This is a genomic window from Halomonas sp. McD50-4 (assembly GCF_022348135.1).
Lineage (GTDB): Bacteria > Pseudomonadota > Gammaproteobacteria > Pseudomonadales > Halomonadaceae > Vreelandella > Vreelandella piezotolerans.
Window position 1 is genome coordinate 56,158 of sequence record NZ_JAKRFG010000008.1, and the last position, 57,671, is coordinate 113,828.

A 57,671-nucleotide genomic window follows, 5' to 3' on the forward strand; every position below is an offset into this window, starting at 1 on the left:
GCCAACAGCGGTGCCACCAGCTCGGCAGCGAGGTGATTGACGCTCCAGGGCGGCTGATGGCATGCCAGGGCGGCAACGTGCTCGGCACTCGCCAGCACGTACCCCAGGCGCAGCCCGGGCAGCGTGTAAAACTTGGTCATGGAGCGCAGCAGCACAAGCTGCGGGTAGCGCGCCAACAGCGGCGTGAGCGGTTCGGCAGCGAGGGCAAGATCGATAAACGCTTCATCCACCACCAGTGTTGACGTAGCGGGCATGCGTGAGAGCATACGCTCGATCTCTACGGCGCTGACCAGGGTGCCGGTGGGATTATTGGGGCGGCAGAGAAAGATCACATCCGCCTGAGTGACAGGCTCGTCCAACGCTGCCGTTTGTAGGCCGAAACGGGGGGCCTCTAGGGCATGCTCCGTTACCACTAACCGATGCGCGGCACAGGCTCTGGCATATTCGCCAAAGGTGGGCGTCACGATCAGCCCGCGCTGGCCTGCATGAAGGGCAGCGGCCAAAAAAATGGCGTCTGCTCCGCCGTTGGTGAGCAGCACTTGCTCCGGCGCCACGCCTTCGTGTTCGGCAATGGCACACCGCGCGACGCGGTAGCTGGGCTCCGGGTAGCGGCTTAACCCACTAATACATTCAACCAACCAATCCGCCACCCAGGGCGGCGGCCCCAGCGGGTTGAGGTTCGCGCTCACGTCCTCGAACGGGTGATCCGCAGGTAACCTAAAGCGTTTGAGCAGCGCCGCTGCGTCGCCGCCGTGGTCGGGCCAGGGAGCCGTGGTCATTGCAGCCCCCAGAGAAACGCTAAGAGCACGAGGAATGCGAAAAACAGCAGCCACCCGCCGTGCATCAGCCGTAACGTCAGGGAAATATGCGCCACGGAGAGCGGTATTTGCCCGCTCCCCAGCGTTGCCCGGTGGGAGACCACGCCCTGATACATATTCGTGCCGCCTAGCTGCACGCCCAGCAGATTCGCCACCATCGCTTCCGGCCACCCGGCGTTGGGGCTGGGGTGGCGCGGCGCTTCCCGGCAGGTGGCGGCCAGCGCACCCCGCCAATTTGACACGGTGACGCCTCGCCCTATCAATCCCCTGCCCGCTAGCCATAAACAGAGAGTCGTCAGCCGGGCAGGCAGCCAGTTGGCGAAATCGTCGAGTTTGGCGGACGCGTAGCCGAAATCCGCGTAGCGCTCGTTGCGATAGCCCACCATGGAATCGAGTGTGTTGATCGCTTTGTACGCCAACGCCAGGGGCGCGCCACCGATGACGGCAAACAGCAGCGGCGAGGTAATGCCATCCACGGTGTTCTCGGCAACGGTCTCGACCGCCCCCCGGGTAATCTCGGCTTCATCGAGCGAATCGGTATCGCGGCCGACCACCATCGAAAGCGCATGACGAGCGGTAGGCAGATCCCCTCGGGCGAGCGGTTGGGCAATGGCGTTTCCGGCCTCGGCGAGCCCTTTGATGGCCAGCGTGGTGGCGAGCAGCCAAAGCTCGGCGGCGAGGCCTAGCCAGGGGTGAAGCTGAGTCAGCAGTGCCAACACCAGCCAAGTGGCAGTGAACGTTCCCAGGACGCTCACTGCCGTCAGTAAAAAGCCCATGGCACGGCGACGCTGGGCACTGCCTCGGTTCCAGCGCCGTTCTAGCGCGCTGATGCCCCGACCGATGATCACCACCGGATGCGGCAGCACGCGCGGGTCGCCCACGATGAGATCGACGACGATGGCCAGCGCGACCAGCGCCACCGAGGCGGACAGCCAACTGCTAAGCGGGCTCATACTCTGCTGCTGCTCACGCCCACCTTATCAAAGGTGGCCATGTCGCTGAGCATCGAGGCAGCGGCTTGTATGAGCGGGAACGCCAGCGCAGCGCCGCTGCCTTCCCCCAAGCGCATACCCAGTGCCAGAAGCGGCTCGGCGTCGAGAGCCGCCAGCGCCGTGGCATGGCCCGGCTCTTCGGAGCGATGACCAAAAATGAGATAGCCGCGCGCCTCGGGGCAAAGGCGACACGCCGTTAACGCAGCGACGGTGGCGATGAAACCATCGACGATGGCGGGTAGCCGGTGGGCGGCTGCGGCCAAATAGGCGCCCGTCATGGCGGCCATCTCCAGCCCGCCGAGTTTGCTGAGTACGTCTAACGGATCATCGGCGTGGGCTTGGCGGGCGCGTAGCGCCTGCTCGATCACCGACACTTTATGCGCCTGCTGGGCGCTGCTTATCCCGGTCCCCGCGCCGACCACCGTCGCCACCGGCGCCTGGGTGAGCGCCGCCAGCATGGCGCTGCTGGCGGTGGTATTGGCAATGCCCATTTCACCGACGATGATGCTCTTCGCGCCCTGGCCCGCCAAGCGCTCTACCGTGTCGGCACCTACGCCGATGGCGCGCTGGGCTTCTCCCTGGCTCATCGCGTCTTCCCGCACCATGTTCGCCGTACCGGCGCGCACCTTGGCATCGACCACGCTGGGCAGGGCAAGCGGTGACGCCACCCCCACATCGACCACGTCGACCTGAGCGCCTATCTGGCGCGCGAAGACATTGATGGCCGCGCCTCCCTGGGCGAAATTCGCCACCATCTGCGCGGTCACTTCCTGGGGAAACGCCGAGACGCCCTCGTCGGCCACGCCGTGGTCGGCGGCAAACACGGCAACACCAGGCGGAGAGACGAGCGGAGTGCGCTGTCCGGTAATGGCACTCAACTGAATGGCGAGCGTTTCGAGCCTGCCTAAACTGCCGGGAGGTTTGGTCAGCGTGTCGAGATACGCGCGAGTACGCTCACCCTCGGCGTTATCTACGGCGCGAATGCGCGCCAGAAGTGACTGAAGTCGCTGTTCAGCGGTCGGCTCGTTGTCCATCACAATTCTCCACAGGCAGGTGGCGCAAAATGGTAGCAAAACCAGGGCTGCTATACTTGCGCTTTAACCATGAAACAGGCGCTTGCAAGCCACTTTTATCCATCATTCATCAAAGCATCATCTTCAACGGTGATGGTCGTCACTCATCAGAGTAATAAAACTACAACTTAAGCTATAAATAGCGATTTTATTGCCGTAAAGTCTCTTATATCGACGTCATAATATGTAAAATAACTACAAGTTCGACTCACCGTCTCGACACATGCAGAGGTCTCTATGCCTGGTTCAACATCCGCTACACTCCATCCTACGGTTGCCGAGGTGACCCAACGCATTCGTGAGCGCTCTGCTGAGCGACGTGCCCTATACGAGCGCCGCATGGCCGACCAGCACAAACGCGGCGTGCACCGCGCCGAACTCTCTTGCGGCAACCTCGCCCACGGTTTCGCCGCCTGCAGCGTGCAGGAAAAAGACTCCCTGAAGCTGATGAACAGCGCCAACCTAGGGATCATTTCTGCCTACAACGATATGCTCTCCGCCCACCAGCCGTTCGAAACCTTCCCGGAAACCATCAAAGCGGCTGCCCGTGCGATGGGCTCTACTGCGCAGTTTGCCGGCGGCGTCCCCGCCATGTGCGATGGTGTGACCCAAGGCCAGCCGGGCATGGAGCTGTCGCTGTTCTCCCGCGATGTGATTGCCATGGCCACCGCCGTGGGCCTGTCCCACAACATGTTCGATGCCGCACTTTACCTCGGCGTATGCGATAAGATCGTACCGGGCCTGTTTATCGGCGCGGCCCGTTTCGGTCACCTGCCCGCCATGTTCGTCCCCGCAGGCCCGATGCCCAGCGGCTTGCCGAACAAAGAGAAAGCGCGCATTCGCCAGCTCTACGCCGAAGGCAAAGTAGGCCGCGAAGAGCTGCTGCAAGCGGAGTCCGACTCCTACCACAGCCCCGGCACCTGCACCTTCTACGGCACCGCCAACTCCAATCAGCTGATGATGGAAGTGATGGGCCTGCACCTGCCGGGTACCTCGTTCGTCAACCCGGGCACCGAGATGCGCGAAGCGCTGACCCGTTACGCCACCGAGCAGGCCATTCGCAACACCGAACCCGGCGGCGAGTACCGCCCGTTCTACAAGCAGATCGACGAGCGCGCCATCGTCAACGCCGTGGTCGGCCTGCTGGCCTCCGGTGGTTCGACCAACCATACCATGCACCTGATTGCCATGGCGGCAGCGGCGGGCATTACGCTGAACTGGGATGACTTCACCGACCTGTCAGCGGTCACCCCCAGCATGATGAAGGTGTACCCGAACGGCCAAGCAGACATCAACCACTTCCAGGCAGCGGGCGGCATGAGCTACCTGTTCCGCGAGCTGTTGGGCGCGGGCCTGCTCCACGGTGACATTCCCACCGTGTTTGGCACCGACCTGACCGCTTACACCCAAGAGCCCTTCCTGGAAGATGGCAAAGTGGTCTGGCGCGAAGGTCCGGAGAAGAGCCTGGACGAAGAAGTGCTGCGCCCTGTGGCCACGCCCTTCGCCCCCACCGGCGGCCTGACCGTGATGAAAGGCAACCTGGGCCGTGGCGTCATCAAAGTCTCGGCCGTTGCCGAGGAGCACCGCATCGTCGAAGCGCCGGTGAAGATCTTCGAAGACCAGAACGAGATGAAAGCGGCGTTCGAGTCGGGCGAGCTGGACCGCGACGTGATCGTCGTCGTGCGTTTCCAAGGCCCCAAAGCCAATGGCATGCCCGAGCTGCACAAACTGACACCGTTCCTGGGCGTACTCCAGGATCGCGGCTTCAAGGTGGCCCTCGTCACCGATGGCCGCATGTCCGGCGCATCGGGCAAAGTACCCGCCTCTATCCACATGAGCCCGGAAGCGCTCGACGGCGGCCCGCTGGCCAAGCTGCGCGATGGCGACGTGGTGCGCCTGGATGCCAACGCCGGTACGCTGGAAGCCAAGGTAGACGCCGCCACCTGGGCCGAGCGTGAGCTCGTCGTCGCCAACCTGGACCACTACCACGTGGGCCTGGGCCGCGAGCTGTTCTCGGGCTTCCGCCACCTCGCCATGCGCGGTGAAGAGGGTGCAGGCTCCCTGGGCGGCTTCGAAGCCGACGATCTCGCTCGTCAAGAAGGTCAGATTTTTCAAGAGGACGCCTGATGCGACCGGCACTCATCGGGGACATTGGCGGCACGAATGCTCGCCTGGCGCTGGTCACGCCGGGCGAGGTCACGCCCCACGACATTCTTAACCTGCCCTGCGCCGATTACCCCGGCGTGATCGAGGCGATTCAAGACTACCTCGCTCGGGTAGGCGCCACGGGCGAAAACGCGCCCAAAGAAGCCTGCCTGGCATTCGCCTGCCCGGTACATGCCGAGCGGGTGAAAATGACCAACAACCACTGGGATTTCATGAAAAGCGACGTTCGGCAGGCGCTGAATTTGTCGCTGTTCAAAGTCATCAATGACTTCACCGCCCAGGCGCTGGGCGTACCCCACGTAGGGGAAGATAACCTGGTGGAAGTGCAGCCTGGGGAAGCCCAGTCGCACTCGACCCGCTTGGTCATCGGCCCAGGTACGGGGCTAGGCGTGGCCGGGGTGTTCCCCGGCCAGCACGCCTGGATCCCGCTGCCCACCGAAGGCGGCCACGTGACGTTTGCGCCTACCGACCCCACCGAGCGCGCGCTGCTGGACGTGTTCCTGCAGCGCCACCGGAGGGTGAGCGTCGAACGCATTCTGTGCGGCCAGGGGCTGCTTGAGCTGTACCAAGCGCACTGCACCCTGGAAGGCCAAGCGCCTCGCTGCGAGACGCCTGCCGAGGTGACCCAGGCGGCCAACCAGGGCGATGCCATCGCCACCGCCACGCTGCTGCGCTTTTTGAAGATTCTCGGTGACGTATGCGGCGATGCCACCCTAACCATGGGTGCCCGAGGCGGCGTTTACCTCTGCGGCGGCATTCTCCCCCGCCTGTTGGACTGGCTGCCTAAGTGCGAGCTGCGCGCTAGCTTCGTCAACAAAGGGCGCATGGGCGGGTATAACGCCGATATTCCGGTGTGGATCGTGACACACCCATGGACCGGCCTGTTAGGGGCCGCCGAAGCGCTGCATAACGAAGAAGTCTTTTAACGAATGGAAAACGCCATGGCTGCCGTTACGTTTGACGTGCCTTTTGTACTCGGCATGATGCGCCTGCATGAAGCGCAAGAGATGCACCAAGCGAGCCAGTTGGCCGACTGGATCGAAGCTCGTCTAGAGCAAGGGTTACACTGGTTCGACCATGCCGACATCTACGGTAATGGCGCCTGCGAAATGCTGTTTGGCCAAGCCCTGCGCGCCCGCCCGGCGCTGGCCAAGCGGCTGAATGTGGTGACCAAGGCCAGCATCGCCAACGACAATCCGGCTCCAGGCTCCGGTAAGGTTAAGCACTACAATGCCAGCCCGGACTACCTTGGCCGCGCCATTGACGATGCGCTGGGCCGCTTGGGTGTCGAGCGTCTGGATCACTTTCTGATTCACCGCCCGGACCTGCTGATGGACGCCGCCGCGACAGGCCGTGCGCTGGATGACGCCATCGAGGCGGGCAAAATCGGCGCGGCGGGGATTTCCAACCACCTGCCCAGCCAGTGGCGCAGGCTGCAACGCCACATGCACCACCCGCTGCGCGCCAACCAAATCGAGCTTTCGATTGCCCATAGCGCGCCGCTGTTCGACGGCAGCTTCGACGACCTGAACGCCGATGGCCAGGCGCCCATGGCGTGGTCGCCGCTGGCGGGCGGCCAACTGATGCAGGGTGAAGTGAGCCGCGTGCTGAACCGTTTGGCAGGCGAGCTGAACGGTACGCCCGGCGCGTTGGCGCTGGCCTGGCTGCGCACCCTGCCCGGCCGCCCGGCACCGGTGGTAGGCAGCGTGAAACCGGAGCGTATTGCCGATATGCTGAACGGCCCGGAAACGCTGCCCAGAGACGCCTGGTATGAACTGCTGGAAGCAGCCCGCGGCCACTGCGTCGCTTAGGCTCGCTAGCGCGCCCACTCAACATCAATGCCAATAATGACAAGGAACGACCTATGACGCCGGTGATTGCTTTCGGTGAAGCCTTGATCGACATGCTCTCGAGCCGATTGGGCGATGACACGGGGCCGGAAACCTTTACCCCCTACGCGGGCGGCGCGCCCGCCAACGTCGCAGTGGCCTGCGCGCGCCTCAACGTACCCAGCCAGTTTTTGGGGATGGTGGGTGACGATACCTTTGGGCACTTTCTGATTCGTGAGCTGAAAAGCCACGGCGTGGATACCCAGGGGGTCGTGCTCACCCAAGAGGCGCGCACGGCGCTGGCCTTCGTCTCTCGCGATAGCAGCGGCGAACGCACCTTCGACTTCTACCGCCCGCCAGCAGCGGACCTGCTCTACCGCCTGGAGCATCTGCCCCACGGCGTGTTCGAGCGGCCCGCCATCGTGCACCTATGCAGCAACAGCCTGACCGACCCCAACATTGCCGAGACCACCCTCGCGATTGCCGCCATGGCCAAGCGTGCAGGCTGTCTGGTAAGCGTGGATGCCAACCTGCGCCACAACCTGTGGGCAGAGGGTGCGGCAGATCCTTGGCTGGTCACCGAGCTGGTCGATAGCGCCGAGCTGGTCAAAGTCTCTCTCGAAGAGCTGGACTACCTGCGTGGCGACCATCCACCAGAGTCGTGGTTAGCCGAGCGCATGGCAGCAGGTGTCAAAGTGGTCGTCGTCACCGATGGCCCTAACGATGTCGCGCTCAAAGGCGTCGGTATCGACCAAACCGTGACGCCACCCAGCGTGACGGCCGTCGACACCACCGCCGGTGGCGATGCCTTCATTGGCGGCTTACTGGCCGAGCTTTCTCGCTACGGCATCAGTGAGAACTGGCATCAGGACAGCGCGTTTCTCACCCGCGCGGTGGACATTGCCTGCCGCTGCGGTGCCCATGCGGTCACCCGCCCCGGCGCGTATGCCGCGCTGCCCACCCACACCGATATCGAAGCCCTGCGCGGCTCGGCAGGCTAGCACTCAGCGTCGTCGAGGCCGCTACTCGACGACGCTTTGGATGACCCCTTCCGCCACTTCCACCCGCCCGCTGACGACGTCCAACGTAACCGGCTGACGGCGATGATCGACAAAGCTAACCTGAGTGATGCTGCGCTGTTCGGTGGCCCCGTCGACCAACATTTCCAGCGTGCCGTGATCGCACCACCACGTTACCGTCACCGTTAACCCATCGACGCTGCCCGCCGCGTGGTCGCAGGCAAAGTGTTCGTCGAACGCAGCCTGCCCAATACGTCCCTGCCGCTCGTAGTGAAGTAACGTTTCGGCATCGCTTGCGGTCAGCCACAGCCGCTGCTGACTCCCCTGCTGCAGCGACAGCGCCAGCCTCGTGCCCGCTTCGAGCACCAGCGTCAGCTGACCGTGAATGACCTCCCCGTCGGGCACGACAATGCAGTGCTCCCCGGCCGTTTGAAGCGAGCGCGGCGATAGATGACAAGGGGCGCTCAGCACTTGCCCTGCTTCGCGAGCAAAGCGCTGTCGTAACCGCACCCCACGGGAAGTCGCGCGCAGTGTCAGCTCTCGCGGCAGGCTCATGGTGCCCCGCCAGCCCGTTTCGGGAGCCTGGTTGGCGTACTGCCAGTTGTTCAACCACGCCAGCGCAAGCTGCCGCCCGGGGGTATTCGACCAGCTCTGCACCGCATAGAAATCCCGCCCTTCGTCCATCATCAGCACGACGTCGGCAGCGTTGTCATTGGTGAAACGCTGGCCGTCGAACGCGCCGATGAAGTACTGGGTCAACGAGCCAAACGGGTTATCCGGCGTGGCGCCAATGCCCACCACCAGCACCCAGCGGGTGGCGGGCTCATTCGGTCCTGCGCCGTCCACCGGCAGCTCGAACAGGTCAGGGCACTCCCAGGGGTGCTGGGTGTGAGCGCCCTCGCCTTCGCCAAAGGCGCTGGCGAACTGCCACGCCAATAGGTCGTGGGAGGTATAGAAGTGAATCGCCTGCCCACAGGCCAGCGCCATTACCCAGCGCTGGCTAGGTCCATGCCAAACGACTTTAGGGTCGCGGAAGTCTTTAAACCCAGGCGGCGGCAGAACCGGATTACCCGCGTAGCGCTGCCAGGTACGGCCCTTGTCACGGCTGTACGCCAGGCACTGGGACTGCTGGTAATCCTCCGGGTCACCGGAGAGCACCTTATGGCAGGTGTAAAACGCCACGAGCCCCGGCCGGCCCTCGAACAGCCCAGTGACATCGTGCTCATCCACCACGGCGCTCCCCGAAAAGCAGGTGCCGTCTTCGTTGGGCGCCAGCGCGATGGGCAAATGCTGCCAGTGGCACAGGTCGCGACTGACCGCATGCCCCCAGTGCATTGGCCCCCAGACGGTGCTGAACGGGTGGTACTGATAAAACAGATGGTACTCGCCCTCGAAAAACACCAGCCCGTTGGGGTCATTCATCCATCCCATCGGCGGGGCAAAATGCATCGCCGGTCGCTGGGGCTCGAAATCCGCTAACGTCATGCTTAAACCTTGAGTTAATCGGTCAACTTAATCGTTTAAGTTAGCGTATCACGCCTGTTAACTAACGGAAGCATCCCCTTTAGGTGTAGATGTAAAAAAGCCCGAGCATGTCGCCATGCTCGGGCAAACGTCTTGCTCACACGACCCGACATCAGTGAGGCAAGTGACGAGAGTGCTCGGTACTGTGTTTTACTCGGTACTGTGTTTTACATAAGTGGTGGAACCGTCTAGTGGTGGAAACGCTCCGCAGCTTGGCTGGCCAGTTCGCGGATGCCGTCCCAATCTTCGGCATCGACCATTGCTTTCGGCGTCAGCCAAGAGCCGCCGACACACATCACGTTCGGCAGCGAGAGGTAGGAGTCGGCGTTGTCGACCGTGATACCGCCCGTGGGGCAGAAACGCGCCTCGGGGATCGGTGCGCCGAACGCTTTGATCGCTTTGGCACCGCCGCTGGATTCAGCGGGGAAGAACTTGAAGCGGCGGTAGCCGTATTGCCAGCCAGTCATCAGCTCAGAAATGGTAGAAACGCCCGGCAACATCGGCACGGGGCTCTCTACGCCGTAGCGGTAAAGCGCTTCGGTGGCTCCTGGCGTAACGACGAAATCAGCGCCGACCTGTTCTGCTTGGCGATACTGGGCAGGTGTGAGTACGGTGCCCACTCCAATGCTGGCCCCCGGCAGCGCCTCTTTCATGCGTTTGATGGCGTCTAAGGCGCAGTCGGTACGCAGGGTAATTTCCAGAACGGTCAGGCCACCTTCGACCAGCGCACGGCCCAGCGGCACGGCATCTTCCAGGCGCTCGATGGTGATCACCGGGATCACTTCGGCTTTCAAACAGATGCTGTCCAGCTCGGCGGTGCGCGTTGAGGGTAACTGTTTATCGATGGTCATCAGTGAGTCTCCAAGCAATTTGTTATTGGCGAAGGCGGTTTATTAGGGCGCCCAGTAAATCGCCAGCGGGCAAGATAGAAACGCGCGAATCGGCAGCGTGCGAACGTCGTCGCCGCCCATGGCGTTGGCCAGTACGGCGCGCTTGTCGTCACCCGTGATATGCAGAATGTGGCGTTTCGCCTGGTGCAGGCGGTCCGCAGAGAAAGTAATGCGCGGCTGCGGCTGGCTGGGCGTACGCACCGCGACTAGCGGCTCATCCGTAGAGAGCGCCAGCCCCAGCTCTTGGCTATCGGGGAACAGCGAGGCCGTATGACCATCGCCGCCCATGCCCAAAATCACCACGCTGGCAGGCCAGCTCAAAGCCGCGGTTTGCTGTACCACGGCGGCCACCCCTTCTTCCGGCGTACCATCGTTGCTAGTAAGTGGCACGAAGTTAGCGGCCGCCGCCGGGCCTTGCAGCAGGTTGTCGCGCACCAGTTTGGCGTTGCTATCGCTGCTCTGCTCGTCGACCCAGCGCTCGTCGGCCAGGGTGATATCCACCCGCGCCCACGCCAGTGGCTTTTGCGCCAGCGCTTTGAAGAACGGCACCGGCGTCGAGCCGCCCGATACCACCAGCAGCGCACGCTCCTGGTGCTCCAGGTCTGTCGCCAGGGCTTGATAAACGGCTTCGGCTAGCTGCTCGGCCAGCGCTTGTCGTGTATTGCTCATCTCAATAATCCTCGTACCAGCTGCGACCATCCTGGGTGATCATGGCAATGGAGGCGACCGGCCCCCAAGAGCCTGCCGGGTAGCGGCGCGGTGGGGTATCGCGTGATTTCCAACCATCGATGAGCTGATCACACCAGCGCCACGCATGCTCCACCTCGTCCCGGCGGACGAACAGATACTGCTGGCCTTTCATGACCTCCAATAGCAGGCGCTCGTACGCATCCGGGATACGCGATTTCGGGAACGCGCTGTTGAAATCCAGATGTAGTGGGCCAGGGCGCAGGCGCATGCCCTTGTCTAGACCGCTATCCTTGGTGAGCACCTGAAGGGCAATGCCCTCTTCTGGCTGCAGGCGAATGATCAGCTTGTTGGAGGCGATGCCGCGCTGGTCCGGATCGAAGATGTAGTGAGGCTGCTGACGGAAATGAATGACGATTTGCGAGAGTTTTTCCGGCATCCGCTTACCGGTACGCAGGTAGAACGGCACGCCCGCCCAGCGCCAGTTGGACACTTCGGTTTTCATGGCCACGAAGGTTTCGGTTTGGCTCTGGGTGTTGGCCCCCTCCTCTTCCAGGTAGCCCGGCACGGCTTGGCCGTCGCTGGTACCGGCAATGTACTGGCCGCGCACGACGTCACGCCCCAGCGATTCACCGGTAAACGGTTTCAGCGCCTTGAGCACCTTCACCTTCTCATCGCGGATGGCATCGGCATCCAGGTTCGAGGGCGGATCCATGGCGATCAGGCATAGCAGCTGTAGAAGGTGGTTCTGGACCATATCGCGCAGTTGGCCCGCATCATCGAAATAGCCCCAGCGCCCTTCGATACCGACTTTTTCGGCGACGGTAATCTCGACGTGGGAAATATGATTCTGATTCCACTGGGTGCCAAACAGCGGGTTGGCAAAGCGTAGAGCAATGAGATTCTGAACCGTCTCTTTACCCAAGTAGTGGTCGATGCGGTAGATGCGCGATTCGGGGAACACGGCGCCGATGGCATCGTTGATCTCTTCGGAAGAGGCCAGGTCGTAGCCAATCGGTTTTTCCACCACGACGCGGGTATCGTCATCCAGACTGTTACTGGCCTGGAGATTGCGGCAAATGTCGCCGTATATGCGCGCCGCCACCGAGAGATACACCACCATCGGGCGCTTTGAGCCTTCGCGCCACTGGCGAATGGCGTCATAACCGTCAGCGGTAGCGAAGTCGAGCTTGAGATACTCCAAGCGATTTAAAAAGCGCTCCAGACTCGCCTTGTCCTGCTCCTCTTTCTTCAGACGCTTCTGCAGCGCGCCACTGACTAGCTGGCGAAACGCAGCAGTGTCATGCTCCTGACGCGCCAGCCCCATGATCCGCGTGCTTTCGGGCATCAAACCTTCGCGGTCAAGATGATACAGCGCGGGAAACAGCTTGCGCATGGCAAGGTCGCCAAGCGCCCCGAATAGCGCCAGATCGATCGCGTGATTGGGATCGCCCAGCGGGGCATGTGACTGGCTCATCTCAGCTCCTGTTTATAATTAGGTCATCTGATGTAGTTAGATTACCTAAAATCTATCTGATGTGAGGCATTATACGCAATAATTCGTGTAATTTTACTACAAAATATTCTCGCCTGCTGCCCTTTCCGGTTGGTTTTACAGCGGTGATGCCGAGCCCTGGTCACCTATTCTTATACCTTTACTCTACGCCCCTTGGATACGCCACCCCTCCTCCCCCCTAGGATGAGGTGACCTCGTACGTAATTAGCGACGCTGACCGTGAACAAAGCACGTCGTATGAGAACGTGCACGACAACAACAACGTCATAACGAGGTACGCACATCATGGCAATGGTTCGTCCATTTTTCACGCCGCTGCTCGCCGCTACGCTAGCGGCCACTGCCACACTCCCCGCCCTAGCCTTCGAAGATGACCGTTTGACCATCTGGATGGGCGACAATAAAGGCCAGGAAGGCATCCGCGCAGTGGCCGATCAATTCCTGGAAGATACCGGCATCGAGGTGGACGTCGTGTTTCCCGACAACCTGACCGACCGTTTTCAGCAAGCGGCAGGCAGCGGGCAAGGGCCGGATATCGTCATTTGGGCCCATGATCGCATGGGGGAATGGGCGCAAAGCGGTCTGCTCAAACCGATTGCGCCCAGCGACAGCTTCCGTGAAGCGTTTTACGACTTCACCTGGGAGGCCGCACTATGGAATGGCGAGACCTACGGCTACCCCATTTCGGTGGAATCGCTGGGGCTGATTTACAACAAAGCGTTGGTGGAAACACCCCCCGAGAGCTTTGCCGAGTTAATGGAGCTAGACGCCACGCTCTCCCAAGAAGGCAAAAAAGCCATTTTGTTCGATTACAGCGAACCCTACTACGGCTGGACGCTGCTGGCAGCCAACGGCGGCTACCCGTTCAAACAGACCGATAGCGGTTATGACGTCAGCGATATCGGCGTCAATAACGAGGGTGCCTTGCAAGGGGCTGAGCTGCTGGTCGAGTTGATCGAGAGCGGCGTACTGCCCCGCGGCACCGACTACAACCTGATGGATACTCGCTTCAACCAGGGCGAGGTAGCGACCATGATCAGTGGCCCTTGGGCGTGGCCTAACCTGGAGCGTAGCGGCATCGAATACGGCGTCGCCCTGCTACCCAACGTGGGTGACGAGCGAGCCAAGCCGATGTTTGGCGTGATGACCGCGATGATCAACTCCGCCACGCCCAACGACTTCCTGGCGGTAGAGTTCTTGGAAAACTATTTGCTGAGCGAAGAGGGTATGCGCACGTTCAATAGCGACGGTTCGCTCGGCGCGGTAGCGCATATCGATTACCAGGCAGAGCTGGCGGACAACCCCAACATTGCCGCGACGCTAAACAACGCCGAAGTGGGCATGCCGATGCCCAACATTCCTGAAATGGGCGCCTTCTGGGCCGCTATGGAACCCGCGCTACAGAACATTGGCAGCGGTCGCCAATCCCCCCAAGAAGCGCTGGATGCCGCTGCGCGCCGTATGCGCCAGTAGCCTCCTTTTTAGCCTCCATTGCCCGGCAGCGCCCGCTGCCGGGCAGCCTTTCAGGACGTCATCATGTACACCACTAACGCGTCTCGTGGCCTGCCCCGCCACCGCTCTCGCCATCTTACCGAACGCTATACCCGCTGGGCCATGCGCGGCGTCATTGCCGTGCTGGTGGTCGCGCTACTGTGGCTGGTGCTGGCGTTTCATCTCAACGGCCAGTGGATGTTTGCTCTGCTGTTTCTGGTACTGGGCGGCTCGCTGGGCGTGGTCTTTACCAAGCGCACGCTGATGAGTCATCGCTACATCTTTCCTGCGATAGCCGGGCTTGGTGTGTTCGTCATTTTTCCGCTGCTGTACACCATCGGGATCAGCTTCAGTAACTACAGCTCTACCAATCTGCTTTCGGAAGAGCGGGTGCGCGACCAGCTCATGAGCCAAACCTATCAAGCGGAAGGCAACGCCTTCGATCTTGTGCTCTATCCCGACGGTGATTTGGTTCGGCTCTATTTGGAGAGCCAAGAGGGCCAGCGATTCGTTTCCTCCCCGCTCAATGTTGCCAATCAGGAGAATCGACAAATTGGCGTGCAGCCCGCCGATGCACCGCCCGCGCAGGAAGCACTGGGCATGCGCGACATCATTCAAGCGCGCGAGGCCCTGCAAGGGCTGCGGCTAATCACCCCGGACGGCAACGAGCTGCGCATGGCGGGCCTGCGCCAGTTCGCCCCCATGGTCAACCGCTACGAAGCCCGCGAGGATGGTGCGCTGTACGACCGTCGCGATGAGCGGCTGCTCACCCCCGACCCCAGCATTGGTTTCTTCGTGGCTGACGACGGTGAACGGATCGCGCCCGGCTGGCCGGTCAACGTCGGCATGGCCAATTACACCCAGATTTTCACCGACCCGGACATTCGCGGTCCGTTCATGCAGATTTTCGTATGGACCTTCGTATTTGCCGCCCTCACCGTGGTGTTTACTCTGGCCGTCGGTTTCGTGCTGGCCTCTTTGCTGCAGTGGGATCAACTCAGGGGCAAGGCCGTATACCGCACGCTGCTGATTCTGCCCTATGCGGTGCCAGCGTTCATCTCGATCCTGATTTTCAAAGGGATGTTCAATCAGCACTTCGGTGAGATCAACCTGATCCTGGATACCCTGTTTGGGGTACGCCCGGAGTGGTTTACCGATCCTTGGATGGCGCGCAGCATGCTGCTGATCGTCAATACCTGGTTGGGCTACCCCTACATGCTGCTGCTCTGCATGGGCTTGATTCAGGCCATTCCGCAGGACTTGTACGAAGCCTCGGCCGTGGATGGCGGCGGCCCAATCACCAATCTGTTCAACATCACCCTGCCGCTGATCCTGAAGCCGCTCACGCCGCTGCTGATTGCTGCGTTTGCGTTCAACTTCAATAACTTCGTGCTGATTGCCCTGCTCACCGGCGGCAGCCCCGATATTTTGGGCGCCAGCACCCCGGCGGGCACCACCGACCTACTGGTGAGCTACACCTATCGCATCGCCTTTCAAGACGCAGGGCAGAACTTTGGCCTTGCGGCGGCTATCGCTACGCTGATCTTCCTGCTAGTCGCGGGTTTGTCGCTGCTCAATTTGCGCCTTTCCAAAGTAAAGGTATAGGAGGTTACCGATGCCCATGGTTCAACCCCGCTCCGTTGGCGCGCGTCGCTTGGGCGCGCACTTGGCGCTGATCTGCTTCGTATCGCTGATCGTCTTTCCGCTGCTGCTGGTGATCTCGATCTCGTTTCGAGAGGGTAACTTTGCCACCGGCAGCCTGATTCCGCAGAACTTCTCGCTGGAGCACTGGTCCCTGGCGCTAGGGATCCCTTGGGAGCGGCCCGACGGCACCGTGGTCCAACCGCCCTTCCCGGTGCTGCTGTGGCTGTGGAACTCCATCAAGGTGGCGGTGATCTCCTCGGTGCTGATTCTCATGCTCGCTACCACCAGCGCCTACGCGTTTGCCCGCATGCGCTTCAAGGGCAAAGCGCCGCTGCTCAAAGGCATGCTGATTTTTCAGATGTTCCCAGCGGTGCTCTCGCTGGTGGCACTGTATGCCCTCTTTGACCGGCTGGGCCAGTTCGTCGGTTGGCTGGGCATCAATACGCACGGCGCGCTGATCGTCGCCTCGCTGGGGGCGGTAGCGCTGCATATCTGGACAATCAAAGGCTATTTCGAATCCATCGACGGTTCACTGGAAGAGGCCGCCATGGTCGATGGCGCCAGCACCTGGCAGGCGTTTCGCTATATTCTGCTGCCGCTTTCTGTCCCCATTCTGATGGTGGTCTTCATCCTGGCCTTCGTGATGAGCATCATGGAGTACCCGATGGCCTCGGTACTGTTGGTGGACGAGCACAAACTGACGCTTGCCGTTGGCGCGCAGCAATACCTCGCCGACCATAACCAGCGTTGGGGTAACTTTGCCGCTGCCGCCGTGCTCTCTGGCCTGCCCATCACCGTGGCGTTTCTTATTTGCCAACGCTGGATTATTGGCGGTTTGACCGCCGGAGGCGTCAAGGGCTAGGCCGCCCACCGCTCGAGGGTTTCCTCGCTTGAGCATGTTGCTCATGACCGGCGCTCATCAGCGCCGGTTTTTTATGGGTAAGGTAATTTTTAGGGAAATTTTACGGACAATGTTTGATCGGCGTGGTGAGATAGCTCACCACCCTTAGGGTAATTTAGAGCGGACCCACTTAGAGCGGACTTATGGCCACGTTCCCTAGCGCACGTTACTACCAAGAGACTTACCGAAACTGGGCACAAATTTTCAAGATCATGTCGGTGCTGTGGCTGGTACTGGCTATGTTCATGACGCTGCCGCTGATGGTACTGCTCATCGAACGCGATCCCGATGCCCCTGCTTTTGCCGTCTCGCTGATCATCATTTTAAGCGCGACGTTGAGTACTTGGGCACTCACCCGCGGCGTGCCGTTAGAGCTCAAACCCTGGCAGATGTTCATCTTGACCGCCGGCAGTTGGACCAGTATCAGTGGCTTTGCCAGTCTGCCGCTCGTTCTAGGCGCTCCCCAGCTTAGCTTTACCAACGCCGTGTTCGAATCGGTGTCGGCGATTACCACCACTGGGTCGACCGTCTTGGTAGGTATCGATAACCTCTCGGACGGTTTGAAACTATGGCGCGGCTTGATGCAGTGGATGGGAGGCATCGGCATCATCGTCATGGGCATCGCCATTTTGCCGTTTCTAAAAGTGGGTGGGATGCGGCTGTTTCACACCGAGTCGTCCGATTGGTCCGATAAGGTCATGCCACGCACGGGCGGCATTGCCAAAGCCACCCTCGCCGTTTACGTGATATTGACGCTCGCGGCCATGCTGAGCTATTGGCTGGGCGGCATGCTCCCGCTGGATGCCATCGTTCACGGCATGACGTCCCTGGCCACGGGTGGCTTTGCCAACTCCGACGCGTCGTTTGGGGCCTATGCCGAGCAGCCCTGGCTGCTCTGGATGGCGAGCTTTTTCATGCTCAGCGGCGCGCTCCCCTTCGTGCTGTACATTCGCTTCATTCGCTCTTCCAAGAGCGCGCTTTGGAAAGACCAGCAGGTGCGCGGGCTGCTCAAACTGCTGCTGGCTGCCATCGTAATACTCAGCGCGTGGCGAGTCGTACAAGGCGACGACTGGTTCGTCTCGCTGACCCATGTGACCTTCAACGTCATTTCCGTGGTCACCACCACCGGGTACGCCTCCGACGATTACACGCTATGGGGGGCGCTGCCCATTGCCGCCTTTTTCTACCTGACGTTTGTTGGCGGTTGTAGCGGCTCCACCAGTGGCGGCATGAAGATCTTTCGCTTTCAGATTGCCATGCTGATGCTGCAGAACCAGTTGCGCTATCTGATTCATTCGAACGGTGTCTTTACCACTCGCTATAACCAGCAGCCGGTGACCAGCGATATCTCCCGCAGCGTGGTGGCGTTTTCGTTCTTCTTTTTCATCACCATTGCGGTATTGGCGTTAGGCCTCGCCGCATTGGGCCTGGATCTCGTCACAGCGCTTACCGGAGCCGCCACGGCAGTGGCCAACGTGGGCCCGGGCCTGGGCGACATCATCGGCCCCGCCGGTAACTTCGCCAGCCTGCCCGATGCCGCCAAGTGGCTACTGTGCATCGGCATGTTGATGGGCCGCTTGGAGATTTTGACCGTGGTGGTGTTGATGACGCCGATGTTCTGGCGGCGTTAACCCCCGTTTGGTGGCGTCAGAGTGTCTCTGCAGGCCGAGCGCTGGCTTCTACCAATAACCGATACCCGACGCCGGCCTCAGTTTGAAGCAGGGCCGGTGTTTGTGGGTCATCAGCTAGTTTTTGGCGCAAACGACTCACTACAATACGAAGATAATGAGTGTCATCAGTATGCGTTGGCCCCCATACCTCCTTGAGCAGTTGAGTTTGCGTGACCACTCGCCCAGCGTAGCGGCAAAGCTTTGCCAGTACGGCAAACTCTTTTCGGGTTAGGTGTATCTCTTGCTCATACACCACGACACGCCTCAACTCCACATCGATGGTGACATTAGCGCTTGCGAAAAAACTGGCACTCTCTTCACCTCTAGCCTTTTGGGCAATACGCAGCACTGCCCTGATGCGCGCCAGCAGCTCTTGGATACCGAACGGTTTAGTGACATAGTCATTAGCCCCATTATCCAGTGAACGGACTTTCTCCTCCTCTCTATCGCGTACCGATACTACGATAATCGGTACAGTGCTATGGTCACGGATCCCACGCAGTACGTCATGACCATCCATATCAGGCAAGCCTAAATCGAGCAGCACGACATCCGGCGATTGGATGTAAGCCGCTGCCAGTGCCTGCTCGCCATTTTCTGCCTCAATGACACTGTAGCCCTGCGAAGCAAGACTAATACGCAAAAATCGACGAATCTGCTGCTCGTCATCAACGATCAAAATGCGTCCATTCCCCTCACTCTTCATCCATCCTCCCTATATCGGCTCCTAATAGTGGCAGTGTGATGATGATCGCTGTTCCCTTTCCGTTCGCGCCTACATCGGCTGTGATAGTGCCACCATGGGCGCCAATCATGCCGCGACAAATTGCCAACCCCAGCCCACTACCATGGGCGCTGCGGTCACCGTCACCGCCGCTATAAAACATATCGAACACCTGCTCACGCAGTCCGGGCGAAATACCGGGGCCTTCGTCCTCAATCTTAATAACTAGTACGCTGGGGTCCTCGTCTTTTAGGTGTACGCTAATCAATAGTTCACCGTTAGGTGGTGAAAAGCGCTGGGCATTATCCAAGACGTTCACCAGCGCTTGCTCTATCAGTGCGGGATGCACGTAAAGTAGCGGCAAGTTGGTCGGCCACTGTTTGCGAACCACCACGTGCTTGAGCGATTGACCCAGTCGTTTAAGCGCCGAATTAATCACGTCATCAAACGAGACCCAATCGCGCTCAATCTTCAGTGTGCCATGGCCTAGACGAGTCATATCTAACAGGTTTTGGATGTAGCGATTGAGCCGTTCGCTTTCAGACAAAATGCCGTCCAGTAGCTCACGCTGGTCGCTATCACTGAGCTGTGGTTTTAACTCGATTAACGAACTGGTGGAGCCAATAATTGAGGCAAGCGGGGTGCGTAAATCATGGGATACGGAGGAAAGCAGCGCAGAACGCAAACGCTCGTTCTCCTCTGAGACCCGCGTGGTGTTCAGCTCTGCTACTAGCCGTGTTCGTTCCAGCGCCATGCTGAGCTGACGCACCAACGTATCAATTAATGCCTCATTTTCGTGTGTTAGCCCCTTCTGGCTTGCAGAGAGCTTAAGCGCCAGCATCCCTACTTTCTCCCCTTGCACCGCCAGCGGTAGCAAGCGCCAAGCTTGTTGGCTCAAGGTTTGAGTGCCCTGACCGCTGGGTTTTTGGTGTTGCCAACTCCATACCGCTGCCTGCTTGGCGGTCATGTCCAGACGCTCGGCATCCGGCAGTGCGTAGACCACACGCACTTCGCTAGCGCTTTCCGCCGTTTCAATAAAGATAACGGGGACTTCAAAACACTGCACCAAGGTATCGACACCCACTTTGGCGGCACTGGCACTGTCGGTGGCAATTGAGAGCTGCTCGGCGTAGCGCAGCAAAAGCTGAGTCTGGTCGCGGCTGGCCCGCAGTGCGACTAAGCGCTGGCGTCCACGTCCCGCCAATTGCCCCACCACTAGCGCTATCAAAAAGAAGAACAACACCGTCAGCAGCTGTCCCCGCTCCACCATGGCAAAGGACAAACGTGGCTCTGTAAAGAAGAAGTTAAAGATCAAAAAACCCGCAACGGCACTGAACATCGCCATTGAGGTGCCCGCCCAGACAGCGCTGAAAAGCACGGCGGCTAAAAATACTAGCGACAGATTGGCAAGCTCCAACCAGGGCTCTAACAGGTGGGCGATTCCCAATGAGGCCATCACCGCCAAGCTGGTAGCGAGTAGTTGAGGTGGACGCACTATCCAGCTAGGCTGCCGTTTATGCCTACCTTGCTTCACGCTCCCCTGAGCCACTACCACGATATCAAAGACATCGGTATGCGCGATCAAGCGTTGGGCAAGCGGCCGCGACCACGGCCACCAGCGGCGCTTGCCGTCGCGGCCCACCATAATTGTGGTGGCATTAATCGAGCGGGCGTAGTTAAGCACTTCACCTAGCTGGCTATGCCCCTGCAAGCGAAGTGAATCGCCTCCCAGCCGGGTCACCAGGCTAAATATCTTCTCAATCGTAAGCTGCTGCTCCGGCGAGGCAACACCTTTATCCACATAGACCGCCCGCCATACGGCCAAACGCCTCTCGGCCATTCGATGGGCTGCACGCACGAGGGACACATCGTCTTCACTACCGGTAATAATCACCAACAGGTGGGGCCTTACCGGCCAAGGGCCTGCCCTACCGCTGGCATCCATGGCTACTTTTACATCGGCATCTACCCGCTCGGCCATGGTCTGAATCGCCAGCTCGCGCAGCGCGTTAAGGTTCGACTCGTTAAAGTAGCCCTCCATGGCGGCGCGAGCTTGCTCGGGGATATACACCTTGCCGCGTCTTAAGCGTTCGAGCAGCTCCTCCGGGGTTAAGTCCACCAGCGATACATCCCGGGCGCGCTCTAGCAGTGCATCGGGAACGGTTTCGCGCATGCGAATGCCGGTAATCCGTGCAACATCGTCGTTGAGGCTTTCCAAATGCTGGACGTTCACCGTTGTCCAGACATCGATCCCCGCATCCAGCAACTCTTCGATATCCTGATAACGCCGTGGATGTCGGCTGCCGGGGATATTGCGGTGGGCTAACTCGTCTACCAACAGAATGGTGGGTTTCCGCTCTAGGGCCGCATCGATATCGAATTCATAAAACGTTCGGCCATGATGCTGTAAAGGCGCTAGTGGAATACGTGACAGCCCCTCACAGAGAGCTTCGGTGTCGGCGCGCCCGTGGGACTCCACCACGCCAATCACAATATCGTCACCCTCCTCTGCCCGCTCCCGGGCCGTGCGTAGCATGGTGTAGGTTTTGCCAACGCCAGGGGCGGCTCCCAAAAATACACGCAAACAGCCGCGCGCCTCTCGGCGCGCGGCTTTTAGCAATGCATTGGGATCGGGTCGCTGATCCGCTGAATACATTTAGCTACTCCACAGGGGCGACAGACGACGTGGTGGTGGCGACGGGAAAACGCTCATCCAAACTCACATTCAACCGCAATACGTTGACCACTGGCGACCCCAACCAGCCCGTGTTTTCAAGCGCTTGGTCGATCAGCTCAGTGACGCTAGCTTCGTCGATTTCACGCGCCTGCGCTACCCTTGCGACCTGTAATTCAGCGGATGGTAACGAGATATGTGGGTCAACCCCTGAACCCGATGCAGTGATCAGATCAACCGGGATTTGATCGACACTGACGCCTTCCCGCTGGGCAATCGCCTGGGCATCGGCCTGGGCACGCTCACGAAGCGCCTCATTGCTAGGCGCTAGGTTAGAGCCCGATACCCCGCCCGCATCGTTACCCGCCGCTGACGGGCGACCGATAAAGTATTCATCGCTGACAAAGGTTTGCGACACCAGGCTTGACCCTATCACCCGACCATCGGCGTCACGAACCAAGCTGCCTTGCGACTGCTCAGGAAACAACCAGCCACCGACCATTGTCGTCGCGAAGGGGTACACTAAGCCAAGCAAAACGGCCATCACCACCATAAAGCGCAGCGCACTGCCCCAAGTGGCTTTTGCCTCGGCCGTTGGTGCCTGTTGCGCTTCGTCATTCATCGCCATTTGATCCTTGAAACCTGTATTCATGACGCTTCTCCTAGATAAACAGCGCAATCAGCATGTCGAACAGCTTGATGGCGGGGAACGGTAGCAGCAGCCCACCAAGACCGTAAATCAGCAGGTTGCGGCGCAATAGCACCGTCGCCGATGCGGCTTTCACAGACACACCACGTAGCGCAAAGGGAATCAGCGCGGGAATAATCAACGCATTGAACAGCACGGCTGCCAGCACCGCCGTGGTGGGTGAATGCAGATTCATGACATCCAGCACGCCCAGCGCCGGGAAACTCGCCGCAAAGAGCGCCGGTAGAATCACGAAGTACTTAGCGACATCGTTCGCCAAAGAGAACGTGGTCAGTGCGCCTCGGGTTACCAGCAGCTGCTTACCAATTTCCACCGCGCTGATAAGCTTTCCGGGATCGGAGTCCAGATCGACCATATTGGCCGCTTCGCGGGCGGCTTGGGTGCCGGAATTCATGGCCAGACCAAGATCAGCCTGGGCCAGCGCCGGTGCGTCATTGGTACCGTCACCCACCATGGCCACCAGACGGCCACTGGCCTGCTCTTCGCGAATCAGCGCCAGCTTACGCTCAGGCGTGGCCTCGGCAATGTAGTCGTCGACCCCTGCCGTGGCGGCTATGGCCGAGGCGGTAATCGGGTTGTCACCGGTGATCATCACGGTTTTGATGCCCATGGCACGTAGCTCGGCAAACTTCTCCGCGATGCCGCTTTTGATGACGTCAGACAGCGCTACCACACCCAGGATCTGCTGGTTTTCCGCTACTGCAATGGGTGTGGCACCATCTCGGGATATACGCTCAATGACCTGGTTGTAGTCACTGGGAATAACGCCGCCCTGCGCCTTTACCCACTCGGCGATGGCATTAGGGGCACCTTTACGTAGCTTTTTACCGCTGGTTAGATCCACCCCTGAAAGCCGGGTTTCAGCACTGAAGGCTTCAAAGGTTGCGCCATCCGCTTCTTCGCTAAGCTGGGCATCTACACCCTGCTCGGTGGCCAACGTCACAATCGAGCGACCTTCCGGCGTCGGGTCTTCCAGTGAGGTTAAAAACGCTACATCGCGTACCTTTTGATGCCGCACCCGCTGACAGGGGGCAAACTCCGTCGCGCGACGGTCACCCAAGGTAATCGTGCCAGTTTTATCCAGCAGAAGCGTGTCGATGCTACCGGCGATCTCTACTGCCTTGCCTGATTTAGCAACCAGATTGGCCCGCATGGCGCGCTCCATACCAGCAATGCCAATGGCAGGCAAAAGACCACCTATCGTGGTGGGAATCAAGCACACCAATAGCGCTACCAACATGACCGCCGAGGTTTCTACCCCAACGAACGCGGCCATGGGCACCAGTGTCACCACCACGATCAGGAACACCAGTGTCAGCATCGCCAGCAGCACCGAAAGCGCCAGCTCGGAAGGCGTTTTCTGACGGCTAGCCCCCTCTACCAAGGCAATCATACGATCCAGCAGGGATTCACCGGGATTGGCACTGACTTCAATGATCAATTGATCCGAGAGCACTTTGGTGCCCGCACTGACGCCGCTGTTATCGGTGCCCGCTTCACGCAGCACCGGCGCGGACTCACCGGTCACCGCCGACTCGTTAATAGATGCCGCACCCTCGACGATATCGCCATCTGCCGGAATCAGCTCACCCGCCACTACTTTCACTCGGTCGCCTTTACGCAGTGAGTCGGCGGTCACGTCGCTGGTGGTGCCGTCAGCGTTTAGCTTGGCCGCCTGGAGCTCCCCTTTGGTTTTGCGCAGCGCCCCAGCATGAGCCTTACCTCGGGACTCCGCCAGTGACTCCGCACCGGTGGCAAACAGCACGGTGGCAAGCAGTAGTAGCGAAATAGTGAGCGCAAAGCCGCCGTTTTCGCCCTGGACGAAAGCAATCGGCGTTAGCCCGAAACACACCACCGTACCAATGGCGACCACCGCCATAACCGGGTTGCGCGCCAGTAGATGGGGCGCAAGCCCTTTTACCGCGCCGGTGACAACTTGGCCAATAGGCAGCGAACGACGCGGCTGTTTAGCAAGCTCTGTATGTGACATCTCTTTTCTCCTAGAAGCCTTGCACGACGGATTCTGCAATCGGGCCAAGCACTAACGCCGGTAAGAAGCCAAGCAGGTTAACAATCACAATCACCCCTGCGGTTAAGCCCATAAAGGCGGGGCTATCCATGGGAAGGGTGCCGCGCCCCGCCGGTGCCGTGCGCTTAGCGGCCAACCAACCGGCCACCGCTAATGGCACTAGCATGGGTAAGAAGCGGCCAATCAAGAGGGCAACGACGCAAGCCAGGTTCCACCAGGGCGTGTCATCGCCCAGCCCTTCAAAACCAGAGCCGTTATTAGCAAACGCCGACGTAAACTCATAGAGCACTTGTGATAAGCCATGGAAACCGGGGTTTGAGTTAGCGGCTGCGCCAGGCATCGCCACGGTCAGCGCACTCAACCCTAGGATGACCAGCGGCTGAGCCAGCATCGCCAGTGAAATCCAGCGCATTTCACGGGTTTCTAACGGTTTACCGAACAGCTCGGGTGCCCTGCCCACCATCAACGAGCCCACAAAGGCCGCCAACATCAGGTAGAGGAAGAAGCCAATCAGCCCGACGCCCACGCCACCGAAGGTCACGTTCACAAACATATCCATCAGCAGCATCATGCCGCCCATGGGATTGAAGCTATCGTGCATGGCGTTGACTGAGCCGTTGGAGGTTTGCGTCGTCCAACTGCCCCATAGAGCGGAAAGGTCAGTGCCAAAACGCAGCTCTTTACCTTCCAAATTCCCCCCCGGCTGGGAGAGTTCGACTAGGGCCGCATTGGGCATGCGTTCCGAATAGACCACCACGGAGGTAGAGAACAGAGAGAACGCAATCATCACGGTGCCAATGCCCATCATTAGCCGACGTCGACCGCTGATCAAAGCAATCGCGATAAGCAGTGCCACGGGGATAAGCGTGAGTGAAGCGGTTTCAATAACGTTCGCCAGCGGCGTGGGGTACTCAAGGGGTACGGTAGAGTTGGGTCCATACCAGCCACCTCCGTTGGTACCTAGCTGCTTGATCGCCACCATGGACGCCACCGGGCCTAAGGGAATCGACTGCACTTCTTCCACCTGGGGATCCAGCATGTCTACTTGGTGGGCGGCCTGGTAGCTGGCCGGTACGCCCTGCCATGTGAGCAACAGTGCGACAACCGCTGCCAGTGGCAACATAACCCGTACCACGGTGCGGGTAAGGTCGTGGTAGTAGTTGCCAACGCCGTTTAATCCTTTGGCAGGCTTAGCAACTAACAAAGTGCGGGCAATCGCGACCAACACTGCGAGCCCCGTGGCGGGAGTTAAGAACTGCAGTGTGACAATGGCAAAGGTTTGGCTTAAGTGCGAAAGCTGCGCTTGGCCAGAGTAGTGCTGCTGGTTAGTGTTGGTAGCAAAAGACACCGCTGTATGCAGCGCTGTGTCCCAAGGCATGCCGGGGATACCGTCCGGGTTTAGTGGCAGTAGGCCCTGGCACATAAAGACCAGCCAGGCCAGCAGTATCAAGCCCACATGCAGCTTAAGGATGGCTAACGCGTACACTTGCCACGTCATGGCGTGTTGACTGTTAACGCCCGCCAACCGATAGATAGGCTTTTCAATCACGCCAAACAGCGTATCGAGCCGGTTCGTCTGTGTGCTTAATGCAAAAGCAATATAGATACCCAAGGGCACACTAAGCAGAGCCACTAAGGCGTAAATAGCGATCATATCGTTCATGACGATCTCCTAAAAACGCTCGGGACAGATGAGCGCGTAAAACAGATACGCCGCTGTGCCGGTCGCGATAATTAGCAATGCAATATTCATGGAAGTGCCTCCTTTGATTGGCACCCTGAGCTTAGAGATTGCAGGCGTAAAAATTCGATGGCATTTAAGGCATTAGCCGTCAAAAACGCGTAAAAAAAGCCCTTTCCGTCGGGCAAAGGCAGAACTGAGCCCACCTACACTCGACAGCTTCCCCTTAGATAGGTGAGTATCTGTATTCATATGTCGCCGGAGTGACCTAACTACCCATGAAAATTATCATTCTTGGGGCAGGCCAAGTGGGCGCAACCCTAGCCGAACACCTTGCCCGCGAGGAGAACGACATCACCGTCGTCGATACCGACGGCGCAAAACTGCGCGAGCTGCACACCAAGCTGGATATCCGCACGGTGACCGGCGCAGGCTCCTACCCGATCGTGCTGCGCCAAGCGGGCTGCGAAGACGCCGACATGCTGATCGCGGTGACCAACACCGACGAAATCAACATGATCGCCTGTCAGGTGGCCCACACGCTGTTTCGCACGCCCACCAAAATTGCCCGGGTGCGCTCCACCGCCTACCTCACTCGTAAAGGGCTGTTCGCCCACGAAGCGATTCCCATCGACGTGCTGATCAGCCCCGAGCAGGTAGTCACCGACCACGTACGCCGCTTGATCGAGCACCCCGGCGCGCTACAGGTGCTGGAGTTTGCCGGTGGCTTAGTGCAGCTGGTGGCGGTGAAAGCCTTCTATGGCGGCCCGCTGGTGGGTCAGGATCTGGCGTTTTTGGGCAAGCACATGCCCAACGTGGAAACCCGCGTGGCGGCCATTTACCGCCGCAACCGGCCAATCATTCCCCGAGGCGACACGGTGATTGAAGCCGACGATGAGGTGTTTTTTCTCGCCGCCCGGCGAGATATCCGCGCGGTGATGAGCGAGCTGCGCAAGGTGGAGCGGGACTTCCGCCGGGTCGTCATCGCCGGAGGCGGCAATATCGGCGAACGCTTGGCGGAGCACTTGGAGCACAGCCATCAGGTCAAGATCATCGAGCACAGCCTGGAGCGCTGCACCACGCTCTCCGAGCGGCTAGACCGCACCGTGGTGCTGCACGGCAGCGCCACCAGCAAGCGTCTGTTGGAAGAGGAAAACATCGAAGACTGCGATATCTTCTGCGCGCTGACCAACGACGACGAAGTGAACATCATGTCGTCGCTGCTGGCCAAACGGCTGGGGGCGAAGAAGGTCCTCACGCTGATCAACAACGCGGCCTACGTGGATTTGGTGCAGGGTGGCGATATCGACATCGCCATCTCCCCCCAACAGGCCACCATCGGCAGCCTGCTGACCCATGTGCGTCGGGGCGATATCGTCAACGTACACTCGCTGCGCCGGGGCGCGGCAGAGGCGATCGAGGCGATTGCCCACGGCGATAAGCAGTCGTCGAAAGTCGTGGGCCGCACCATCGCCGATATCGACCTGCCCGAGGGCACCACCATCGGTGCCATCGTACGCGGCAAAGAGGTGCTGATTGCCCACGGCGATGTGAAGGTGGAGAGCGGCGACCACGTGATTCTGTTCGTGATCGACAAGCGGCGTATTCGCGACGTGGAGCGCTTATTCCAGGTCGGGTTGAGCTTTTTTTAACAGCGGCTGGCGACGTTAGATTTCGACCGCGCGGCCAATGAACTCAATCGGACCAGTGGGCAGCCCGGTGGGCGAGCCAGTGTCATCTTCCAGCGTCAGCTCGAATAGCTGATTATCTTGCAGCGGCGGCAGCTGATCCAACCGCAGGCGCAGCGGTTGCCCCGGCTCGACGAGCCCCAGCGAGACGGGCGCTTGCCAATCATCGGCTTTGGTCCAGAACTCCAGCGCTTTGCCCTCCGGTACCTCGAAGGTGCCCAAAGGAATTAGCTGGATCTCCTGGCGATTCGCGGCCTGCACCACCCACCCCGCCGACTGAGTTTGCGGTGCGAGCAGCACCACCATGTACTCTGGCGTTGCAGGTGCGGTCGTCACGTTGGTCAACAGCACGCCCATGGCCAGCGCAGCCGCTAATCCTGCCCCTGCCACCCCTCGCCAAAACGGCAGGCTCTGCATCAAGCGGCGGCGTGGTCCATTCGGCCTGGGAGCGCGTGTGGGCACGGATGACGGGGCACGGGTAGCGGAGGCTTTGAGACTGCGCTCGATGCGCGGCCAGAGATAATCGGAGGGCGTGACCGGCTCCACCATCGCGGTGTAGGGGAAAAAGCGCTCTTCCCATGCCGCCACCGCTTTTTGCAGCTCAGGGTCGTTGGCTAAACGCGCCTCAAAGGCTTCGCGCTCGGCCATGGGCAGCGTGCCTAGCACGTACTCACCGGCCAGGACATGAAGATCATCGGGTTCGTTCGAAGGGCTCATGCCATACACTCCCGTAAGCGAAGCAGGCTGCGCTTGATCCAGGCTTTGACCGTACCTAGCGGCGCGCCCGTGTGCGCCGCAATCTCTGCATGGGACAAACCATCCACATAGGCATGCAGCACGCAGTTACGGCGTTCGGTTTCCAACTGCTGCAGGCACTCGTCCATCCGTTGGCCGGTTTGCCAATCGAAGGCATCCGTCACTTGCGACGCCTGCTGGAAGGTATCGTCGTCATCGAGTTCGTGGGGGTCGTTCAGGTCGACGCTCACTTCGCGGTCACGGCCGCGGATGGCATTCAGCGCCAAGTGACGGGCAATGCTGAAGATCCAGGTTCGGGCTGTCCCTTTTTGCGGGTCGAAGCTGTCCGCGCGCTGCCAAATGTTCAGGCAGGCATCGTGAACGATATCTTCCGCCATGCCTCGATCCTTCACGATGCGCAGCACGACACCCAGCAGCTTGGCACCTTCCTGTTGATAGAGCCGTTGCAGCGCTGCGTGCTCCCCCCGGGCACAGCGGGCGAGCGCATCAGCGTAATCGAATTCTTGAGCGGGCCTTACGTGGCCGTTATCGGTGCTAATGGTGTTAGCCTTACCTGTTTCAGGCATGTCACGTTCAGACACATCTTCGCTCCCTGGTAACGCGCCGCATCGGTCGTCGCACTGCCAGGAGCATAACGGCTAGGGAGCCTGGTGACGAGTCCCTAGCCTTACGAAGCTTAATAAAAGTGAGTCAGTGTTGGAACGCTTAGTTCGCGGTCCAGAAGATGTAGTCGGCTTGATAGGTGACGACCGCAGTGGCGCCGTCGTGGCCCTCGTCGCAGGCAACGTCAGGGGCAACGCCACCTTGGGTGTTCAAGCGCTGGATGTAGCTCACGCCGCTCATTGCGCCTTCGCCTTCCGCCGGGTTGGCTTCGACGAGCTGCAGCGGAATGTTGCCATCGCCATTCGGCGCCACGGCTAGCTGAGTGCCGGTAATTTTAGAACCGTCCAGGGCTTCCCAAGTGGCGGGCGGGCCGTAGTAGCTGCCGACCTGGGTGCCTTCGCTGTCGTTCAGTGCAGCGTGTGGGCCTTTAAATACCCAGCCCATGGTGCCGTCGTCCTTGGCTTCACACATGTAGGTAATCGCACCCACGCCGACGGTTTCGAGAGCGACGGTGTTGCCGTCCGGTACTTGGACGTCGGCGGGGGGCATGTCCGCCAACGCGGCGTGACTGAAGGATGCAATCAAGGTAGCGGCGAGCGTCGCACGCGTCATGTGTTGGATGGTCATTTCAGTCTCCTTGGGTTTTGTTCAACCGCTTTGAGTAGCGGCTGTATAGGGGATACACACAAGGAGACCGATTGGATGCACTCTTTTTGAAAAAAAGTTTGAGTGTTTAAAAATTAACGGCTCACCCCATCCACCGTGACCTGGCGCGGACAGGCATTGCCGTTGGCATCAAACAGGTGGCAGCGCTGGCCAGCGATTCCCAAGCGCGAAACCTGGCCCTCTTCCAGCCGTGTCAGGCCATCCAGCCGCTGGGTCACGGGGGTATCGATGCCCGCCAACTGCCAGTGGGCGAGGGTTTCATAGCCCAGCTTTTCGGCCACCATCAGCGTAGCGCTCAACGTTGCATCCGCTTGCTCAGCCGCCACGAAATCCTCGGCCCGCAGTCCCAGGGTGGCCCTATCGCCTGCCTGAAGCTGATGACCGTTGACCGCCACCGCCAGCGTTTCACCGCTATGCAGGCGCACCACGGTCTGACGCTCGCCGGGGTCGACCACCGTTACCGGCAGCGTATTGATCCGCGGCGAGCCGATGAACTCGGCGACTTCCAGGGTGGTAGGAAAGTGATACAGCGACAGCGGCGCGCCTACCTGGGCAATACGTCCTTTCGAGAGCAGCACGATACGGTCGGCCAGGGTCATCGCCTCCACCTGATCGTGGGTGACGTAGATCATGGTGGCGTTCAGGCGCTTGTGCAGCGCGGCGATCTGTACCCGCATATCCACGCGCAGCGCGGCATCCAGATTGGAGAGCGGCTCGTCGAACAGAAACACGGCAGGCTCTTTGACCAGGGTGCGGCCAATGGCCACCCGCTGGCGCTGGCCGCCGGAGAGGTCTTTGGGCTTGCGCTCCAGAAGGTCGGTGAGATGCAGCATCTCGGCGGCGTGCTCCACGCGGCGACGGATCTCCGCCTTGTCGGTACGCGCCAGCTTCAAGCCAAAGGCCATGTTCTCCGCCACGCTCATGTGCGGGTAGAGCGCGTAGGATTGGAACACCATGCCGATGTCCCGCTCCTGGGGCGGTATCTCGTTGATCCGCTGGCCATCGAGCTGCATATCCCCGGTGGTGATGTCTTCCAAGCCTGCAATCATGCGGAGTAGCGTGGATTTACCGCAGCCGGAGGGGCCCACGAAAACGACGAACTCGCCGTCTTCGATGGTGAGGTCGATATCCCGTGAGATTTCGACACCATCGAAGGATTTACCGATGCCGCTGAGGGTTAAACGTCCCATGGCGCATCCTCCTGGGTTTGCGGGCAGCGGGCAATCGCCACCCCAAACGGCGGCAGCGTCAGCGTACCTGCCTGCCACTCGCCGTTTAGCCACTTAGGCGCATCCTCCAATGCTTCAGCACCCTCGGGAGCCGAGCGGGTCACGGTTTGATCGCTAAAGTTCAGCGCCACCAGCAGGCGAGTTTGCTGATGGGTGCGCTCCAAACAGAGCACCTCGTCGCGTACCGGATGGTAGTCCACGTCGCCTTTCACCAGCGCAGGCTGCGTGCGGCGGAAGGCTAAAAACGCGCGGTAGGCATTGAGCAGCGAATCGGCATCCTGCTCTTGCTGGTCCACCGCCAAACTTGCGTGGGAATCGGGCACCGGCAGCCAGGGAGTAGCGCTGCTAAAGCCCGCATGGCGGGCGTCCGCCTGCCAGGGGTGCGGGGTGCGGCAGCCATCGCGACCTTTATAAGCAGGCCAGAAGGTGATGCCCGCCGGATCGACGAGCTGCTCGAACGTCAGCTCCGCCTCGGGCAGGCCCAGCTCTTCGCCCTGATAGAGGCATACGCTGCCCCGCTGGCTGAACAGGAACACCAAATAGAGGCGCAGCTTATCGAGCTGCCCTTCCGCCTGCCAGCGGGTTGCCAGCCGCGTTACGTCGTGGTTTCCCAGCGCCCAGCAGGGCCAGCCATCGCCAATGCGCGCTTCCATTTCGGTAAGCGTTTCGTGCAAGTAGCCAGGGTCGGCTTTATCGGTCAGCAGGTTGAACGAATAGCACATGTGCAGGCGCTTGCCGCCCTGGGAGTACTCCGCCATCACGCCGAGCGCATCGTCGTCACCCACTTCACCTACGCTCGTGGTGCCGGGGTACTCATCCAGCAGCGCCCGCAGCCGCTCCAGGAAAACGAGATTTTCCGGCTGAGTCTTGTCGTAATGGTGGAGCTGATAGCCGTAGGGGTTGTCGGGGCGAACGCCCAGGAAGCTCTCGGTAACTTCCTGGCGCGGCGGGTTGTCTTTTAACTCGCCGTGGGTGCAGAAGTTCACCGCATCCAGCCGGAAGCCATCCACGCCGCGCTCCAACCAGAAGCGCACCTCTTCCAGCATGGCGTCGACCACCGCAGGGGTGCGGAAGTTGAGATCCGGCTGGCTGGCCAAGAAGTTATGCAGGTAGTACTGGCAGCGGCGGGTATCCCACTGCCAGGCGCTGCCGCCGAATACCGACTGCCAGTTGGTGGGCGGCGCGCCGTCGGGTTTGGGATCGGCCCATACGTACCAGTCGGCTTTGGGGTTGTCGCGGCTTTGGCGGCTCTCTTCGAACCACACGTGCTGGTCGGAGGTGTGGGACATCACCTGATCGATCGTCACTTTCAGCCCCCGCGCGTGGGCCGCTTCGACCAGGCGGTCGAAGTCGTCCAGCGTGCCGAACATGGGGTCGACATCGCGGTAGTTGCTGATGTCGTAGCCGAAATCTTTCATCGGCGAGGTAAAAAACGGCGACAGCCAAATCGCATCGACGTTTAATGACGCGATGTAGTCGAGCTTGTCGATCACCCCTTGCAAATCGCCAATGCCGTCGCCGTGACTGTCCATAAAGCTACGCGGGTAGATTTGGTAAATCACCGCGCCGCGCCACCAGTCGGCTCCTTGGCTGCCAACGTAGTGAGAAGTAGAAGGTGTCTGCATCATGATCCTTATCCTTGTTATTGCCGTCGGTATCTCGATGAATAGAGAGATGGCCCATGCTCGGCATGATGCAGGCTACGCCGCTTGATAGAATCCTCCCCCACTGGGCATACCAGGCGTAGGCCCGGGGAGGAGTGATCACACGGCGCCTCACTCCCCCTGAATATGCGCCATGAGTTGCCCTGCCAGCGCAATGGCTTCGTCCCGGCGGCGAATGCTCTGCTTTTGGTAAAGGCTGCGGATATGGGTCTTGATGGTCGTCGGCGCCACCGAGAGCTGTTCGGCAATCTGCTCATTGGAGAGCCCGGCGTAAATCAACCCCAGGATTTGCCATTCGCGTCGGGTGAGCGGCGAGGTGCGAATCAGCTCCGGCACGTCAGGTCTTGCGACAATATCGGCGATCACCGTTTCGTCCAGCATCAAGCGTCGGGCGCTTCCAAAATCTTTCTGCTGACCCGCCAGCGCCAGCAGCCGCTCTACCCTCGCCTGCTCCAGCGCTGAAAGCGGACCGTCCGTCAATACGCCCGACAGCAGATCTCCCAACGGTTTGCCCATGCGCAAAAAGCTGCCTATCAACGCCGTGCGAGACGCCAAACTGAGCGCTTGATGCATGTGGCGGCGGGCTTGCGCCTCCTGGCCAGCCGACCACGCAGCGGCCGCGAGGCAGAGCTGGTTGCGATTGGCATCGGTGACCAGCCCAAGTTTTTGAGTATGGACTTCGAGCGCTTCCAACAGCGCGCGGGCCTCATCAAAGCGGCCCAGCAGCGTGAGCGCCCGGGCGTGATTGCGTACGTTACACTGCGCAAAGTGGTTGGTGGCCCCGTCGGTGATGGGGGCGGGCGCTTCCTGACGCCAGCGCTCTACCGCGTCGAGGTCTTGCGTGGAGTGCCACCAGGCCAGCAGCGTGGCGTGGGCATTGGCCACCCAGTCGATATGGTAATCGCCTTCGGCCAGGATTTTACGCAGCCGCCGAATATGATCAGCGCACTGAGCCTGATCGCCACGGCTCTGGGCAATTTTGGCCAGTTGAATGTGGCACTGCAGCGTCCAGCGCTCGCCCTGGTTGTCCAGTACGGCAATGCCTTTGAGCGCGGCCTGCTCGGCTTCATCCAGGCGGTGCCACTCCCAAAGCACCTGGCTGCGAATCCGGTAGAGAAACTCCGCCACGGGCAGGTGCTCGAGTTCTGCCCGCTCCAGATGGGCAAAAGCGCGCTCTTGAATGTCGTAAGCGGCCTGCAAGCGCCCCTGGGCCACCAGCGTTTCCGACTGATGGCAGAATGACCACAGCAGTAGCTGGTGATCTTCTCGCTGGCGTGCCAGACGCTCCACCTCGCGCACCCGTTGCAGCGACTCGTCCAGATAGCCCAGCACGAAACGCGCCTCGCTCAAGATGGCGGTCGCGGTCAGCGGGGTGGAGGCTAAATAGCGGGCGGGCACGGCCAGCGCCTGTTCAGCGAGCGGCGCAGCGCGCTCGGCGTTGCCCTGATTGATCGCTAATTGGGCGCGCAGGGTGGCAAACTCGGCCGTCAGCCGCTGCCACTCTGGGGCCTCCAGCTGCGCTTCGATCCATTGGATGACTCGTGCGGTGATATCGAACTGGAACTGCGCATGGGAGACCCAGCCATAGAGCAGCGCCAGCTCTGGGCGTGTCGAGATTTTCGGCTCCCCCAGCAGCCCAAGCCCTTGAGCCAGCAGTGCGTAGGCCCCGCTGGCCAACAGCGCTGGCCCTTGCGCGACCAGTAGACTAGCCACCTCCTCGGGCGATTCCGCCAAAATGGCTTGGCGCAGTGCCATGATCGGGTCGTTGAGTGCCAGCCAGGCTTGGCTGGCCCGCTGGTGCAGGGTGCGCTGGGTGGCCAAGCTAAGCTCGTGGCGGCGGTGGCGCAGGTACTCCCCGAACAGCCGTTGAAAGCGGTACCACTGGGCGTGGGGGTCGGGCCGCTCGATGAATAGCCCCGCTTGCTCGAAGGCATCGAGCCGCTGGGTAAGCCGCTCGCCCTCCAGCAGGCGCGCCATCAATTCAGGTGAGAAGCGCTCCAGCACACCGAGCTGCAGTAGTAGCTCTCGCTCCTCAGGGGGCAGCGCCTCGGCCAGCCGTTCATCGAACCAGGCCACAAAATCGGGATGACCGCCGTTTAGCCGCTCGACCAGCGCATCGAATCCGGCGCGAGTCGTCGTACGCTCCACCAGCCAGTTCAGGGCCATCACCCAGCCGCCGCTGCGGCGCAGCGCCCGCTCCAGGCTCACCCGAGTAGGCGGAAAACTGAGCTGCTCGGCGCAGAGGGTTTGCGCCTCTTCGCTATCGAAGGCCAGGGCGCTTAGATCGATCTCTTCGAGTTCGCCGCGCAGCCGCAGGCTGGCAAGGCCCAGCGCAGGCCGGGAGCGACTGGCCAGGGTCAGGGTCAGCCAGGGCGGCTGATGACGCAGCCAGTGGGCAAGCCCCGCCAGAATATCGGGGTGCGTCAGGTGCTCGAACTCATCCACGACCAGCCGACAAGCCGTCCGCTGCTTCGGCAGCTCGCCCAGCCAGCGCTCTAGCTGCTCCACGCAGTCCGCCGCCTCAGACAAAGGCGACAGCGGCGCATCCTCACGTAACAGCGTATCGATGGCGGCTTGCCAGTAGCGTAAAAAGCGCTCGGGCCGATTGTCGCGCTGGTCCAGGCGCAGCCAAGCGGCGTCTTGCTCCAGGGCGGGTAGGCGTTCTGCCAGTAGCGTGGTCTTTCCGTAGCCCGACGGGGCTTGAACGAGAAGCAGGCGCACGCGCTCGTTCAATGCAAAGGCATCATTGAGGCGCGGCCTTGCCACGACGCCCAGTGGCAACGTCGGTGCGGTAAGCTTTTCTTGTAGCAGCGGCATGGCCCTCTCCTATGTGTCTACCAACGTCCTCGTCTATGACTTAGGCTACTTATTTGGACAATAAAAAGCCCGCGACGAGTCGCGGGCAACCGGCATGGGCAGATGGCGCTCATGCCGCCATGAGATCGAAAGCAGTCTTGCTAGCGAGCGGTACTCCCCTAGAACCATACTTCGGTTTGGACACCGAAGGTGAACTCACCACCTGTGAAGCCGTCGCTGCCCAGCGAGCTGGCACCGTAGCTATTCAGGCTCTCATCCCAGTCGCTGTAGGTGGTGAACAGACGGATTTCAGGACGCTTCCAGAACCCGCCCACTTCCGGCTTGAAGGTCGGGGCGATGGTGAACTTCATGTAGTCGCCGTCCACCGCATTGCGGCCGCTGTAACCCTGCGGTTCGAAGTCCATCCACTGGTAGCTGGCTTCGTACTGCATTTCGAAGTTTTGGTTGATTTCGTTCGCCAGGCGAACGTTCAGCGTGGCCCAATCATAGCTATCGCCACTAGCAAAACGGTCGTCGCTGGTTTCCGCCAGGATGGCCGGCGCAATGCGCCACTGCGGGGCAATGTAGGTCGTGCCGTAGAGGGCAAGGCGCGTGGCGCTGGCATCATCGGTCAAGTCGCCGTTGCTACCCAAGCCTTTCACCTCGGCACCCAGGCCTTGGCCGTGCAGTACGGCGGCCTTGAAGTTACCGTCGCCCAACCCAAAGAAGCTATCACCGTGGTAGGCCACCATGGTGTGCCAACCGGTATCGGCAGCGGTTTGGCCCACGCCGATGTCGCGCTCGTCGTTATCGGCAGCGGACATGCCGTTGACCATCACCTGCCAGTTACCGAAGTAGTTGTTGGAGGTCAGGACAAGGTTGTCGGTATCGCTGTTTTCGCCGTCCAAACCGGGGTTTTCACGGTTGACGACCGGGAAGTCGCTGAAGCTGCGACCATAGAGCGAGAAGTTGGTTTTCCAGTTCTCCGCCAGCTGCACGTCGTACACACCACCACCGGTACCGGCGAGAAAGACCACGTTGCTGTCAAGCCAGTGAATGTCGAAGTTATTGCGATCGAAGCGCTTACCCGCCCAGATCGAGGCGTTCTCGAAGGCCCCTGTAAAGCTCGGCAAATCGCTGAACTCTGCGTACACCTGACGCACGTTCAGGTTGGTGTCATCGCCCACCCAGTCGTTGCTGGAATTGGTGCCATGGGCCAGCATGGTGGTGTAGCGGGCTTTGGCGCCGTTATCGAACTGCATGCGGTAGTTCAGGATCGCTTCAGAGTAGGTGTCCGGCTCGTTGCCCAAACGCCCCACCGCCCCACCGTTACCACCGGCGGGCGTTAGGTACGGGCCACCCGGTGCACTTTTGCCATCTTCACCAATCAGCAGGCCAGATCGGGCGTAAACGTTAAACGAAAAGCCCTCTTCGCCGCTGGCCTGGCGTTCGACGCGGGCCAGGCGCTCTTCGATATCGGCATTGGTAGTCGCCGCAGCCGGGGCGCTGGATGCAGGCGCGGTTCCGCGACCTTGCTCGGCTAGCTCGGCGCGGCGCTCGGCCGCTTCAGCTCGCTGCTCAGCGGCTGCAATGCGTGCTTCCAGCTCGGCAAAGCGCTCTTCCAAGGTCATATCGGCGTTAGCGGCACCACAAAGGGCAAGACTCGCCGCAGCAACGGCCATGGCTAACGGTGTTTTGAATGTCGTTTTATGCATTGTTGTTCAACCCCAGTGTTAAATCCTATTGTTTTATATCCCGAACGCCCGAACCCGTTTGGTTCCTACTTTTTGCTCACCGGCCCCAAAACCGGTGTAAAAAAGCCAGCGTTTCAGTGCAGCCACCCGTGCCATAACTGCTAACCGCCGGACCCTGTGTCGGCCGCGCAATGAGGCGATTTTAACCAACGTGTTGCAAAGCAACTTTCGTGTTGTGTGAAGATAGAGTGACAAGTGAAACTTAATCGATTAAGAGCTCGTAAACCAACAAGCTTTTACTAATTATCGACCAATATCTAAAGCACTATTTATCTTAGAGAAACCGAATTGAAATAGATTAGACAAAAGTCGCTATTGAACTTCACGACGACAGACGGCTAACTGGCAGCGCACTTAATCGTTTAAGTAGGCGCTATGAGCGCATTGATACCCCATCACCCACAACAATAAACGCCGAGGAACGCCGTAATGAAAAAGACACTACTCACTTCAGCTATCGCTTTGGCCAGTCTTGCCAGTACCACCGGGTCTGCCCAGGCGGCCGAACTGACAATCTCCTGTGGTGCAGTTGGCGCAGAGTTGACCCTTTGCCAAGAAGGCGTACGCGCTTGGGAAGAGAAAACCGGCCACAGCGTCGATGTGGTTTCAACGCCCAACTCGTCTACTGAGCGCCTGTCTCTCTATCAACAAATTCTCTCCGCTAACTCCAGCGATATCGATGTGATGCAGATCGACGTGGTATGGCCCGGTCTGCTAGCCAACCACCTGCTCGACCTGCGCGAAGTACTGGGTGAAGACGCCGCAGTCGGTCACTTCGACACCATCGTGACCAATAACACCATCGATGACCGCCTGGTCGCCATGCCCTGGTTTACCGATGCGGGTGTTCTTTACTACCGCGAAGACCTGCTGGAAAAGCATGGCCACGAGGTGCCCACCACGTGGCAAGAGATGACGGAGATCGCGCGCGATATTCAAAACGCCGAGCGTGAAGCGGGCAACGACCGTATGCAAGGCTTCGTGTTCCAAGGCCGCGCCTACGAAGGCCTGACCGTCAACGCCCTCGAGTGGGTTGCCAGCTTTGGCGGCGGCACCGTGGTCGATAACGAAGGCGAAGTGACCATCAACAACGAGCGCGCTGCCCAAGCGCTGGATCTGGCCGCCTCTTGGATTGGCGACATCTCCCCGGAAGGCGTGCTGAACTACACCGAAGAGGAAGCACGGGGTGTTTTCCAGGGCGGCAATGCCGTCTTCATGCGCAACTGGCCCTACGCGTGGTCACTGGCCCAGAGTGACGATAGCGACGTGCGCGGCAAAGTAGGCGTCGTGCAGCTGCCTGCCGGCGGTGAAGAGGGCCAGAGCGCCGCGGGCCTGGGCGGCTGGAACCTGGCCGTGTCGCGCTACAGCGAGCATCCTGAGATCGCCGCTGACCTGGTGGCGTATCTGACCGGTGAAGAAGAGCAAAAGCGCCGCGCCATTCAGGCTTCTTACAACCCGACGATCGATTCGCTCTACCAAGACCAGGAAGTGCTGGATGCCGTGCCCTTCTTCGGCACGCTTTACGATACGTTCACCAACGCGGTGGCCCGCCCCTCTGCCCCCACGGGCGATGCCTATGGCCGTGTCAGCAACGCGTTCTTCAGCACCTCTCATGACGTGCTGTCCGGCACCAAAGATGGCGCTCAAGCCGTCGCCGACCTTGAAGGCGAATTGCTGCGCCTGAAGCGTCGCAACTGGTAAACGCGGAGACACCTATGTCGAGCTCTTCTCACCACTCTCACCAAAACGCGCCCCTCGGGGCGCGTTCCGCCACGCCAGCGCGGCGGCAACGGGGTACCAAGGTCCGCCGCCAACGCGTCAAGGCGGCGTGGCTGTTCTTAGCCCCCATGCTGATTGCCCTCACGCTGGTGGCGGGCTGGCCGTTACTACGTACGTTTTTCCTGAGTTTTACCGATGCGTCGCTCTCCGATTTGGGCTCGGCGAATCTGATCGGTTTCGAAAACTACCTGGTCTACGACAACGGCCGCTGGTTTGGCGTGCTGGCGGACCCAGTGTGGTGGCAGTCCGTGTGGAACACGGTTTACTTCTCGGTGGTGTCGGTATCGCTGGAAGTCGTTTTCGGCGTCATCGTCGCACTGATTTTGAACGCAGAATTCAAAGGCCGCGTGATCGTTCGGGCGGCCGTGCTGATTCCCTGGGCCATTCCTACCATCGTGTCGGCTCAGATGTGGGCGTGGATGCTCAACGACCAGTTCGGCATCATCAACCACCTGCTGATGATGGTCGGTATTATTGATAACCCCATCGCTTGGACCGCGAGCGCCACCTACTCCATGTGGGCGGTGATCATGGTCGACGTGTGGAAAACGATTCCCTTCGTGGCTCTGTTGGTCCTGGCCGCGCTGCAGATGCTGCCCAAAGATTGCTACGAAGCCGCCGAGGTGGATGGCATTCATCCGGTGCGCGTGTTCTTCAAGGTCACGCTACCGCTGATTACCCCGGCGCTGATGGTAGCGGTCATCTTCCGCCTGCTGGATGCCCTGCGGGTCTTCGACGTGATCTACGTGTTGACCTCCAACTCCACCAGCACGATGTCGATGTCGGTCTACGCGCGCCAGCAGCTCGTCGAGTTTCAGGACGTCGGCTACGGCAGCGCCGCATCCACGCTGCTGTTCTTGATCATCGCGCTGGCCACCGTGGCTTATCTCTACCTTGGCCGCAAACAGATTCAATTGGGAGGTGACTGATGAACAGCCGTCAGTTAGCCAAAGTAGCGAAACGCGTCGGGTTCTGGGCACTGATTGCCGTCATCATGGTGTACGCGGTCTTCCCGTTCTACTACGCCGTCATTACCTCGGTAAAACCCTCCAGCGACCTGTTCCGCGTGGAGCTATGGCCCTCGACCTGGAATCTGGACAACTACGCACAGATCTTTAGCCAATCGAGCTTCGTGAGGGCGATCTTCAACTCGATCATCGTCGCGTTCAGCGTGGTATTCATCGCGCTGCTGCTAGGCATCACCGCTTCTTACGCGCTGGGTCGGGTACGCTTTCGCGGCCGCTCCACCGTGCTGCTGGTCATTCTCGGCGTGTCGATGTTCCCTCAAGTCGCCGTTCTCTCTGGGCTGTTCGAAGTGATTCGCGCGCTGAACCTCTACAACAACCCGGCAGGCCTCATTCTCAGCTACACCATCTTTACCCTGCCCTTTACGGTGTGGGTGCTCACCACCTTCATGAAGCAGCTCCCCATGGAGCTGGAAGAGGCGGCGATCATGGATGGGGCAACGCCCTGGGTGACCATCACCAAGGTATTTCTGCCGCTGATGTGGCCCGCCATGGCGACCACGGGCCTGCTCGCATTCATCGCCGCCTGGAACGAGTTTCTGTTCGCACTGACCTTCACACTGACCGATGCGCAGCGCACGGTGCCGGTTGCGATTGCCCTTCTGTCAGGCGGTAGTGCCTACGAACTGCCCTGGGGGCCGATCATGGCAGCCTCCGTCGTGGTCACCGTACCGCTGGTGATTCTGGTCATCATTTTCCAGCGCCGCATCGTGTCCGGCCTGACCGCGGGTGCCGTGAAGGGCTAACCGCCTTCACACCATGGTCCCATGAATTCGCTGATCAAACTCAGCAACCGTTTTTAAGGAACACAGTAATGCAAGACAACATGATGTGGTGGCGCGGCGGCGTTATTTATCAAATCTATCCGCGTAGCTTCTTGGACAGCCGCGGCGACGGCGTAGGCGATCTGAACGGCATCACCGAAAAGCTGGATTACGTGGCCTCCCTCAACGTGGACGGCATCTGGCTATCGCCCTTCTTTACTTCTCCGATGCTCGACTTCGGCTATGACGTGAGTGACTACCGCGACGTAGACCCCATGTTCGGCACGCTGGAAGACTTCAAGGCGCTGCTGGAAAAAGCTCACTCGCTGGGCTTGAAAGTGATGATCGACCAGGTGATCAGCCATACCTCCGATCAGCACCCCTGGTTCCAGGAGAGCCGCCAGAATCGCACCAATCCTAAAGCCGACTGGTTCGTATGGGCCGATCCGAAACCCGACGGCACGCCGCCCAACAACTGGCTGTCGATTTTTGGCGGCTCGGCGTGGACCTTCGACTCCCGGCGCCAGCAGTACTATCTGCACAACTTCCTGACCAGCCAGCCGGACGTGAACTTCCACCACCCGGAAGCCCGTCAGGCGCAGCTCGACAACATGCGTTTCTGGCTGGATTTGGGCGTAGACGGCTTCCGCTTGGATACGGTCAACTTCTACTTCCACGACGCCGAACTGCGGGACAACCCGCCGGTACCGACAGGCGAAGCCAAAACCCTGGGGGCACCGGAAGCGAACCCCTACACCTGGCAGCGCCATGTCTACGACCTCAGCCGGCCGGAAAATCTGGACTTCCTCAAAGACCTGCGTGCGCTGATGGATGAGTACCCCGGCACCACCACCGTGGGTGAGATTGGCGACGATAATCCGCTAGAACGCATGGCCGAATACACTGCCGGTGGCGATAAGCTGCACATGGCGTACACCTTCGACCTGCTCAACATGCCCCACTCCGCCAGCTACCTGCGCGAAGTGATCGAACGCTTCCAACGCTTGGCGGGCGACGCCTGGCCTTGCTGGGCCACGTCCAACCACGACGTGGTGCGCAGTGCGACCCGCTGGGGCGCTGAGGAAGACCCCCACGCCTACCCGAAAGTCATGCTGGCCATGCTGTTCTCACTGCGCGGCAGCGTGTGCCTGTACCAAGGCGAAGAGCTGGGCCTACCGGAAGCGGACGTGCCCTTCGAGCGCATTCAAGACCCCTACGGCAAAGTGCTGTGGCCCGAGTTCAAAGGCCGCGACGGCTGCCGCACGCCCATGCCCTGGACCGACGGCGAACAGGGCGGCTTCTCTCCGGTGGAACCGTGGCTGCCCATGGAAGCTCGCCATTTGGAGTTGGCAGTAAGCCGCCAGCAGGATGACCCCAACGCCACGCTCAACACCGTACGGGCCCTGCTGGCGTTCCGCCGCAGCCACCCGGCGCTGTTTGATGGCGATTTGTCCTTGGTCGATGTCGGTGACGACCTGCTCGGCTTTACCCGTCAAAAAGGCGACGAGACCTTGCTATGTGTTTTCAACCTGACCGGGCAAGAGCAGCAAACCACCCTGCCCGTCGAGGTCGCCAGCGACTTGCCGGTCGCCCATTTTACCGCCACGCGAGACGGCAGCACACTCACGCTGCCCGCGTACCAAGCCGCCTTTATGCAGGTTGCCTAAACGCCGCCCATAACAGTTAATAACGATAGCCGACCCGCTCAGGTCGAGGTCGGCAAGGAGTTACCATGGCAAGTGTTACGCTTGAAAAGGTCAACAAGGTATTTGGCCGCGACCACATCATCAAAGACGTCGATCTTTCCATTGGCGACGGCGAGTTCGTCGTGTTCGTGGGTCCCTCCGGCTGCGGTAAATCCACCCTACTGCGCCTGATTGCAGGGCTCGAATCGATCACCGATGGCGACCTGAACATTGGCGGCACCGTGGTGAACGACCTCCCCCCCCGCGAGCGCGGCGTCGGCATGGTGTTTCAGTCCTACGCGCTCTACCCGCACATGACCGTCTACGACAACATGGCCTTTGGCCTAAAGCTGGCCAACACTGCTAAAGAGACCGTTCACGAGCGGGTAATGAGCACGGCCAAAATCCTGCAGCTGGAAGAGCTGCTGCACCGCAAACCCAAAGCCCTCTCTGGCGGCCAGCGCCAGCGCGTGGCGATGGGACGTGCCATGGCGCGGGAGCCGCGCATTCTGCTGTTCGACGAGCCGCTCTCCAACCTGGATGCCTCGCTGCGGGTGCAGATGCGTAACGAAATCGCCCGCCTGCACAACCGTCTTGGCTCTACCATGATCTACGTGACCCACGATCAGGTCGAAGCCATGACCCTGGCGGATAAGATCGTAGTGCTCAACCGGGGCCATGTGGAGCAAGTGGGCAGTCCCCACGAGCTGTACCAGCGTCCGGCCACCCAATTCGTCGCGGGCTTCATTGGCTCGCCTACCATGAACTTCATGCCCGCCGAGCTGATCAGCGGCGCCGCCGACGGCTGCCGCGTCAAAGCAGCGGGCATCGGCGAGGTCTCACTGCCCCAAGCGGGCGACGCTTACTCACAGGGCACCTCGCTCACGCTTGGCGTGCGGCCCGAGCACCTTCGCTTGGAAGCGCCTCAAGGCGATAACTGCTTCGATATCGTCAACGTCGAGTACCTGGGCAACGAGGTCTACGTCTATCTGGAGCCGAAAGCGGGCTCGACGCTGCTGATCCATCGCAGCGAAGCGCCCAGCCAGTGGCAAGAGGGCCAGCAGGTGTCGCTGGTACCGGATACCGAACACGTCCACCTGTTCGATGAGAGCGGCGCCGCGTTGACACTAGCCAAGGCGCGCTCGGCCGCTTAAACACGGATAGAAAGACCCATAACGGCCTTGGCTGGATGAGGCACCTTGCAAAGAGGGTAGTCGTCAGACCGTCAAGGCCGTTATTCTTGTGCGCGACAATTCAATAATTAGCCTGCGCTGTAAAGGCGTCCGGCACGCACTCTCTCCGCCCATACTCTTCACCAGTTTAGGAAGCTCCGTGACCACCCCTCGCCGAATGACCTTAAAGGACCTTGCGCTCGAACTCGGCGTTTCTACTGCGACGATTTCCAACGCCTTCAATCGCCCCGACCAGCTCTCTCCGCTGCTGCGCGATCGCATTCTCAAAGAAGCCAAACGCCTGGGGTATAACGGCCCCGATGCCAAAGCGCGCAGCCTGCGCACCGGCCGCTCCAGCATCGTGGCGGTGATTCTGGCCGAAAGCCTGACTTACAGCTTGAACGATGCCGTCGCCAGTGAGTTTCTTTCCGGTGTAGCGGAAGTCCTGGATGCCCATGGCCATACCCTGCTGCTGCTTCCAGGCCGGGGGCACGCATCACAACCGCCCGGCTCGGCCAACATTGCCGATGGCTTCATCGTCTACGGCCTGATGCCCAACAATAAACTGTTGAACGAACTGCCGTCGCAGCGTCCGCTGGTCTCGGTCGACTTCGATATCGACGGCTGCCCCACGGTGCATATCGATGACCGTGACGCTAGCTACGCCATGGCCATGCATGCCCTTAAACAGCGTCCTACCCGGCCTGCCATCATCAACCTGCGGCTGACCAGAGAGCCCTGTAATGGCCGAGTAACGAAGGCGCATACGCTGCTTCCCGACAGCAGCACGATCAGCCGAGCACGCCTCGCCGGGTTTCACGCCGCGCTCAGTGAACACGGGTTCGATACCGATACCATTCCGCTATGGAACATCGAGGAGAACGTGTTCGATGTGTGCTCGCCGGTGATCACCGAGATCCTCGATCAGCCAGCAGAGCAGCGTCCCGATCTGCTGCTGTGCATGTCGGATCGGATTGCTCTGACCGCGCTGACGCTGGCGGAACAGCGAGGCATCCAGGTGCCGAAGGCGTTACGCATCACGGGGTTCGATGGCATTGCCGAAGGGCAATATCGTGCCCCTCGATTGACGACCGTGCGCCAGGACAGCGCGGGCAAAGGACGTGTCGCGGCCAAAATGATTCTGGGGCGAATACCCAAGACCCAACAGCTGCTCCAGACCGAGCTGCTGTTGGGCGATACCTGTCCTTAGCGGACAGCCCCTAAACGGCGGGATTACTGCGCAGTTTTCTGCATGGCGATGGCGGTATCCAACATGCGGTTGGAGAAGCCCCACTCGTTGTCGTACCACGCCATGATTTTCACCAACCGGCCATTAACGCGGGTGTGATTCGCGTCAAAGGTAGACGAGTGCGCATCGTGGTTGAAATCGATGGAGACCAGCGGCTGGGCGTTAACCGCCAGGACAGGGGAGTTCGCGGCGGCTTTCTCGACGATCTCGTTGATCTCCTCTTTGGTCGTATCACGTCCTGCAGTGAAAGTCAGATCCACCAGAGAGACGTTGATCACCGGTACGCGCACCGCCAAACCGTCGAACTTGCCCGCCAGCTCCGGTAATACCAGACCTACTGCAGCGGCAGCGCCGGTCTTGGTCGGAATCATGGAGTGGGTAGCGCTACGGGCACGGTAGGGGTCGGAGTGGTACACATCCGACAGGTTTTGGTCGTTGGTGTAGGCATGAACCGTGGTCATCAGGCCGTTTTCGATACCAACAGCGTCATTCAGCGCTTTGGCAACCGGTGCTAGGCAGTTCGTCGTGCACGACGCGTTGGACACCACGGTGTGCTCAGCGGTGAGGATGTCGTCATTCACACCGTAAACGATGGTGGCATCCGCGTCCGGGCTGGGAGCTGAGATCAGCACACGCTTGGCGCCCGCAGCAATATGCTTGGCAGCCGCCTCGCGCTTGGTGAACAGACCAGTACACTCCATGACGAGATCGATATCCATGGACGCCCAGGGTAGGTTGGCCGGATCACGCTCGGAGGAGATCGTAATACGATCACCATCTACGCTGATGCTTTCGGCGTCATGCTCGACACTGAAGGGGAAGTGGCCGTGAACCGTATCATGACGCAGTAGATGGGAATTAAGCGAAGGGTCACCCAGATCATTGATCGCAACGACCTGAACGCGATCACGGTAGCCGTTTTCATACAGTGCACGCAGTACGTTGCGGCCAATCCGTCCAAATCCGTTAATGGCAACTCTTATTGTCATGGTAGCACCTCAATCAAGCAGTGGTCGTAGATGGCGTATCCAGTAAAAAAATTACTAAAAATACGTATTTAATCACCTGTAGGCCGATTAAAACCTGCCATAACCGCCCCTAAAGGCTAATAACTATCCAATATGTAGTAAAATTACTATATAAAGGCTATCGTAGTCCAATACTTAATCAACGCTTCACCCGCCCTTTATCGGGCCACGTTCAGCAACGCTGCCCCCAGGAGCCCCTATGACACGCGCAACGTCCTCGACTCCCCTACGCCGTACCAAAATCGTCGCCACGCTTGGCCCAGCCAGCGACCGCCCTGGGGTATTGGAAGCCATGCTAAAAGCAGGCGTTGACGTGGTGCGCCTCAACTTCTCCCATGGGTCTGCCGATGATCATCGCAAACGCCTCAACGCTGTCCGCGAGATCGCCCAGCGCCTGGGCCGCAGTGTCGCCGCCCTCGGCGACTTGCAGGGCCCTAAAATTCGCATTTCGCGCTTTGCCGAAGGCGCCGTTCATCTAGAGGTCGGTCAACCGTTCGTGCTGGACATGGCACTAGATGCCAATGGCGGCAGCAGCGAGCGCGTCGGCTGCGACTACAAAGCGCTCATCGATGACGTCACCCCCGGCGACCGTCTGCTGCTGGACGATGGTCGCGTCGTGCTGGACGTCACGTCTATCGTTGGGCAAGAAGTTCACACCCGAGTTCACGTGGGCGGCAAGCTGTCCAACAATAAAGGCATCAATAAGCAAGGCGGCGGCCTTTCCGCCCCAGCGCTTACCGATAAGGATAAAGAAGACCTGAAAACCGCCATCGAGATTGGCGTGGATTACCTCGCCGTTTCGTTCCCACGCAGCGCCGCCGACATGCAGGAAGCGCGTGCTCTACTGGGTGACGAGGGCAAAGAGATCGGGCTGGTGGCGAAATTGGAGCGTGCCGAGGCCGTCGCCAACGACGACACCTTGGACGCCATCATCGAAGCATCGGAAGCGGTGATGGTCGCTCGCGGCGACCTGGGCGTAGAGATAGGCGATGAGGCGCTGATCGGCACGCAAAAGCGCATTATCAAGCATGCCCGTTCGCTGAATCGCGCGGTGATCACCGCCACCCAAATGATGGAGTCGATGATCGAATCGCCGCTCCCCACCCGTGCGGAAGTCTTCGACGTAGCCAACGCCGTGCTCGACGCCACCGATGCCGTCATGCTCTCGGCGGAAACCGCAGCGGGCGACTATCCGGTGGAAACCATCGAAGCCATGGACCGCGTCTGCCTGGGTGCCGAGCGCGAGCGCATTGCTCAAGCCTCCGGCCACCGCATCCATGAAGGCTTCGAGCGGATCGATGAAACCATTGCGCTCTCCGCCATGTACGCCGCCAACCATCTGACCGGCGTACGCGCCATTGCCTGCATGACCTCCACCGGCTACACGCCGCTGATTGCCTCGCGCATTCGGTCGGGCCTGCCAATCGTAGGCTTGGCCCATAGCCCCATCGCCCAGCGGCGCATGGCGCTCTACCGCGGCGTGGTCTCGCTTCCATTTGATACCACGCACATGGAGGCGACCGAAGTGAACCAGGAAGCCATCAAGCTGCTGAAAGCCCATGGATTGGCACGCCCAGGCGAGCATGTCATTCTTACTCGCGGCGACCACATGAACGCCCATGGCGGCACCAACACCATGAAAGTACTGGCCGTCGACGCCGAATGAATAACCGTCTCGACGGACGATGAATAACAAGCGAATGACCAGGAGAGCCATGCCATGAACGATGCCCGCCCACCCCGCCAAGCGGTGCGCACGCTGCAACCGCGCAAGCGTATTGCGTTGATAGCCCACGATGGCAAAAAAACCGAGATGTTGGAGTGGGCGACGCGCTGGCAGGAGACGCTGAGCCAGCACACGCTGATTGGCACGGGCACTACCGCCGGGCGACTGAAGACCGCCCTGGGGCTAGAGGTAGAAGGCTTGATGAGCGGGCCGCTGGGCGGCGACCAGCAGATCGGCGCGCGTATCGCCGAGCAGCAGCTCGACGTATTGATCTTCTTCTGGGACCCCTTTGCACCGCAGCCTCACGACCCGGATGTGAAAGCGCTGCTGCGTTTGGCGGCGCTGTGGAACGTGCCGGTGGCCTGTAATGCGGCGAGTGCTGACTTTCTACTCTCCTCGCCCTACCTGAGCGAGCGCTACGATATGTCGATTCCCGACGCGAATGCCTGGGCAAAAGCCCGCACGGTATAATAGGCACGCACGGTATAGCCGCGCGCACCTCTTGCTTAGCGAGTACGCAGGTGGCGTGCCACCACCTGCTGACCGCATTGGTAACTTCCGTTCATCGCGCCGAGCGCGCACTGAAGCGTCAGCTCGGCGATGCGGTCGTAATCTTGCAGTGCCGAATTGACCGGCTGGGGTAGAAAATCCAACAGGCGATGATCGCCGAAGGTGGCTAACCGAAGTGTCCTCGGCATCCCACCTCGAGCCAGCAGCTCATCGAAGACGCCCTCCATGAGTGCGTAAGAGGCGGTGACCAGCGCATCCACCTCGCCCGCCGCAAACGCTTGCTGCGCCAGCGCCACGCCCACATCCCGCTCGTAACGCTCGCCGCTGAAGGTGGTCGCCTCAACCCCCTGGTCTTCCAAGGCGGCAAAGAAACCCGCACGGCGCTCACGGCTCACCGAGAGCTCGGGCATAGCATCCAACCAGGCAATGCGACGCGTTGACCCCTCCATCACCGAGCGCGTCAGCGCGTAAGCCGCCTCTTGGTCATTGCTCACCACGCTGGCAAAACGCTCGGGTGTCAGGCCACGGTCCATCCCAACGACGCTCCAGCCTTCGTCGGCCAAATCCGTATAAAAAGTGTCGCTCTCTGGCAGACAGCTGGCGGTAATCAGCACCTCACAGCGCTGGGCGCGCAGCGCCAAGGCCAGCGCGCGCTCACTATCCGCGCAGTCATCGGAACTCACCACCAGCAGCTGGTAGCCGCGTTCGCGGGCACCGCGCTCCAGGCGCTTGGCAAGGCGCGCATAGCTGATGTTCTCTAAATCCGGCACGATCAAACCAATCAAACGGCTCGCGCCACGGCGCAGCGCGGCAGCTTGAGGATCGATGTGATAGCGGTGCTGACGCACCACGGCCATCACTTTATCGATGGTGGCCGGGCTAATACGCCGCTGTTCGGCCTGGCCGTTGATTACATAGCTTGCCGTGGTGCGCGAAACCCCGGCAAGCCGGGCAATATCGGCAAGTGTCATGCTGGTTTCTCCCTAGATGAAGACGGCAGTTTAGCAGCCGTTTTACCCTCTTCAGACCAAAGTCTTAAAAGACAACCCTTGTGTCGAAAAGTGAATCGATTCAGCATAGCCACTATACACAGGTGACACGATTCATCCAGTTAACCACAACGATCTACGACTAACGTTTTATGCGCGCACTTTCGCCGCCAATCGCAGACGTTGCCGTTGCCTGACCGCGTTTACAGGAGACCCCTATGTTGACACTCGGCCCCGATGACATCTTGCTCGACCGCCATGCGGACAACTGGCAAGCTGCGCTCGACAGCGCCGCCAACGCTCTGGCAGAGGCTGGCCTGGTGGCGGCCGAGTACCGCGATGGCCTCCACGCCCGCGAAGCGCAGTCCTCGACGTACTTAGGCAATGCCATTGCGATTCCCCACGGCACCCCGGAAAGCCGCCAACACGTCAAGCGTACCGGCGTGCGGGTGCTGCAGTTCCCTGAGGGGGTTCAGTGGCACGACGGCAACACCGTTCACGTACTGGTCACGATAGCGGCACAAAACGACGAACACCTGGATATTTTGCGCCAGCTAACCCACGTCCTCGACCGCGACGGCGTGGCAAGCGAGTTGGCTCGCGCCAGCTCCGCCGCCGATGTTGCACGCCTGCTCTCTAAGCCGTCACTAGCCCACCGCCTGGATGCCGATACGCTATGTATCAACTTCCCCGCCCGTGACCCGCAGGAGCTGGCCCTGGCGGCGGCTGCGCGGCTGCGTCAAAGCGGCTGCGTGGATAATGGCTTTATCGGTACCGTGGCGAGCGCCCAGCCCCAGTGGCTGGGCAAAGGCCTGTGGCTCTCGAGCAGCGCCCAAGGCGTAAACCAACCCGCGCTAGGCGTTGCCACCCCCGCCGATAGCACGCTCGAGCACCGCGGTCATCCGGTGCATGCGCTGTTCTGCCTCGCTGCCAGCGGTGACGCTCACCTGCCGCTGCTCGAACAGTTGATGGCGGTACTGGAAAACGGCGAAAGCGACAGCTTCTTAGGCAAAAACAGTGCTCAGCTACTGGCGGCACTGGCCGGTGAAACCGCCAGCACCCAAACCCGCCGGGTGCGCGTTCTGAACCCCCACGGCCTGCACGCTCGCCCGGCCAAACAGCTGGTACAGATCGCTCGTGCCCAGCCCATGCCCATCAACGTGCGCCTGGAAGAGGGCAGCGCCACTACCGTCTCCGCCGCAAGCTTGACCAAAGTGATTGGTTTGGGTGCGCGCCGCGGCCAGTGGCTGATTTTCTCCGCCGAGGGCGAACAGGCAAATGCCGCGTTAGACGCCATTGCCGCCGCCGTCGAGAGTGGCTTGGGTGAGAAAGTCACGCCCTTCGATGGCGGTCGCGACGCGGCCCCAGCCGCTAGCACCAGTAAGCCCGCCGTCGAACCACTCGCTGCCGATACGGCCCATTCCGGCGTTGCCGCCTCGCCCGGTTTGGCGATTGCCCCGGTGTTCGTCATTCGCCCGATGCAGTTCGACTATCCTGAGCACGCCAATCAGCCCGACGACGAGATCGCCCGCTTGGAAGCGGCCCTGAAAGAAGGCGCCACCCAGCTTCAGGCGCTGGTACATAAAGCGCCCGGCGGCGAAGTCGCGGACATTCTCTCCATGCATGAAGAGATGCTCGACGACCCCGAACTTCACCAGGCGGCCATCGACGCCATTCGTGAAGGCCGCTCGGCGGAAGCGGGCTGGTGGGAAGCCATCGACACCGCCGCCCACGCTCAAGAGATGCTGGCCGACCGACTGCTGGCCGAACGCGCCGCCGACCTTCGCGATGTCGGCCGCCGCGTGCTCGGCGTGCTTTGCGACGTCAGCCTGCCCGAGCCACCCGACCACCCCTATATCTTGGTCATGGACGATATCGGCCCCTCTGACGTGGCCCGCCTGGATACCTCCCGTGTGCGCGGCCTGCTGACCGTGCGCGGCGGTGCAACCGCCCACAGCGCTATTTTGGCCCGTGCGCTGGGCATTCCTGCTGTGGTCGGTGCCGGTGAAGCGGTGATGGCGCTGCATAACGGCGGCATGATGATTCTGGATGGCGAGCGCGGCCGCGTGACGTCGCAACCTTCCGAGGAGCGCCTGCGCCGCGCCGAACAGCAGCTGCTCGACCAGCAGCAGCGTGAAGCGGACGCCTGGGAGCTGCGCTTCGAGCAAGCGCAAACCCGCGACGGCCACAAGGTGGAAGTGGCTGCCAACCTCGGCAACACCGCCCACGCCGCCGATGCGGTCGAGCGCGGTGCGGAAGGGGTCGGCCTGCTGCGCACCGAGTTCCTGTTCATGGCCTACTCCAGCGCGCCGGATCTCGCCACGCAAATCGCCGAATACCGCGAAGCGACCGATGCCCTCGACGGCCGCCCGCTCGTCGCCCGCACCCTGGACGTGGGCGGCGACAAGCCGCTGCCTTATTGGCCAGTGCCCCAGGAAGACAACCCCTTCCTCGGCCTGCGAGGTATTCGCCTCGCGCTGACCCAGCCGGACGTGCTGGAAACCCAGATTCGCGCGCTGCTGATGGCCGCCGTCGGCAAACCGCTGCGCATCATGCTGCCGATGGTCAAAGACGTGGCCGAATTCCGCGCCGCGAAAGCGATCTATGACCGCCTGCTCACCGAGATCGCCCCCCAGCAGCGCGCCACCGACGTGCAGCTTGGCGTGATGATCGAGGTCCCATCGAGTGCCTTGTTAGCCCCGACGCTGGCCGCCGAAGTGGACTTCTTCTCGGTCGGCACCAACGATTTGACCCAGTACACACTGGCCATTGACCGCGGCCATCCAGAGCTCTCCGCTCAAGCTGATGGCCTGCATCCGGCGGTACTGCGCTTGATACAAATGACCGTAGAGGCCGCCCATGCACACGGTAAATGGGTCGGCGTGTGTGGTGAGCTAGCCTCCGACACCATGGCCGTGCCAGTGCTGGTGGGCCTGGGTGTCGATGAACTCTCGGTCAGCGCGCGTCAAATCCCGTTGGTCAAAGCTCGCCTGCGTGAATTCGACTTGCCAGATGCCCAGGCCACGGCGCAGCTCGCGCTCGGCAAGGCGACCAGCGACGAGGTACGCGACGCCCTGGAGGCCCGCTAATGGCACGAGTCGTCTGTATTACGCTCAACCCCGCGCTGGATCTCGCTTTCAATCTGGAGGCGCTGACGCTGGGACACGTCAACCGCCCCACCAGCGCGCAGCTAGAAGCGGCCGGTAAAGGCGTGAACGTCGCGCGGGTGTTGGCAAGTTTAGGTCACGAGGTGATCGTGAGCGGTTTTTTGGGCGAAGAGAACGATGCTCCGTTCAGCCTCGCCTTTCCCCGTTACGGCGTCATCGACGCCTTCGTGCGGGTGCCGGGCAGCACGCGCATTAACGCCAAACTTGCCGAGCAGAGCGGCCGCGTGACCGATATCAACGGCCCCGGCATGCCCATCGAAGCTGCCCACCTGGAGGCTTTACGCGCTGCGCTCGGCGGCTTGTTCGATGGTAGTGCGCCGCCCGAGGCCGTGGTGGTGGCGGGCAGCCTGCCTCCCGGTATCGATCAACCCGCGTTCGGCGAGCTGCTTGCCTTCTTGAAAGGTTTCGCAGTGCCGCTGTGGGTAGATACCAGCGGTCCGGCGCTGCTCACGGCGATTGCCGCGCAGCCTGCCGCAGTAAAGCCCAACGAAACCGAGCTGGCCGACTGGGCCGGTAGCACGCTCGATACCGACCAGCAGCGCCAAGCTGCCGCCGAACGGCTGCACGCCAGCGGTATCGAACACGCGCTGATTTCAGCAGGTGCCGAAGGCATTCTATGGGTGAGCCAGCACGGCACTTGGCAATCCACGCCGCCCACTGTCACCGCCACAAACACCGTTTGCGCGGGTGACACCTTTGTGGCGGGCATGCTGCATGGGCTGCTGAGCCAGCACACACCCGTCGATACGCTTCGTTTTGCGACGGCGCTTTCTGCCGAAGCGGTACGCCACGTCGGGGTGGGCACCCCCCACGCCGATGATTTCGACTCACTCCAACAACAGACCCGGGTACGGCGTCTTGACGACACCCACACCGAGGGAGCCACGCGATGAACCTCATTCTGATTACCGCCTGCCCCAGCGGCATGGCGACCACTTTCCTGGCCGCTAAGCGCCTAGAGCAAGCCGCCACGCGGCTAGGCTGGAACGTTCATGTGGAGATGCACGGCGAAATTGCGCCGCTGCAAGCCGCCAGCGCTGAACAGATCGCCAACGCCGATTTGATCGTCGTAGCTGCCGACCACGTGCCCGCCCCGGAGCGGTTCGAAGGCAAGCGGCTATTCCAGGCTCCTATTGCCAGCGCCCTGCCCGACCCCAGCGCCTTTTTAAGCCAAGCTAAGCGGGAAGCGCCGATCTACAGTGCCCCGGCAGCCACAGCGGCTGCCCCGACTAGCAGTGCGGGGGGTAAAAACATCGTTGCCGTCACCGCCTGCCCCACCGGCGTTGCGCACACCTTTATGGCCGCCGAAGCGCTCGCCGAAGCGGGCAAGGCCATGGGCCACCAGATCCGCGTCGAAACCCAAGGCTCGGTGGGCGCGCAGAACCAACTCACCGACGACGACATCGCCGCCGCCGATGTCGTCGTGCTGGCCTGCGATATCGAAGTCGACCCCTCGCGCTTTGCGGGTAAGCGAATTTACCGAACGTCGACCGGCAACGCGCTCAAAAAGCCGCGCCCGACCCTGGAGGCCGCCCTCACTGACGCTGCCGTGGAAGACGGCACCAGCACTGCTGGCAGCGCCACGGCCAAAAAAAGCATCAAAGAAAAAGGCATTTATAAGCACCTGCTGACTGGCGTGTCGTTCATGCTGCCCATGGTGGTCGCAGGCGGCCTGCTCATCGCCCTCTCGTTCGTGTTCGGTATCGAGGCCTTCCAGGAGGAAGGCACCCTGGCCGCCGCGCTAATGCAGATTGGTGGCGGCACGGCCTTCGCGCTAATGATTCCCGTTCTAGCGGGCTACATCGCCTATTCGATTGCCGACCGCCCCGGCATTGCCCCCGGCATGATTGGCGGCATGTTGGCCGCCGAGATTGGCTCCGGATTTATCGGCGGTATTCTGGCCGGTTTCCTGGCGGGCTATGTGGCACTCGCCGTCACGCGCTACGTGAAGCTGCCCTCCAGCGTCGAGTCGCTCAAACCGATTCTGATCATCCCGCTGATTGCCAGCTTGGTCACCGGCCTGACGATGATCTACGTGATTGGCGAGCCGGTGGCTGCCGTGCTGAGCGCGCTCACCAGCTTCTTGGAGTCCATGGGCTCGACGAATGCCGTGCTGCTGGGCATTCTGCTCGGCGCCATGATGTGCTTCGACCTGGGTGGCCCGGTCAACAAAGCGGCCTACACCTTTGGCGTCGGCCTGTTGGCCTCTGAAACCTACGGCCCGATGGCCGCGATCATGGCGGCAGGTATGGTGCCCGCCATTGGTATGGGCATTGCCAGCTTCGTGGCGCGCAACAAGTTCTCCGCCCCCGAGCGGGAAGCGGGTAAAGCCTCGTTCGTGCTGGGCCTATGCTTTATCAGTGAAGGCGCGATTCCCTTCGCTGCGAAAGACCCGCTGCGCGTGATTCCCGCCTGTATCGCCGGGGGCGCGGTCACGGGTGCGCTCTCCATGCTGGTGGGTGCCAAGCTGATGGCCCCCCATGGCGGTATCTTCGTGCTGCTGATTCCTAACGCCATTACTCCCGCTCTGCTTTACCTGGGCGCCATTGTGGTGGGCTCATTGATCACCGGCCTGGGCTACGCGTTTATCAAACGTGGCGCTGCCCAAGTAGCCGTTGCCAGCTAAAAGCGGCACACTAAGGGCGAGGCAATCTCGCCCTTTTGTTTTTTCAGTCAGCCGTTCAAGACGACCGCCACCCCGCTGTTTTATTAACCATTTTTCTTACCATTTATCGCTAACTGTTGTTCTCACGCGTGCAACATGTAGTATTTTTACATAAATAACAGCGACGCCAGGGGTCGGACACACCCCGTTAGCGATAACGATGTAAAAACAACAGGACCGCCCTTTATGTTTCAACTCACTCGCAGCGTTACTTGGCAGGCCCTAGAGCGCCTGCGCGATAAAACCGCCAATGACCGTATTCGTGACTACTTTACGAATGATCCGCAGCGCTTTGAAAAAATGAGCCTGCGCGTCGGCGGCCTCTTTTTGGATTACTCCAAGCATCAGGTATCGGACGAGGTGCTGGCCAAACTGATCGAGCTGGCCGACCACTCCGCCCTGGTGCAGCGCCGCGCCCAGATGTTCTCTGGCGACATTATCAACGTGACCGAGAACCGTCCGGTACTCCACACCGCCCTACGCCATTTGGGCGATGAGCCGGTGTATGTGGACGGCGAAGACGTGATGCCAGAAATCACCAGAACCCGTGAGCAGATCAAACTGTTCTCCGAAGCGGTGCGCAGCGGCGAGTGGAAAGGCTATAACGGCCAGCGCATCAAAGACGTGGTCAATATCGGCATTGGCGGTTCGGATCTCGGCCCCAACATGGCAGTGCGTGCGCTGTTGAAGTATCGCCACCCCGAGCTGCACTTCCACTTCGTGTCCAACGTGGACGGCACCCATATTCAAAAAGTGCTCTCACGACTCGACCCCGCCACCACACTGTTCATCGTCTCGACCAAGACCTTCTCCACCCAGGAAACCCTGCTCAACGCCAAGACTGCGCGGCGCTGGTTCCTGGAAAACGCGGGAGAAGACGCGGACGTGGGCGCGCACTTCATTGCCGCTTCCACCAACCGCAAAGCGGCCATGGAGTTCGGCATTCGCGAAGAGAACGTGTTCGAGTTTTGGGCCTGGGTGGGCGGACGTTACTCCATGTGGTCGTCCATTGGCCTACCCATTGCGCTCTCGATTGGCTTCGAAGGCTTTATCGAGCTGCTGGAAGGCGCCCATGAGATGGACCGCCACTTCATCGAAGCGCCTTTCGCTCAGAACATGCCGGTACTGATGGCGCTGATCGGCATTTGGTACATCAACTTCATTGGCGCGGAAACCCAGGCCATCGTGCCCTACGACCAAGCGCTGAACCAGTTGCCTTCTTTCCTGCAGCAGCTGGACATGGAGTCCAACGGTAAGTCGGTGGATATTTTCGGCCACCCGGTGAACTACAAAACCGGCCCGATTGTATGGGGCCAAACCGGCTCCAACGGCCAGCACGCCTTCTTCCAGCTGCTGCACCAGGGCACGCGCTATGTGCCCATCGATTTTATCGCTTCGCTCAAGCCGGAACCGGGCGTGGAAGACCACCACTTCGCCCTGCTGACCAATATGCTGGCCCAAGCCAACGCCTTTATGGAAGGCAGCCAAGGCGACAGCAAAGAGCTGAGCCAGCTCGATCCCTACAGCTGCCCCGGTAACCGCCCCTCCAGCACCCTGCTGCTCGACGAGCTAACGCCGAAAAACCTGGGCGCGCTGATTGCGCTCTACGAACATAAGGTGTTCGTACAGGGCGTGATTTGGAACATTAACTCGTTCGACCAGTGGGGCGTACAGCTAGGCAAGCGCATCGCCGGTGAAATCAGCGAGCGCATCGACGCCAACGCCGCCGACTTCGACGCGTCTACCCAAGGGCTTTTGGAGCTGGTGCGTGCCCACTTCCCCAGCAGCGCGCGCAAAGCCGATAGCGCCGAGCCCGCGAGCAGTGATAAAAAACCGGCGCGGAAAAAGCGTTAGGTTAAAAGGTAAGTCGACACAGCGCCTTGGCAAGCGGCCAGGGCGCTCTTAGGTCAACGCCTATGGAATGGCGCTCACCCGTCGAAAATCGGCGTGTCGTCTTAGCTTATTGAATAGTGTGAAAAGGTGAACCCATGCAGCATCTTCACCAAGCCATCCAGCGCTGCCCGCGAGTCGCGGTATACGGCACGTTAAAGCGCGGCCATCGCAATCATCATTGGTTAAACGGCGCTGACATGCTGGGCCACGACCGTTTAACGGGGATCACGCTTTACGATCTTGGCCCCTACCCAGGCGCCAAGCTCACGCCGTCTGCAGGTGTGAGCGTGGAAGTGTACGCCATCGACGCCGAGCGATTAGCGCGGCTCGATGAATTGGAAGATTACCTGCCCCTGGCCCCCACAGAAGGCGTATACGATCGGACGGTACTGGCAACACAGTATGGCGATGCCTGGTGCTATATCTACAACCCAACGGTTGAGGCGACGCGGCTGATCAAGAGCGGAGAGTGGTAGAACGACCTACAAAACGGCGAGCTAGGTAAGCGGGAAAGATGACGCACATGCACGACGTGCTCATCGCGGTGCCGCCAAACGGTCAGCAATCGCTGAATATTGGCTTCTGCTTGCGGGTTATTGCGCTCTCCCGCCTCCTCCGTCGCCATGCCTTGCTGCATGTCGATAATGATCAGCGCTACACGCTGATGCGTCGTCGCGGACATGCTTTCTCCCTGACGTCATCCCAGTAAGTCATCCTCTTCTTCCAAAATACCATCAGCGCTGTCGTGGCTGTACTGCCCGCTTGGTTGCGGTGCTGAGAAAACCTCATATACTGTATGCATGAACATATATTTCAATGCTACGTA

General features: G+C 60.5%; 44 protein-coding genes (1 of these 44 running past the window's edge). 22 read left to right on the forward strand and 22 right to left on the reverse strand.

The features are described from left to right. The 3 genes in view from cobD to cobT are tightly spaced (each overlapping or abutting the next) and all read right to left on the reverse strand, a layout consistent with a single transcriptional unit that may run on beyond the window. Positions 1–779, reverse strand: partial view of a threonine-phosphate decarboxylase CobD gene (gene cobD / locus MHM85_RS11200; protein WP_239286002.1) — the 5' portion only. Its footprint begins 313 nt before the window's first position; the window shows 779 of its 1,092 coding nt (coding positions 1–779); its start codon is at positions 777–779; its stop codon lies off the left edge, out of view. Further along, positions 776–1,771, reverse strand: coding sequence for an adenosylcobinamide-phosphate synthase CbiB (cbiB, locus tag MHM85_RS11205; RefSeq protein ID WP_239286004.1), 996 nt, complete (start codon positions 1,769–1,771; stop codon positions 776–778). Before cbiB ends, cobD begins: the two co-directional genes overlap by 4 nt. After that, positions 1,768–2,844 (reverse strand): nicotinate-nucleotide--dimethylbenzimidazole phosphoribosyltransferase, encoded by a 1,077-nt coding sequence (cobT, locus tag MHM85_RS11210; RefSeq protein WP_239286006.1) that lies wholly within the window; start codon positions 2,842–2,844, stop codon positions 1,768–1,770. Before cobT ends, cbiB begins: the two co-directional genes overlap by 4 nt. A gap of 276 nt (positions 2,845–3,120) precedes the next feature. On the opposite strand from cobT, the gene edd reads away from it, so the two are divergent. From edd to MHM85_RS11230, 4 genes are read left to right on the forward strand one after another with little or no spacing between them, the layout of a single operon-like run. After that, the gene (edd, locus tag MHM85_RS11215) at positions 3,121–5,010 is read left to right on the forward strand and encodes a phosphogluconate dehydratase (protein ID WP_239286008.1); all 1,890 of its coding nucleotides are present in this window, start codon (positions 3,121–3,123) and stop codon (positions 5,008–5,010) included. Next, on the forward strand, positions 5,010–5,975 hold the full coding sequence (gene glk, locus MHM85_RS11220) for a glucokinase (protein ID WP_239286010.1): 966 nt from the start codon (positions 5,010–5,012) through the stop codon (positions 5,973–5,975). Before edd ends, glk begins: the two co-directional genes overlap by 1 nt. 15 nt (positions 5,976–5,990) lie before the next feature. Further along, positions 5,991–6,860, forward strand: coding sequence for an aldo/keto reductase (locus MHM85_RS11225; RefSeq protein ID WP_239286012.1), 870 nt, complete (start codon positions 5,991–5,993; stop codon positions 6,858–6,860). 53 nt (positions 6,861–6,913) lie between these two features. Continuing rightward, positions 6,914–7,879: a carbohydrate kinase gene (locus MHM85_RS11230; protein ID WP_239286014.1), complete on the forward strand. Its 966-nt coding sequence runs from the start codon at positions 6,914–6,916 to the stop codon at positions 7,877–7,879. Positions 7,880–7,900: 21 nt separating this feature from the next. On the opposite strand, the gene MHM85_RS11235 is transcribed toward MHM85_RS11230, so the two are convergent. The 4 genes from MHM85_RS11235 to zwf all read right to left on the reverse strand — a co-directional run bounded on the left by MHM85_RS11235 (position 7,901) and on the right by zwf (position 12,475). Beyond that, complete coding sequence (locus MHM85_RS11235; RefSeq protein WP_239286016.1) at positions 7,901–9,382, reverse strand: glycoside hydrolase family 32 protein; 1,482 nt, start codon at positions 9,380–9,382, stop codon at positions 7,901–7,903. Between the two features lie 227 nt (positions 9,383–9,609). Further along, the gene (locus MHM85_RS11240) at positions 9,610–10,272 is read right to left on the reverse strand and encodes a bifunctional 4-hydroxy-2-oxoglutarate aldolase/2-dehydro-3-deoxy-phosphogluconate aldolase (RefSeq protein ID WP_239286018.1); all 663 of its coding nucleotides are present in this window, start codon (positions 10,270–10,272) and stop codon (positions 9,610–9,612) included. Between the two features lie 42 nt (positions 10,273–10,314). Beyond that, positions 10,315–10,980 carry a 6-phosphogluconolactonase gene (pgl, locus tag MHM85_RS11245; protein ID WP_139528204.1) on the reverse strand — a complete coding sequence of 222 codons (666 nt, stop codon included), beginning with the start codon at positions 10,978–10,980 and terminating at the stop codon, positions 10,315–10,317. 1 nt (position 10,981) lies between these two features. Then, positions 10,982–12,475: a glucose-6-phosphate dehydrogenase gene (zwf, locus tag MHM85_RS11250; protein WP_139528205.1), complete on the reverse strand. Its 1,494-nt coding sequence runs from the start codon at positions 12,473–12,475 to the stop codon at positions 10,982–10,984. 324 nt (positions 12,476–12,799) lie between these two features. Here zwf and malE point away from each other — a divergent pair, with 324 nt between their 5' ends. The 4 genes from malE (at position 12,800) to MHM85_RS11270 (ending at position 18,181) form a co-directional block, all read left to right on the forward strand. Further along, positions 12,800–13,987 carry a maltose/maltodextrin ABC transporter substrate-binding protein MalE gene (malE, locus tag MHM85_RS11255; protein ID WP_239286020.1) on the forward strand — a complete coding sequence of 396 codons (1,188 nt, stop codon included), beginning with the start codon at positions 12,800–12,802 and terminating at the stop codon, positions 13,985–13,987. 63 nt (positions 13,988–14,050) lie between these two features. Continuing rightward, positions 14,051–15,610, forward strand: coding sequence for a maltose ABC transporter permease MalF (gene malF / locus MHM85_RS11260; RefSeq protein ID WP_239286022.1), 1,560 nt, complete (start codon positions 14,051–14,053; stop codon positions 15,608–15,610). 10 nt (positions 15,611–15,620) lie between these two features. Then, positions 15,621–16,511, forward strand: a complete 891-nt coding sequence (gene malG / locus MHM85_RS11265; RefSeq protein ID WP_153844073.1) for a maltose ABC transporter permease MalG — start codon at positions 15,621–15,623, stop codon at positions 16,509–16,511. Between the two features lie 182 nt (positions 16,512–16,693). Then, a complete protein-coding gene (locus tag MHM85_RS11270) occupies positions 16,694–18,181 on the forward strand; it encodes a TrkH family potassium uptake protein (RefSeq protein WP_239286024.1) in 1,488 nt (495 codons plus the stop codon). 16 nt (positions 18,182–18,197) lie between these two features. Here the strand turns inward: MHM85_RS11270 and MHM85_RS11275 are convergent, their stop codons facing one another. The 5 genes from MHM85_RS11275 to kdpA are packed head-to-tail and all read right to left on the reverse strand — an operon-like array spanning position 18,198 to position 26,019. Next, complete coding sequence (locus MHM85_RS11275) at positions 18,198–18,926, reverse strand: response regulator transcription factor (protein ID WP_139528210.1); 729 nt, start codon at positions 18,924–18,926, stop codon at positions 18,198–18,200. Next, complete coding sequence (locus MHM85_RS11280; RefSeq protein ID WP_139528211.1) at positions 18,916–21,600, reverse strand: sensor histidine kinase KdpD; 2,685 nt, start codon at positions 21,598–21,600, stop codon at positions 18,916–18,918. The genes MHM85_RS11275 and MHM85_RS11280 overlap by 11 nt, the downstream gene beginning before the upstream one ends. A gap of 4 nt (positions 21,601–21,604) precedes the next feature. Beyond that, a complete protein-coding gene (kdpC, locus tag MHM85_RS11285) occupies positions 21,605–22,270 on the reverse strand; it encodes a potassium-transporting ATPase subunit KdpC (RefSeq protein ID WP_218013988.1) in 666 nt (221 codons plus the stop codon). A gap of 10 nt (positions 22,271–22,280) precedes the next feature. Next, a complete protein-coding gene (gene kdpB, locus MHM85_RS11290; RefSeq protein WP_139528212.1) occupies positions 22,281–24,317 on the reverse strand; it encodes a potassium-transporting ATPase subunit KdpB in 2,037 nt (678 codons plus the stop codon). A 10-nt stretch (positions 24,318–24,327) separates the two neighbouring features. After that, positions 24,328–26,019, reverse strand: a complete 1,692-nt coding sequence (kdpA, locus tag MHM85_RS11295; protein ID WP_239286027.1) for a potassium-transporting ATPase subunit KdpA — start codon at positions 26,017–26,019, stop codon at positions 24,328–24,330. 296 nt (positions 26,020–26,315) lie between these two features. Between kdpA and trkA the strand changes: the two genes are divergently transcribed. Then, entirely contained in the window at positions 26,316–27,689 is a 1,374-nt protein-coding gene (gene trkA, locus MHM85_RS11300; RefSeq protein ID WP_239286029.1) for a Trk system potassium transporter TrkA, read from the forward strand. A gap of 15 nt (positions 27,690–27,704) precedes the next feature. Here the strand turns inward: trkA and MHM85_RS11305 are convergent, their stop codons facing one another. From MHM85_RS11305 to MHM85_RS11335, 7 genes are all read right to left on the reverse strand, one after another. Beyond that, complete coding sequence (locus tag MHM85_RS11305; RefSeq protein ID WP_139528489.1) at positions 27,705–28,442, reverse strand: anti-sigma factor; 738 nt, start codon at positions 28,440–28,442, stop codon at positions 27,705–27,707. Next, positions 28,439–29,062: a sigma-70 family RNA polymerase sigma factor gene (locus tag MHM85_RS11310; RefSeq protein WP_232068234.1), complete on the reverse strand. Its 624-nt coding sequence runs from the start codon at positions 29,060–29,062 to the stop codon at positions 28,439–28,441. The genes MHM85_RS11305 and MHM85_RS11310 overlap by 4 nt, the downstream gene beginning before the upstream one ends. Positions 29,063–29,186: 124 nt before the next feature. Further along, the gene (locus MHM85_RS11315) at positions 29,187–29,711 is read right to left on the reverse strand and encodes a DUF3455 domain-containing protein (protein ID WP_139528488.1); all 525 of its coding nucleotides are present in this window, start codon (positions 29,709–29,711) and stop codon (positions 29,187–29,189) included. A gap of 113 nt (positions 29,712–29,824) precedes the next feature. Beyond that, positions 29,825–30,940: a sn-glycerol-3-phosphate ABC transporter ATP-binding protein UgpC gene (gene ugpC, locus MHM85_RS11320; protein WP_139528487.1), complete on the reverse strand. Its 1,116-nt coding sequence runs from the start codon at positions 30,938–30,940 to the stop codon at positions 29,825–29,827. Continuing rightward, positions 30,928–32,607 (reverse strand): alpha-amylase family glycosyl hydrolase, encoded by a 1,680-nt coding sequence (locus tag MHM85_RS11325; protein WP_239286031.1) that lies wholly within the window; start codon positions 32,605–32,607, stop codon positions 30,928–30,930. Before MHM85_RS11325 ends, ugpC (MHM85_RS11320) begins: the two co-directional genes overlap by 13 nt. A gap of 147 nt (positions 32,608–32,754) precedes the next feature. After that, the gene (malT, locus tag MHM85_RS11330) at positions 32,755–35,460 is read right to left on the reverse strand and encodes an HTH-type transcriptional regulator MalT (protein WP_239286033.1); all 2,706 of its coding nucleotides are present in this window, start codon (positions 35,458–35,460) and stop codon (positions 32,755–32,757) included. A gap of 158 nt (positions 35,461–35,618) precedes the next feature. Beyond that, complete coding sequence (locus MHM85_RS11335; RefSeq protein WP_239286035.1) at positions 35,619–37,154, reverse strand: carbohydrate porin; 1,536 nt, start codon at positions 37,152–37,154, stop codon at positions 35,619–35,621. Between the two features lie 468 nt (positions 37,155–37,622). Between MHM85_RS11335 and MHM85_RS11340 the strand changes: the two genes are divergently transcribed. The 6 genes from MHM85_RS11340 to MHM85_RS11365 all read left to right on the forward strand — a co-directional run bounded on the left by MHM85_RS11340 (position 37,623) and on the right by MHM85_RS11365 (position 44,828). Further along, a complete protein-coding gene (locus tag MHM85_RS11340) occupies positions 37,623–38,894 on the forward strand; it encodes an ABC transporter substrate-binding protein (protein ID WP_239286037.1) in 1,272 nt (423 codons plus the stop codon). Positions 38,895–38,908: 14 nt separating this feature from the next. Beyond that, positions 38,909–39,901, forward strand: coding sequence for a sugar ABC transporter permease (locus MHM85_RS11345; protein ID WP_139528482.1), 993 nt, complete (start codon positions 38,909–38,911; stop codon positions 39,899–39,901). Beyond that, the gene (locus MHM85_RS11350) at positions 39,901–40,743 is read left to right on the forward strand and encodes a carbohydrate ABC transporter permease (RefSeq protein WP_139528481.1); all 843 of its coding nucleotides are present in this window, start codon (positions 39,901–39,903) and stop codon (positions 40,741–40,743) included. Before MHM85_RS11345 ends, MHM85_RS11350 begins: the two co-directional genes overlap by 1 nt. A 68-nt stretch (positions 40,744–40,811) precedes the next feature. Continuing rightward, complete coding sequence (locus MHM85_RS11355; RefSeq protein ID WP_239286039.1) at positions 40,812–42,428, forward strand: alpha-glucosidase family protein; 1,617 nt, start codon at positions 40,812–40,814, stop codon at positions 42,426–42,428. 65 nt (positions 42,429–42,493) lie between these two features. After that, positions 42,494–43,600 carry a sn-glycerol-3-phosphate ABC transporter ATP-binding protein UgpC gene (gene ugpC / locus MHM85_RS11360; protein ID WP_239286042.1) on the forward strand — a complete coding sequence of 369 codons (1,107 nt, stop codon included), beginning with the start codon at positions 42,494–42,496 and terminating at the stop codon, positions 43,598–43,600. A gap of 178 nt (positions 43,601–43,778) precedes the next feature. Beyond that, a complete protein-coding gene (locus tag MHM85_RS11365; protein WP_231125665.1) occupies positions 43,779–44,828 on the forward strand; it encodes a LacI family DNA-binding transcriptional regulator in 1,050 nt (349 codons plus the stop codon). Between the two features lie 23 nt (positions 44,829–44,851). Here MHM85_RS11365 and gap read toward each other — a convergent pair whose 3' ends face one another. After that, a complete protein-coding gene (gene gap / locus MHM85_RS11370; RefSeq protein WP_139528478.1) occupies positions 44,852–45,856 on the reverse strand; it encodes a type I glyceraldehyde-3-phosphate dehydrogenase in 1,005 nt (334 codons plus the stop codon). 238 nt (positions 45,857–46,094) lie between these two features. Here gap and pyk point away from each other — a divergent pair, with 238 nt between their 5' ends. Beyond that, on the forward strand, positions 46,095–47,561 hold the full coding sequence (gene pyk, locus MHM85_RS11375) for a pyruvate kinase (protein ID WP_219863342.1): 1,467 nt from the start codon (positions 46,095–46,097) through the stop codon (positions 47,559–47,561). 54 nt (positions 47,562–47,615) lie between these two features. After that, entirely contained in the window at positions 47,616–48,092 is a 477-nt protein-coding gene (locus tag MHM85_RS11380; protein ID WP_239286044.1) for a methylglyoxal synthase, read from the forward strand. A gap of 35 nt (positions 48,093–48,127) precedes the next feature. Here the strand turns inward: MHM85_RS11380 and cra are convergent, their stop codons facing one another. Then, positions 48,128–49,102, reverse strand: a complete 975-nt coding sequence (gene cra, locus MHM85_RS11385) for a catabolite repressor/activator (RefSeq protein WP_239286046.1) — start codon at positions 49,100–49,102, stop codon at positions 48,128–48,130. Between the two features lie 236 nt (positions 49,103–49,338). Here cra and ptsP point away from each other — a divergent pair, with 236 nt between their 5' ends. The 5 genes from ptsP to MHM85_RS11410 all read left to right on the forward strand — a co-directional run bounded on the left by ptsP (position 49,339) and on the right by MHM85_RS11410 (position 57,321). Beyond that, positions 49,339–52,209, forward strand: a complete 2,871-nt coding sequence (ptsP, locus tag MHM85_RS11390) for a phosphoenolpyruvate--protein phosphotransferase (RefSeq protein ID WP_239286048.1) — start codon at positions 49,339–49,341, stop codon at positions 52,207–52,209. Beyond that, complete coding sequence (gene pfkB / locus MHM85_RS11395) at positions 52,209–53,180, forward strand: 1-phosphofructokinase (protein ID WP_153843955.1); 972 nt, start codon at positions 52,209–52,211, stop codon at positions 53,178–53,180. Before ptsP ends, pfkB begins: the two co-directional genes overlap by 1 nt. Then, positions 53,177–54,913, forward strand: coding sequence for a PTS fructose-like transporter subunit IIB (locus MHM85_RS11400; RefSeq protein ID WP_153843954.1), 1,737 nt, complete (start codon positions 53,177–53,179; stop codon positions 54,911–54,913). The genes pfkB and MHM85_RS11400 overlap by 4 nt, the downstream gene beginning before the upstream one ends. A 225-nt stretch (positions 54,914–55,138) precedes the next feature. Further along, positions 55,139–56,806 (forward strand): glucose-6-phosphate isomerase, encoded by a 1,668-nt coding sequence (gene pgi / locus MHM85_RS11405; protein ID WP_239286050.1) that lies wholly within the window; start codon positions 55,139–55,141, stop codon positions 56,804–56,806. Positions 56,807–56,940: 134 nt separating this feature from the next. Continuing rightward, positions 56,941–57,321 carry a gamma-glutamylcyclotransferase family protein gene (locus MHM85_RS11410; RefSeq protein ID WP_239286052.1) on the forward strand — a complete coding sequence of 127 codons (381 nt, stop codon included), beginning with the start codon at positions 56,941–56,943 and terminating at the stop codon, positions 57,319–57,321. Here MHM85_RS11410 and MHM85_RS11415 read toward each other — a convergent pair. Beyond that, positions 57,270–57,527: an isochorismatase family protein gene (locus MHM85_RS11415; protein WP_239286054.1), complete on the reverse strand. Its 258-nt coding sequence runs from the start codon at positions 57,525–57,527 to the stop codon at positions 57,270–57,272. The genes MHM85_RS11410 and MHM85_RS11415 overlap by 52 nt on opposite strands. Positions 57,528–57,671: the final 144 nt, after the last annotated feature.

What these genes read in the sequence shown, in the direction of transcription:
- cbiB (WP_239286004.1), bottom strand. Translation starts at nt 1,771, where the DNA reads ATGAGCCCGCTTAGCAGTTGGCTGTCCGCCTCGGTGGCGCTGGTCGCG.
- cobT (WP_239286006.1), bottom strand. Translation starts at nt 2,844, where the DNA reads ATGGACAACGAGCCGACCGCTGAACAGCGACTTCAGTCACTTCTGGCG.
- edd (WP_239286008.1), top strand. Translation starts at nt 3,121, where the DNA reads ATGCCTGGTTCAACATCCGCTACACTCCATCCTACGGTTGCCGAGGTG.
- glk (WP_239286010.1), top strand. Translation starts at nt 5,010, where the DNA reads ATGCGACCGGCACTCATCGGGGACATTGGCGGCACGAATGCTCGCCTG.
- MHM85_RS11225 (WP_239286012.1), top strand. Translation starts at nt 5,991, where the DNA reads ATGGCTGCCGTTACGTTTGACGTGCCTTTTGTACTCGGCATGATGCGC.
- MHM85_RS11230 (WP_239286014.1), top strand. Translation starts at nt 6,914, where the DNA reads ATGACGCCGGTGATTGCTTTCGGTGAAGCCTTGATCGACATGCTCTCG.
- MHM85_RS11235 (WP_239286016.1), bottom strand. Translation starts at nt 9,382, where the DNA reads ATGACGTTAGCGGATTTCGAGCCCCAGCGACCGGCGATGCATTTTGCC.
- MHM85_RS11240 (WP_239286018.1), bottom strand. Translation starts at nt 10,272, where the DNA reads ATGACCATCGATAAACAGTTACCCTCAACGCGCACCGCCGAGCTGGAC.
- pgl (WP_139528204.1), bottom strand. Translation starts at nt 10,980, where the DNA reads ATGAGCAATACACGACAAGCGCTGGCCGAGCAGCTAGCCGAAGCCGTT.
- zwf (WP_139528205.1), bottom strand. Translation starts at nt 12,475, where the DNA reads ATGAGCCAGTCACATGCCCCGCTGGGCGATCCCAATCACGCGATCGAT.
- malE (WP_239286020.1), top strand. Translation starts at nt 12,800, where the DNA reads ATGGCAATGGTTCGTCCATTTTTCACGCCGCTGCTCGCCGCTACGCTA.
- malF (WP_239286022.1), top strand. Translation starts at nt 14,051, where the DNA reads ATGTACACCACTAACGCGTCTCGTGGCCTGCCCCGCCACCGCTCTCGC.
- malG (WP_153844073.1), top strand. Translation starts at nt 15,621, where the DNA reads ATGCCCATGGTTCAACCCCGCTCCGTTGGCGCGCGTCGCTTGGGCGCG.
- MHM85_RS11270 (WP_239286024.1), top strand. Translation starts at nt 16,694, where the DNA reads ATGGCCACGTTCCCTAGCGCACGTTACTACCAAGAGACTTACCGAAAC.
- MHM85_RS11275 (WP_139528210.1), bottom strand. Translation starts at nt 18,926, where the DNA reads ATGAAGAGTGAGGGGAATGGACGCATTTTGATCGTTGATGACGAGCAG.
- MHM85_RS11280 (WP_139528211.1), bottom strand. Translation starts at nt 21,600, where the DNA reads ATGTATTCAGCGGATCAGCGACCCGATCCCAATGCATTGCTAAAAGCC.
- kdpC (WP_218013988.1), bottom strand. Translation starts at nt 22,270, where the DNA reads ATGAATACAGGTTTCAAGGATCAAATGGCGATGAATGACGAAGCGCAA.
- kdpB (WP_139528212.1), bottom strand. Translation starts at nt 24,317, where the DNA reads ATGTCACATACAGAGCTTGCTAAACAGCCGCGTCGTTCGCTGCCTATT.
- kdpA (WP_239286027.1), bottom strand. Translation starts at nt 26,019, where the DNA reads ATGAACGATATGATCGCTATTTACGCCTTAGTGGCTCTGCTTAGTGTG.
- trkA (WP_239286029.1), top strand. Translation starts at nt 26,316, where the DNA reads ATGAAAATTATCATTCTTGGGGCAGGCCAAGTGGGCGCAACCCTAGCC.
- MHM85_RS11305 (WP_139528489.1), bottom strand. Translation starts at nt 28,442, where the DNA reads ATGAGCCCTTCGAACGAACCCGATGATCTTCATGTCCTGGCCGGTGAG.
- MHM85_RS11315 (WP_139528488.1), bottom strand. Translation starts at nt 29,711, where the DNA reads ATGACCATCCAACACATGACGCGTGCGACGCTCGCCGCTACCTTGATT.
- ugpC (WP_139528487.1), bottom strand. Translation starts at nt 30,940, where the DNA reads ATGGGACGTTTAACCCTCAGCGGCATCGGTAAATCCTTCGATGGTGTC.
- MHM85_RS11325 (WP_239286031.1), bottom strand. Translation starts at nt 32,607, where the DNA reads ATGATGCAGACACCTTCTACTTCTCACTACGTTGGCAGCCAAGGAGCC.
- malT (WP_239286033.1), bottom strand. Translation starts at nt 35,460, where the DNA reads ATGCCGCTGCTACAAGAAAAGCTTACCGCACCGACGTTGCCACTGGGC.
- MHM85_RS11335 (WP_239286035.1), bottom strand. Translation starts at nt 37,154, where the DNA reads ATGCATAAAACGACATTCAAAACACCGTTAGCCATGGCCGTTGCTGCG.
- MHM85_RS11340 (WP_239286037.1), top strand. Translation starts at nt 37,623, where the DNA reads ATGAAAAAGACACTACTCACTTCAGCTATCGCTTTGGCCAGTCTTGCC.
- MHM85_RS11345 (WP_139528482.1), top strand. Translation starts at nt 38,909, where the DNA reads ATGTCGAGCTCTTCTCACCACTCTCACCAAAACGCGCCCCTCGGGGCG.
- MHM85_RS11350 (WP_139528481.1), top strand. Translation starts at nt 39,901, where the DNA reads ATGAACAGCCGTCAGTTAGCCAAAGTAGCGAAACGCGTCGGGTTCTGG.
- MHM85_RS11355 (WP_239286039.1), top strand. Translation starts at nt 40,812, where the DNA reads ATGCAAGACAACATGATGTGGTGGCGCGGCGGCGTTATTTATCAAATC.
- ugpC (WP_239286042.1), top strand. Translation starts at nt 42,494, where the DNA reads ATGGCAAGTGTTACGCTTGAAAAGGTCAACAAGGTATTTGGCCGCGAC.
- gap (WP_139528478.1), bottom strand. Translation starts at nt 45,856, where the DNA reads ATGACAATAAGAGTTGCCATTAACGGATTTGGACGGATTGGCCGCAAC.
- pyk (WP_219863342.1), top strand. Translation starts at nt 46,095, where the DNA reads ATGACACGCGCAACGTCCTCGACTCCCCTACGCCGTACCAAAATCGTC.
- MHM85_RS11380 (WP_239286044.1), top strand. Translation starts at nt 47,616, where the DNA reads ATGAACGATGCCCGCCCACCCCGCCAAGCGGTGCGCACGCTGCAACCG.
- cra (WP_239286046.1), bottom strand. Translation starts at nt 49,102, where the DNA reads ATGACACTTGCCGATATTGCCCGGCTTGCCGGGGTTTCGCGCACCACG.
- ptsP (WP_239286048.1), top strand. Translation starts at nt 49,339, where the DNA reads ATGTTGACACTCGGCCCCGATGACATCTTGCTCGACCGCCATGCGGAC.
- pfkB (WP_153843955.1), top strand. Translation starts at nt 52,209, where the DNA reads ATGGCACGAGTCGTCTGTATTACGCTCAACCCCGCGCTGGATCTCGCT.
- MHM85_RS11400 (WP_153843954.1), top strand. Translation starts at nt 53,177, where the DNA reads ATGAACCTCATTCTGATTACCGCCTGCCCCAGCGGCATGGCGACCACT.
- pgi (WP_239286050.1), top strand. Translation starts at nt 55,139, where the DNA reads ATGTTTCAACTCACTCGCAGCGTTACTTGGCAGGCCCTAGAGCGCCTG.
- MHM85_RS11410 (WP_239286052.1), top strand. Translation starts at nt 56,941, where the DNA reads ATGCAGCATCTTCACCAAGCCATCCAGCGCTGCCCGCGAGTCGCGGTA.
- MHM85_RS11415 (WP_239286054.1), bottom strand. Translation starts at nt 57,527, where the DNA reads ATGTCCGCGACGACGCATCAGCGTGTAGCGCTGATCATTATCGACATG.